This is a genomic window from Klebsiella sp. CB_Kp196 (assembly GCF_040061575.1).
GTDB lineage: Bacteria > Pseudomonadota > Gammaproteobacteria > Enterobacterales > Enterobacteriaceae > Klebsiella > Klebsiella michiganensis.
Map to the genome: position 1 here is coordinate 115,343 of NZ_JBEAFH010000032.1, position 57,671 is coordinate 173,013.

Sequence of the window (57,671 nt, forward strand, 5' to 3'; positions counted from 1 at the left end):
GACTTCATCGGTCGAAATATGGTGGAAGCGGAAAGTCTGCTTCTGCGCCGTATCGAGAGCTGACCAGTACTGACGGGCCGCTTCCAGCAGGGTGAAAGTTCCAATCAGGTTGGTCTGAATAAATGCAGCAGGTCCATCGATAGAACGGTCTACGTGACTCTCTGCGGCCAGGTGCATCACAATATCCGGACGGAAATCGCTGAACTGCTCTGCCACAGATTTGGCATCAGTGATATCTGTCTGAGAAAACGAGTAGCGTTCATTACCAGCAACCGGCGCCAGGGACTCAAGGTTACCCGCGTAGGTGAGGCAATCTATTACGCGAACTTCGTCGGAGGTGTTTTCAATGATATGACGAACGACTGCAGAACCAATAAAACCTGCACCACCAGTGACAAGGATCTTCATATTTAACTTACCTTTTATTACCAGAGCCTAATAAAATTCGAAATATATTCCTCAGGATATGAATATCATATTAAATGATTTCCTTTAGAAAAACATTCGCAAATTACGTTTTTAAAAAATTAGGATAAGGGAGTACTAATTACAGGAGAGGAATTCTATTTGTGGAAAATTTATGCCCGGGTTAATACCCCGGGCAAATGACACTATAAAGTTTATTCCATCCACTCAGTGTGGAACACACCCTCTTTATCGGTGCGCTTATAGGTATGCGCGCCGAAATAGTCACGCTGCGCCTGAATCAGGTTAGCAGGCAAGACTGCGGAACGATAGCTATCGTAGTAGGCAATGGCAGCAGAGAATGTCGGAACCGGAATACCATTCTGAACAGCATATGCGACAACATCGCGCAGGGCTTGCTGATAATCATCGGCGATCTGCTTGAAGTATGGCGCCAGCAGCAGGTTGGCAATGCCGGCATTCTGCTCATAGGCATCAGTAATCTTTTGCAGGAACTGAGCACGAATGATACAGCCGGCACGGAAGATTTTCGCGATCTCACCATAGTTCAGATCCCAATGGTATTCATCAGAAGCCGCGCGCAGTTGGGAGAAACCTTGAGCGTAAGAGACGATTTTGCCCAGATACAGAGCACGGCGAACTTTCTCGACGAACTCCGCTTTATCGCCTGCACTCTTAGCCTGCGGTCCAGTAAGAACTTTCGACGCTGCCACACGCTGATCTTTCAGAGAAGAGATGTAGCGAGCGAATACAGATTCAGTGATAAGTGACAGCGGTTCACCGAGGTCAAGAGAGCTCTGGCTGGTCCATTTACCGGTACCTTTGTTTGCTGCCTCATCGAGGATCACGTCGACCAGGTATTTACCCTCTTCATCTTTTTTAGTGAAGATGTCTTTAGTGATGTCAATGAGATAGCTGCTAAGCTCACCTTCATTCCATTCGGTAAAGGTTTGCGCCAGCTCTTCATTAGAAAGCGCCAGACCGCCTTTCAGTAAAGCGTAGGCTTCTGCAATAAGCTGCATATCGCCGTATTCAATACCGTTATGAACCATTTTGACATAATGACCAGCGCCATCGGCACCGATATAGGTTACGCACGGCTCACCGTCTTCAGCGACAGCAGCAATCTGCTTAAGAATTGGAGCGACCAGTTCATAAGCTTCCTTCTGACCGCCAGGCATGATTGAGGGGCCTTTAAGCGCGCCTTCTTCACCGCCGGACACGCCGGTTCCGATGAAGTTAAAGCCTTCAGCAGAAAGCTCACGATTACGACGAATCGTATCCTGGAAGAAGGTATTACCACCATCGATGATGATGTCACCCTTGTCCAGGTAAGGTTTCAGAGAGTCGATGGCACTATCAGTGCCTGCGCCCGCTTTCACCATTAACAGGATACGGCGTGGAGTTTCGAGCGACTCAACAAACTCTTGCACTGTATAATGTGGGACCAGCTTCTTGCCCGGATTCTCGGCAATCACTTCTTCGGTCTTTTCACGGGAGCGGTTGAAAACGGAGACGGTATAACCGCGGCTCTCGATGTTGAGCGCAAGGTTACGCCCCATCACTGCCATACCGACAACCCCGATCTGTTGCTTGGACATTACATACTCCTGTCAGGTGTGGTCACTGCGACAAGCTCGCAGCTTTGTTACATGAAGATTTTAACTCAAAGCAGTACGGTCGCATAGGATAAATATTAACTGCAACTATTCGAAAATTTTTTAACCGATAAAATATATAAAGTTACAATTTGCAGGACTAATATACCCCGCTAACATTAGCCACTCATTCATTAAAAATACAAACATCATCATAAGTGATAATAACATTCACTCAATAGATTTATTTTTCTCAAAATACCCTGAGGAAATAGCCCTGCCTAAAGAAATAAACCTTTTTTCTATAAAGGAAAACGAAACGAGTGATACCAAAACAACCACCAATGTCGACACAGGCATAAATAGAAAGAAATACCATCGTTCAAAAAAAACCATGCATGTTTATATCAAACAAAACAAAAAACAAAGAATAAATAACCACCCCATGCAACAAGTATATACTATAGCTTATTTTACCAAGGATTTTAGAAGAAAACAAACTCAACACGCCAAATAAATCATTACCTAAGACAACCAGCATAAAGAACAAAAAGGCCACAAAGGATATATCGAAATCAAATATTGAACCAGATGAAAAGAATAAATACATCAGCAGAATCAAAGCCACCCAAGAGCATAACTTCGATTCTATAAAAGTCTTAACTTTCTCGTTGCCGCCTAATTTAGTATAAAAAAAGTTTGCCACACCACCATACATTAAAAAATAATATATTTAGTTTCAAAGAAAGGTGTAATATGAATATTATGGAAATATAAAAATATACTACACATTACTAATGCATATATAAGCAATTTATTTTTCAAGAAGAAATATAAAAGCGGAAGGCATAGATAAAACACCCATTCATATTTTAAAGTCCAAGTAACTCCTGCAGTAATCCTTCTCGAATCAGGATAGGAATTTATTTCGTCACCGATAAATAAAAACCATTTAACCACATCTTTAATAAGAATGGGCACTGAAGTATGAAGATGGAATTCGAAAATCAAAAAAGAATAAAAAACGGTAATTAATAAGACAAGTAAATACAACGGCATTATCCTGAAGAAACGTGAAACAAACAATTTCCTCAAGTCTATATCCCCACCTGATATCTTATTAAGAAATAAAAAACAGTTATCATGAAAAATAAGCTAACCGAAGCAACACCTAATTTTTCTATAAAACTAACACCAGGCGAAACCCACTCACCACTTAGCCGCCAAAAAATAAAATATATAATAATGATGAAAAAAAACAAATATTGCCAAAAACCCTCTCAGCCCATCTATATTACCGAATCGACTACCACGCGGAATATCAATTTTAGTAAAGTGACGATTCATTATAGGCAATAAAATTATAGCCATAGCAACTGATAAGAATAATAAGACAAGGAAAACAACCTCATTCATATTTTGTTACCTTAGTTTATTTTTTTATCAATTTAAAGATAATGAAACTTCTAAATATCCGAGAAAGCAAAAATAAAATTATAATGTAGGATATAGCCCCTGCAAAACTAAAACTAAAAAGAAATACAAAACTCACAATGCTTTTAACCGGATAAAATACGCTAAGAACATATAAAAAGATAAGCATACATAACGAAGATATAAAGATTGGTAAAATTTTACCAATGAAAGACAAAAAGCTACTTTCAATAACTTTAAAAAGGAGATACATTACCGGGAAAAAATTGATGATGTTAGCAATAAAATAACAAAAGGCAAAGGTATTTATATCAAATTGTGCACCAATAATAAAAGCGCCAACTTGTAAAAAAGTCCCGAATATTCCTAAACGCATTAGAATATCAGTTCGTCCTTTTGCCATAAAAACGGCACCAGTCGTACTTAGCACTGCTTGTATAATAGCTGTAGGCGCCAACCAACGCAATATTTCAGCAGTTAAGAACCAATTATCTCCAAATACCAAACTTACAAAGGGCACACTATAAAAAGCCAGCCCACTCATTAACGGAGTGGTGATAACTAGGATAACAAAGACACAGTTAAAATAATTACTTGAAATCAAATCATTATTATCTTGATGGCGGCTAAGAACGGGGTACAATGATCTATTGGCTACAAATGTTAAGGTTTGAATAGGGAATAGCATTAATCGATAAGCTAAATTATAACTCCCTAAAATTGTAGCTGACATATATTTTCCAATAATAAAGCTATCAGCATTTCTTGAAAAATAATTAATAAAATTAAACAACGAAAGATTAGCGCTGAATCCAAAAATACCACGTAATTCTTTAAAATCGATGAATGTTTTTATTGAAGGACGCCAGTTTGAAGCTCTCCAGAATTGTATAGCGGACATAAGATTAAGGACTATTGCTTGGCCAACCAAGCTAAATACGCCGTACCCCATATTAGCCATTGTTATTGCAACAATAACAGCTGTTAAAGAAGAGGACACTTCAATAAACGATATAGTTTTAAAATGGGATTTTCTTTCTAGTAACGCGAGATGTGCAGCAGCGCAGCTTGATAAAGGAAAAGTAAGGCTTAATAAGATCAATACTAGAAATAACTTCTCCTGCTCATAAAAGGAAGATATAAATGGAGCAGAAATCATTATTAAAAGGGCTAAAACTAACCCCATAAAAACATTTAGCCAAAAAACAGTATTTATTAATTCAAATGTAATACTTTTCCTTTGAATTATTGCGGCCGACGTCCCTAAATCTCGTAAAAGAATGCCTAGATTAATTATAACCAAAGCCATGGCCATAAGACCATATTCAGCTGGTGGGATTATTTTTGCAAGATAAATTACATTAACAAGCTGGACCAACATTTTAAAAAACTGAGAGAAAGTATTCCACTTAGCATTTGTCAAAACAGACATTCAGAGGCCTCACTTAATAATTTTTAGAGAAAAGAAAAAGCCAAATGGTCTGAGATTATACACGTGGAAAACGCGTGAGAATGACTTTAACATTTTGGATGTCTGCCTCGAATAAATACTCTAATTGACTGAAATAAAATTTTAAAATCACGGGAAAAAATAAGCATCGTTATTTTTTTTATAAAATAGAAATAATTAAACATACTTGGATAACATCTAGTAGAGATTGCAAGGTCGAATAATCGTTCTTTTTTTCTAAATACATTATCTGAACCTTCGGTCCGTGATAAAGAATGTAAAAGATATGATGAAACACAGATCTTAATTTTCTTATTTCTAGTTATTCTTTTGAAGAAACTAGTATCAACGCCATAAAAAGCAAATCTTTCGTCAAAAATATTTTTACCAAGCAACATTTTTGAAAATATTGAATTATTAATCACCAATCCAGAACTGATTGAGAGAATATTATGCATAGAACTAATGTCGCCATCAGTTTTGATAGGTATACCATTTGAAATAGGATAGTACTGTTCGTCGTTATTGTAAGATAAAATCTTAGGTATTATGAGATCAAATTGATATTTATGAACATCAACTTGAAGTAATTTCATATAGTCACAATTAATCTCGGTATCATCGTCAAGAATAACGTAGAATGAAGATTCAACTCCATTAAGGAATTTATTATAGATTTTACTCAAGGGAGAATTAGTAATATCATCAACGATATTTACATAAGCAAATTTTTTTCTCAATTTCGTTAAAATCACCTCATCCTTTTCAACTCTATCAGGACCGTTATTGTAAATAAGTAATGAATCAAATTTGAATTCGAATTCTAATAATGATGTTAATGTCTTAGAATCGATCAACTCTTTCCCATAAATAACCACAACAATAGATATATTATCCATAAATTATTTTCTTTTAAATGATAGAGGTTTCAACAGTAACATTTTCTTAATTAAGCTCTTTGCTTTTTTTATTAAAAAAATACGAGTCTTAAACGAAAAAACAAAATATGATGCTTGAATAAAAGATAGAAATGGCTTTTCTGTGTAGGTATATAAACCAAGGTATTCCTGTAAGGAAGGTGTCACTTTTAAAACAAAGGGACCATCACCTATATTTTCTGACGCCCATACAAACTTTTCATCATACACATCAATAAACTTAACGTTTTTATTTTTCTTTATTTCTAACACATCATCTAAATTTTTATGAGGAAGATTTGTTTTATTCAGAACAACTAAGGAAAGCTCATTACTACCAAATAGAAAATTTAAAGGCAACGTCCCATTGACACAGGCGATTCGTTCAGCGAGATTCCAGAGTAAAATCTGCTCACTAAATGACATTTTTTCAGGAGAGATTGATTGAAAGCCAGACATAACAAAAGCTTCTTCAATATATTTCTCACCCAATTCTTTTTTAGATGCATCCGAAAAAAGTGATCTTGAAAGATAGAACGATTTCCCAATAAATCTACGCTTAGTTTCAATTTCTGATTTAGCTAACACACGCTCAGATATAGTCTTGAATAAATTCAAATAATGTTCATTGTAATAACTTTCTGTACGAGAAAACTCAGGAATTATTATTTTTTTAAAACGAGTTGGTATTGTAATTTTCCGTATTTTTGCTTCATCGACACCTAGTAATTTAAAAAACTCAATATAATTTGAATCAATTATATTATTATGACTAATATAAACAATCTCTTCTCCTCTATAATTATCGATTAAATACCACATTCTACTTAAGAAATCTAAGAGAAAATGTCCCCAATGTTTATAAAAGAAACCAAACCAAATGACCTCCTTGTTTTCGTATTGAACAATAGACTCATCATATTCATATTTACCTCCGAAAGAGATCCATTTCATATAAAGGCCAGAATCATAAATAAAATCGCGGTTAAAATCAATTACTCCGCCCTCCCCCCAACTTTTAGGCATGTAATTCTTCTTACAAGGAAGAACTATTGCTTCATTATAAACTTTAAAATTAATCTCATTTTTATGTAGCATATTATATTACTCGAGAGGAAATGAATAGAATAACAACATTGTCAATAACTATCTCTATCATGTTTAATCCACGTCCCATCTGCATTTATTTGATATAAATATTTATTATAATCAGACTGCGAGTATTCTATTAAAGTCACAGGTGATTTATATAAGCCTTCCCACATTTTTGCTAAGAGAATTTGATCTCTTTGAAGATAAATATCGAACAAAAAAATATTAATAGTACAATAAAAAATTAAAAACAAATTTCTGAAAGATATTAAACTATAATTTTTCTCTAACATTATAAGAAGAAATCTTGTGATTAGAAAAAAATTGCATAACGCAATGAATCTTCCAAAACCAGTGACAGAAGATGCTGCAAGGAATATAGCCATGCAGGATATTCCTGTAAAATTATCTATTTTATATTTAAAGTTTTTATCTAATACAAAAGACAACAATAAAACCCCAAAGAACAAATAAACAATCATAGATAAGAATAGCGCATTATAATTGCTATTTTGTCTGGCATACATACCATCTACATAAATTGAAGAATGGTCCGCTATACCCCAGAAATTAATACTTGATAAGACCAATGGCAAAACAGCGGTACTAAGCAAATAAAAGAAAATACAAACAGGAATAATAATTTTTTTATTTTTAATTTGATATAAATTGTTTAATACAATAACAGGCAGGAAAAACAGCATGGAGAAATGCATGAATATTGACATACATATTAACACAATACCAACCTTCCTGGAGTTATAGATATAATATACTACACCTGCCACCATCCAAATCATTGCCATTCCATACCGTATACCAGCAGCCCAGTTTAAGATATTTAATGTAGATATAAACACTATATGAGCTAAAATGAATTTACGTACGCTGTAACAAGTTACCTCCTTAGTGATAATAAGTCCAAATGCAGCCAATGAAAAATATACCATTAAAAAAGAATATAAAGCCGGAATAAAGAAAAAATCAACGCCTACTTTTTTCGCACAATATGCTGTTAAGTAAAATAAAATATCATTCCCAGAATTTAACACTCCAGAAAAGGAATAAATACTTTGATATTGAAGATATCTAAAATATGAATCAGAGAATGGCGGATATCTGATCATGAAGAAAAAATAAAAAAGTGCCATTATAAAGTAAACACGATTATTATTTTTATTGGGTTTCAATGCCAAAAATGAAGTAAAAAAACCTAAAATAGGCAATATGAATAATAACAAAAATGACCAAAATGATATAACAAATTTCTTATTCATGTAATCCACCAAGGAAAATATAAAACCTGTCGATAAATTATGACACTCTTCTACTTCTTATTTTAGCCACAACCCTATCTAATGAGGAGAATTTTTTTCTTAACAAATATTTTGACAACTCAATAAGAGTTTTGCTTGACAGACATTTATTTAAATCCCTAAGACATAAAGAGTCATTCCTATTAATAATATCACGTAAGTAAAGTGATTTTAATTGTTCATTTGATAGTGCATTTTTATGCTTAGTAATAAACTTGATATAACCTAAATGTGCATTTCCTCCCGTGGTAATACGCTTCCGTTCACTACTAACATTCATTATATATGATGCGTTTTCCAGCCTATAACATGGTCCAAATTTTTTAATCATTCTAAACCACATATCATAATCTTGCCAGGCAGGAAAACTCTCATCAAAACCACCAACCTCTAAAAACATATTGCGTGGTGCAAATACTTGATTACCGATAACATTTTTAAACCCCATATCACTCAGAGTGACTTCCTCTTCAATACTGTTATCTCGCTTATAAAATTCCCCATTAAAAAACAACAATCCTGATGTTAAAAATTCATTCCTTGTTTTTGAAACATAACTGACAAAGCTATCTATTCTATCTTTTGTAAATTCATCGTCATCATCCAAGCCCGTAATATAATCACCCTTGGCTATTTTTATACATTTATTGCGACTATAGCATGCACCATATGGCTGATCATTTTTTAAATACACCACCCTTTTGTTTGAATTAGCACGTATAATAGTCTGGACAACTTCTTCCGTATCATCTGTTGAACCATCATCACATATTAGAATTTCAATATTTTTATATGACTGATTCAGCACCGACTCGACAGCTTTCTTCAATAAACATGAGCGATTATGAGTGGGTATATATATAGAAACTAAAGGATTCTTCATTTAAATTTCCCGTTACAAAGCCAACTAACTAATTATAACAACCCGGTTATCTATATTGCATTTTTCAAAATCATCAACTATATTTTTGATAGAATACCCAGCTTTCCTATGGATGCTGTCATCAACGACATCGTGAGTGATCAGATAATATTTTCCTTTACCTTGAGTATGTTTAGCTACGCACTCTTCCATAATACAATCAGGTCCAAGCAATCCAATTTCGATGCCATCGAAGACCTGTAGATTATTAGTTACGTTACATCTAAGCATCTTTACGTTACGACTAAATTTAGATACTAACCCATGTGAACCATTATTTGAAGCAGTGCAATTTATAAAAAAATTCCCTCCACCTTGAGAGATGAATCCTGTTCTACGATTATTCTCAGAAATACAATTGAACACTAAAATGTTAGAAGGTATGTGAATAAATTCACCACTGCCGAAGACATTTTGTAGATCAAACCCATCGTAGCCTTGTCCGGAAGCATAGCAATTAGAAATTTTCATGTTTTTACAGCAACAATTTGTATTTGTCCAACTTCTTTTTACATATTGAGCTGTCTTAAATCCTGACTCGCCATTACCGATAAACTTACAATTGTCAATTTGAACATCGTCGGAACCACTTATAAAAAGCCCGTTATTACGGCACTCATAAAATATACTATTGGTAATTCGATGCCCTTTGCCTCGAGCGAATTCATATTTATTTATTTTATTCTTATATCCCCAAAGTAAGGGGTCTCTCGTTCCATTCAAGATTGCGCACCCTCCCATATGCGCCCCCCCTTTAATCTTACATGCATCAATTCTAACATTGTCAAAACCTGCAATTATTATGTTACCATAATAGGTAGTAACATTTTCGATCTTAAGACTATCAAGCACTTCTCCATTTGAGCTTCTAAATACTAACGCGCAACCAATTTTCTGATCCAAAAATGTCTGTTCGATATTGGTTGCTTCATTATCGAATGGCATGCGCCCATTACCTAGCCTGCCTTTTTGCTTAATAGCCCAATCTTCAGAGTAGGTAATAGTAAATGGTGTTGTTTTTGTTCTTAATATGCCGCCCTTCCATTTACTCCCAGCACCATCTATCACCTCTAAAAAATCACTATCACTAATTATTGTAGCGCCAGTTGCATTAATATTTACCCGCCCTGTCACTGTAATTTTTTCATCTAAGAGATATTTTGATGCTTTTAAAAAACGAATATTTTTATTTTCCTGGATCCCAAACTCTATACATTCTTTAACAGATGCGCTGTCATCATCCCTACCATTGCCTTTTGCACCAAAATCCTCGGGGCATATCCAATCTTTAGCCTCTACTTGTGGTTCTGAAGCTCTGGCTGAACCTAAAATGGAGGTTTTATTTGCTAATAAAGAATACAAAAAAGTTTTCAGTAAGAGTCGTCTACTATCATCCATATCACCTCCTGCATAAAATCAAAAATTAGCAAAAAGACATTTAATATTTTTGATGCTTTTGTTTATATAAAATATCATAACGCTGAGACATGATTTTCATATCATAATGCGTATCAAAGCATTGCCTTGCTCTTTCTGATAATAGTACTTTATGCTGGTTAGAATAATACCACTCAAAGGCATTGATTAAAGATTTTTTATTACCTAGTTCATACAGAACCCCAGCTCCTCCTCCATCAGCTTGATACACCTCACTATGAGGTTCTATATTTGAGCATATGTATGATTTCCCCAAACTTAGCCCCTCTAAAAGAGCAAGAGGCATACCTTCTGCTCTAGACGATGAAACGAAACAATCAAAATTAATTACAATTTCTTCTGGATGAGTTATTTTCCCGTAAAAAATAACGTTATTACTTGCGAAGTTACTAGAAAGCTCGTTAAATAATTCCCCATCACCAATTAAATTTAACACGGCATTTTTATGTAGACACCATTCAGTAAAGCCGCTAATTAATTCGACCACATTTTTTCTACGCGACAAGCTTCCTAAATAGTAGAAATGTGTTACATCACTTTTGAAAGGGCGCAAACTAAGCTGACTTGAAGGAACTCCATTAGGTATTGCAACAATATTGTCCATCTTCAACTGAGATTGACAATATCGCTTAACGGAATCAGAACATGCAACTTTAAAGAAGAGTCGAATGGCTTTACTTTGCAAATAATACAGTAAGCCACCTATTATTTTCCCACGTCTATAAATCGAATCAACATCCGGATAATTATGAATGGTTGTTATCTTTCTTATTCCAGACGGAAGCATCCGTGAAAATAAATCTGCTATAATTGTATGGGAATGAATAATATCATAATTATTTTTTTTAATACTTCTAACAAAATGTACAGGTTGCCTTCTTGAGTAAACTATTACTTCCGAATATTTTTTAAACTCATCAATCAACTCACCGTCACCCAATGCAGCCACATGCACGCAATAAATATTTAAATCTAAACCTTTAATTAAACTTAGGCACATATTTACTGGTCCGGCGTTACTTAAATCCGGAAGAAGGTAAAGTAATTTTATTTTTTTCAAAGAAACCTCACACCCCTGACATTTTGAACATGATTTAATTAAATAAATTTAAATAATCTATTTTACATTAAAGATTAATTTTGAACACCAAAAAAAATTTATAAAAACTATGGGATATTATTGATTCCAATATTTTTTGTGCATACTTAAAAATTTAAGCCAGCGATGTGGTAAATATTTATATTTCTGACCTAACTTATAACCTAGTATTTTCATAGAATTGTTAATAATTGCAAGTGGAATCCACAAAGGACTTTTATTCAATAGAAAAGATAACTCAGATATGATAAATTTTTTACCTTCCCCGCCAGCTCCTCCAAAGTTGTTTCGAATCCATGGTTCGCATACATGAAAAACACCAATATCAAAATACCGTTTAAATTCCTCTATTGGTGTATAATTATGCGAATGCCGTACTTTCGCATCAGCTACATACGCTACTTTATATCCGTGTAACAATGCTTTTGCTGCAAAAAACATGTCTTCGCATAGAATTGTATTCGAAGGAAACCCACCTATTTCCACAAATACTGACAATCTGTAAGCTGAAAATGAGTTCGACATAAATACCGATTTCAATCCCATTTTAGGCACATCATCATTTCCACATATATAGCTTTTACTGGGATAATTAAAATACCTTGCATGGGCTGCAATGGGATTGGCATCAATGTGTGGTAGTTGACAACCGTACGCACAGGCGATGCTTGGATCTTTTAAAACTGTAATAATATTATCAATAAACCCAGGCTCCGGAATTGCATCTTGTGTAAGGAAAATCACTATATCATATTTATTAATGAATTTATAAACAGCAAGATTTCGTGTGCCACCATGATTAAATTCATGACCTCCAATAGTCACAATATCAAAACCAGCATCTCTTGCAACTGCGGCGGTATCATCGGTACTAGATGAATCAATTACATGAACAAAAGTATTAGTTGGTGCATTTTTCTTTATTTCCGAAACAACTTTCTTCCAAATACCACCACCATTATAGGATGGTATAGCGACATAATAATTCATATCGAATACTCTTTATGAAGCAATTTTTATATTATTAATATGCGCCATCTTTCTTCAATACCACAGTAATGGTTTTGAAAAGTATGGCGATATCATTCCACATAGACCAGTTTTTGACATACCAAGCATCTAAATATACGCGAGTATCGTAATCCACATCACTCCGCCCACTCACTTGCCAAAGTCCAGTCATTCCAGGCTTACTCAATAAATAGTATGCAACTTCGTCATTATAGCGTTCCAACTCTGCGGTAATTATAGGCCTGGGCCCCACCAAACTCATTTCACCCTTTAGCACATTAAAAAGCTGGGGCAACTCATCCAAGCTAGTTCGTCTAAGAAGTTCACCAATGTTTGTAATACGTGGATCTTTTTTTAATTTAAACGTTAGTTCCCATTCATTCCTTGCCGCCACATCCGTTACAAGTAAATTCTCAAGGACTTCTTTCGAATTCACAACCATCGAACGAAATTTGAGGCATTTAAACGATCTGCCATTTTTACCAACTCTTTCATGACCATAAATCGCTGGACCACCATCTTTCTTAACTTTATATGAAATGTATAAAAGCAGGGGTGATAATAGTAAAATAATAGATAATGAGCCAAAGATATCAAAAATACGCTTTATTATCCTAGATGATAATTTAGCTAAGTTATGTTGTACACGAAAGATCATAACTTCATGACTAAAAATAAATGACATATCTGTACTATCAAGTGGAACTCCTCTCAATGTAGGAATAACAGAGACATATCTATAGCCTTTAATCATAAATTCGCGAAGCCAATTATTACGGATCTCACTTTGATTTGACTCAACAGCTACAATAAATTGCGTTCTTTTGTCTACAGAATTTAACCAATTTAGATCTGTCTTTGTTATGGAAATGCCATTTATATCACTTATCCCATGTTGATCATCATGACTACTATCGATAAACCCGATGATTTTTAACCCTAAGTTCTTTTCACTATAAATAGCTTTATAAGCCTCTATGGCGTTTTTACCATTTCCAATTATCCACGTATCTCTTAACCAAAAACCCAGTTTATTGAGTATCCACTTTGTCCCAATTCTTGCAAGAGGTACTAATAATACAGCCAACAACCAAGTGAGAAGCCATACATATCGCGAAAAATACCATTTTGCAAAAGCCATTATTGCCATTTCAATAACTGCAAAGATAATTAATGTTCGTAAAATTTCTTTCAGCTCATACCAAAATGTTTTCCGATAAAAATAGTGTCTTAGACGAATGCCATACCACGCAATACAGCACAATCCTAACAAAAGATGCAACACGATCCACGAATCAACCTGACTACCAGGTACTCGCTCGTTAAAATTATTCATCGATACTGAAAGTATACCAAGCGCCAAATAAAGCGAAAGCACAAAGCTGATAAAATCAGATAAGGCTAAGGCTATAGTGCAGCCGATATTTTTCGTCAAATGCGTCATAGATCCCTCTGCCTTGTTTAGACAAATTTGTCATAATCATATTTACGGGTAATAAATTACAGGCTCATAAATCCGAGCCTGTTTTAGTCAAATTTTATTTTTTTTCTTCGTATGAATATCCATAATGATTATAACCATAACCGTAATAGCTGCTGGCTTTTTTGACTACACCATTAAGTATACATCCTTTTATTGTAATACCACTTTGATCGAAACGTTTTACACTTACCATCAACTCTTTAGGTGTATTGACTTCAAATCTTGCAACTAATAGTGTTGTTCCAGCATAGCGTCCAATAATAGCTGCGTCAGTTACTGCAAGAATTGGTGGTGTATCAATGATAACCAATTCGTACTCTTGACTTACCTGCTTTAATAAGCTTTCAAACCGTGGATGCATTAATAGCTCTGCTGGGTTTGGAGGAATAGCCCCGCGACCTATATAATCAAAACCACCATCCTTAAATTTTTTAATTGTATTTTCTAATGAGACTTGCCCTGAAAGAACATCTGATAAGCCATGCTCATTTTTACCACCAAACATTTTATGAACATACCCTTTTCGCAAATCGGCATCAATAAATAATACCTTTTTGCCAGTCAGTGCTATTGTGGCTGCTAAATTAGTACTGATAAATGTTTTACCGGCATTAGGACTTGCACCAGAAATCATCAGAATATTATTTTTCGCCTCCATCATAGCAAAGTGAAGACTTGTACGAAGCCCTCGAATAGCTTCCACCGATAAATCTGCTGGATTCTCAACAGCTAATAATATATCAGACTCTTTTTTATTCAGCTTATTTTTACCAAGGTTTTTACTTAACCACTCAGAAACCGGAACACTCGCATAGACATTAATCCCCATGTCTTCTAACTGTTCAGGAGATTCAATACCCCGTCTCAGGAAGACGCGTAATAAAACTAACCCTACGGAGAATAATAATCCCAAGATAAAGCCTATAGCAACAACCAATGGTTTATTAGGCTTAATAGGTTTTGGCTCGCTTACTGCATTATCTATAATTCTAACATTACCAATAGCACTGGATTTTGAGATATTCAACTCTTGTTGACGATTAAGCAATTGAAGATAAACAGCCCTACCTGACTCTACATCTCGGCTTAACCGCAAAACCTCTTGCTGCGTTGATGGCATCGAACTAACTCTTTTATTAAGTTTTGATTTTTCATTTTGCAGGGTTTGCCGTTTTTCCATTAAGGCTTTGTATGTTGGATGCTCTTTTGTATATAACTGAGATATTTCAGCTTCTCGAAATGTTATTTCATTCAGCTGATTATCAACATTTACTATCTGATCTAATACTGATTTAGCTTCCATCGTTAAGTCAACAGAATCTCTTTGCTTACGATATGCATTAAGCTTGTCTTCGGCAAGATCTAGATCTGTTCTAACTTTAGGCAACTGCTCATTAAGGAAATCTAAACTTTTTGCATCTTGTGCAGCTTGCCTAGCAACGTTTTGAGCTAGATAGTTCTGACTTATGCTATCTAATATTTTTGTTATTTGATCTGGGTCATCACCTGTCATTGTTAATGTTAACATTCCAGTATCTTTCCCTTGATCGGCAACGCCAAAAGCACTTTGAAGTATATTCATTGCCTTAAGGCGCGTCATATAATTTACAATGAAACGGCTGCCTGGTTCAGCGTCAATAGCTGTAACTAATATCGAATTTCCATTTTTTTCAATTAGTTGCCCAACTTTACCACGAAATTTTACCCCATCACCTTCAACTTCATAAGTGTCTTTATCAATTATAGTTAAAGTAATCTCAGGGATTTCACCCTCATTATTCTCATGTAAATAAAGATTTTTTATTTCAACATTACCGAATTTACTCCCCATTATCCGCGCTATCCCTTTACCTACTAGCGGGAAAAATTTCTGTCTAATATGCGTTTGTAAACCTAAGTCATCAACCGTCTTCCCTAATATCATTCTGGACTGTAGTAATGACATTTCAGGAGCTGACTGAGGTTGGCTATCAGGTAATATTTGACTTAGATTACTTAAAATCGTGTTACCTTGCTTCTGTTCAACCTGTATCAAAGCATTTGCTTGGTAGATTGGAGTTGCTAACAAAGCATAAAACACTGCAATTACAGTAAAGCCCGCAGTTATTGCGACTATTAATTTTCGATGATCGATTAACTCACCAATTAAACGACCTAAGTCAATATCATCAGATTCAACTGGCGAAGGTTTATTATTCATTACTGATGTCATACCTTGTATCCTGAGATTATCTACCCAATTTTGTGACCCAACTCTTACAGCTCTGGTCAATTAATTGATACACTAATTCAAATGCTTCGTCACTTTTCCGGTAAGGATCAGGAATTTCTTTTTCCCCCAACCAATGACCAAGCAACATAACCTTCCCGCGAGCTTCAGGTGCTATACGAGTCACTTGCTCTAAATGTTCTTTTTCCATAACGAGTAGTAAATCATATTTACGACCCAAAGATGGTGTAAATTGTTTGCCTTGATGATTTTCCAAGGAAAGATCATGCGCTTCTGCGACTCGTACAGCAGATGCATCAGCAGCATGGTCAATTAGTGCTCCGACACCTGCTGATGTTATGGTCATTCCTGGCAAGTATTTTTGTAACAAACGCTCTCCAATAGGTGAACGGCATATATTACCAGTGCAGATAACTAATATTGAATTAAACATTAATTTGGCCATCTCTTAATATAGCGAGCTGTCTCTGTCATATCATGCACACCTGTAATAGTTGGTACCAGTTGCGAAATCACGCGATTCCAACGAACCAATGGTGCTGTAGTAACATAAACAATATCATATGGCTGTAAATGGAACTCAGTACCTAACACCATTGCAGATGCATCCTGAGCATTTAATTGGTAAATATCAGCAATCTTACCGTTTGTATTGCCTTTCAACTGTCTAATCACAAAAATACCAGTAGCGTCACTCATCTCCTGAGAAATTCCTTCAGCATTACCTAATGCTTCAGCTAATGTCATACCGCTACGATCCATTTTCATTGTGGTTTGTTTAACGACTTCGCCCATGACAAATACTTTTAGATCATCATTGCGAGGCACGAACAAAATATCACCCGGATAAAGCAAATGATTCTGGGTTAGATCACCCTTTTGCATTAGAGCATATAAGGAAATTTTGATGTCTTTACCATTGTGAGTTAAGACAACATTCCGCCAGTCTGCATCCTCGGCTAACCCTCCAGCAGAATTAATTGCATCCATAACCGTCAGCGGAATATTAGTTATCGGCTGCTGGCCAGACTTAGCAACCTCTCCTGTTACATATGCTTTCTGAGAACGAAATGCGGCGATGCTGACATCTACCTGAGGGCTCTCGATATAAGTTGTCAGACGACTCGCAATATCCTGACGCACTTGACTTAGTGTTTTTCCTGCAACCTGAACCTTACCAATGTACGGGTAGAAAATTGTGCCATCTGAATTTACCCAGTTGCCGGTATCACTTGCACTACGATACTGTCCTGCAGGGGTAGTCAGCTCTGGGTGATCCCATACAGTAACCATCAGCACATCGCCAACACCAATACGATATTCGTAGCTGCTGAGCAAATTATCCAATGCAGGATTTGGACGAGCCAGTACAGTTTCCGGACGTAATTGATCAATAAGACCAGGTGTCATTGGATAAACATTGACCAGCTTATCCAAATCATAATCACTATCAGGTAGTTCAACTACATTCTTACGAAGGCTATTCAGACCCTGGCCCGGCAGGATTGTACAGCCCGATAAAAACCCTATCGCTAATGCCAATGCAGAAAATCTAACAATTTTTTTCTTCATAATGTCACATCATCAGTAAACTAAAAGTGGCTCATTCCCAAACTACCGCGCGTTTCTATCTCTTCACAGACAGCTGAAGCCAGCACTAACGTATAGTCATCCGGCTTCCTGAATTCGCTATAGCCAGGCTATAAATTAAATGGTATTTCAATCCCGGCACTGGCACCGACGTCGTCGCTATCACTGTTATCAGCATCGGTGTACCAGAGGGAAGTATTTAAACGCACTGATTTATACACATCCCCGCTCCAGCCCAACTGCACTCCTTTCAGAGTATCCGATTGCGGGAAGGCTTTATTAATCGACTGACTTATTGGATTGACCTTGGCATAGGCCAGGCGTGCGCTCCAACGTTGATTATCTTCTGTCACCAATTCAACCTTACCGGCATACAATTGACCATCTCCCCCCATTGCGTCACCCAGCGGATAACCCTGCTGGTAATACCCGTCGGTATAAATATGGTGGTTATAGCTGTAGTTCAGGCGGTCCATGTTGGATCGGGTGTCATGTGCTTCCACATACCAGTTGACGGCATCTTTACCCCAACCGTGGTGCCCCTCAACTCCACCAAGGTACATATTTGCCGATGGAAGATAGCCGGCCTCATCTTCACCAATCATCTGCCCATAGAAACTAATCGGCCAGCCAAGTGTAGGCTCTAGCTTAAATTTAAAATCAAAACCCGCTAGCTGGTTACCCGGTTCATTCGCTGTACCGGTGTTATCTTTACCCGTAAAACCATCCCAGAAGCTGCTAAACGACTCCGGTCTCCCCTCCCCGCCCCACTGCATAATGCGAGATGCGCCCAGTTCAAGGGACTGGAAAGGAGCAAACGTCAGACGCCCGCCGATAATTTTGGTATGCGGTACGGCGGTATATTGATTCATCTGACTGGCGGAAATCTGATACTGCCACGGGCCAATCCAGCGCAGCCACCAGGTTTCCGGTGCGGCCTGTTCAGCACGCTGCATTAAAACGCCGGTCATTGGCCGCATCGCATCACCGCGGATCAGGCTGCCTTCATAACCCGGCCCCCACCACTGCGGCATCTGACCAAATGAGAGCCACTGGTTCCAGAACTTAACCGCGCCATAGGCGCCGTTAGCATTAAAACGTGAACCGTTGCTGATGCGTTCGTCACCTTCAACGTTGCCCTGCAGGTGCACATCCCACCATTCGCCGCTGTTATTAAAGGCTAATGATAAAGAGCTATCCGCAGGCTGATTCTGACCAAAGCCCTGCGGCGTTCCGGGCTTATCCGTTGAGGTATAGCCGCTCACCCGAAAATCCGCTTTTAAAGAGTCGAGGCGCTGGTTGATTCGCGCCAGAACAACCTGTTCGGAAGAGTAAGAGGGTTTTGCCTTCTTAAGGGCCCGGTTAATCTCTTCCTGGCTCAGCGGCCAGGTCGACAGGCTGAGATGAATAACGCCTCGATCGGAGAGCCACGCCAGATCGTTGCGCAGTTCGTTGTCATTCATCACTAACCCGGAGGCATAGGCAAGTGAGCTGGCAGAAGTAAGCAGCCCTAATGCGAGTGCGATTCGCGCAATTTTTATCATTGTACAAGATCCATTTAAAGCCCCGTTTTCGCAAGCTGGCGCGACAAGGGGAACACTGATAGATGCAGCGCCCTCTGACGCCAACCTTTGCTATGTTTGGTCTACAGGTATTGGCCCGAGAAAACGAAAGCATGCCGATCGGAACGCCGTGCTAAAGCTCGTTTTCTACTCGCAGGCTACCTGCAGTACACAATGTATGCGAAATTGTTATTGAAGGCTATTCCATCGCACCTCATACCCGCAGTTTATCTGCCCGCCTCAAGACGAATACGTCCTGATTTGATGACAACTCGCTAGTATATACAGGTTGCGAAGAGAATCACCTGCATGGAGTCCACTTTAGGAATTTCTGTCGCATAAAATGAGATGTGATATAGAGAAAAGGCCTGGTCGCAGGTACGCTACCGCCCTTGGCTTAACAGCTACCAATGCACTGTACTTCTTTCCCTGTAAATTCGATCGTAGATTCCGATAAATCGGCGATTAATCCATCAAAGCAAACAATTTCGCGGCCATAAGTTTACGAGATTCTACCCTCAATTGGGAGCGTAATCTCACATTATCAGTTACGTTGCCAGCGCCACGAACCAATTGCCGATAACGCTATTGTTTTCTGCTCTTCACGTAAAAATGGAACCAGTACAAAGCAACTGAATAATCTCAACTTTATGATTTTATTGCCTTTTTCACCACAAAAAGTGTGTTGACTTAGCTTCAAGTTAATTATAGTTAGTCAACTACAAAAATTGATAGTAAAAAGAAGTATGCCACGCTGTTGTTATCATTAATAAATTCGATATTTAGCCAGAAAACTTATTTAGGAAACATCCTGGCTGATTATCATTGCGCTAATTATTGCGCAGAATGACCCATCACAAATTTATTTCATGGATATGAAATATCGCCGCTACTGACACTTTCATCATAAATTTCATATTGCATACAATGTGAACACGACATGATTCTTTCTGAATCCTTCATCTTTTCCACGTTTGTCTGAATCAGTAAAATCGCTTATGCAGATCGGCTCGGGTAAAAGGTTTTTCCAGTGGGCCAATCTTCACCGCAATCTCGTTCAGCAAAGATTGGGTTGGCGCCTTCGCCCCCGTATTCAGCAGAAGCGCCGGGATAATCACCATGCTCGCCAGACTGCCAAAGGATAACCGCGCTGTATGAGTGGCGCGAACGCGTGACTGTAGCAGCAGAAAAATTGCGCTGCCTGCGGCTCCCAGCAGTAAGCCGGCAATGACTTCAGAAGTTGAATGTGCGTGGACCATCAGTCGGGAGTAGCCAACCAGTCCGGCCAGAGCATAACCCACTACGACAGCAGTAAAACGAAGAGCTGGTGTAGCACGCGCGCACAGCAGCCATAAGAGGATTGGCCAGAAAGCTGAAGATAATGCGGTGTGCCCGCTAAAGCCAGTGAAGTCCAGCTCGCGAATCCCAATACCCCAACCCATAAATGCCAGTTTTGATGCGCAGACAATTGCGCCGGTTATGCCAAACAGCAGCGCCCAGTGCCAGGCCAGCTGCTTTGAATCTTTTCGCAGAAAAAGCACGATAAACAATACTGCCGCACTGGGTAACAGTACGGTGCTATCGCCAAAAAAAGTGACAACCTGCCAGTTCATTTATCTTTCATCCTTTGACGATCTCTCCAGTTCGCAACGCCTTTCCCGCGACATTTGTGTGGGCATATGCAATCGTTAAGTTCACATTAATATGCACACGCTACCGTTGTTTAATGCGCAAACATGATCTCAGTCAAGTTTTATTTTCATGTTACACCTTGACTAAGGGCCGCTTACTTAAGAAAAATCTTAGTAAGTAATTATCAGCAAAGAGTAAATTTTGCTTGTCTGACCATTTCATCATGCTACGTCTTATTCGACTACCAGAAGTCTCCGAACATTTGCTGCGTTCAAAAGCGATACACTATAACAATTAAATCAGCTAACTCATTGTATTTATAGGGACATTAACCAGTTCTACGCGCAGTATCTGATATTGTGAATCTGACGTTGTGAACGGCCTCGAATCCTCTTTTCGTCATCAGATAATTCGGACCGTTCACTCTCACGCGCTAATAAGCACTGACGCGAAAACTACGCCAGTAGCTTCTTAATACTCTCGCGGAATTTTGCCCCTTCTTTATGGTTACGCAGCCCGTAGCTTACAAAAGCCTGCATATAGCCCATTTTTTTGCCGCAGTCATAGCTGTCGCCAGTCATTAACATCGCATCGACCGACTGTTTTTTCGCCAGCTCGGCGATGGCATCCGTTAACTGGATACGTCCCCAGGCACCCGGCTCGGTACGCTCCAGTTCAGCCCATACATCGGCAGAGAGGACATAGCGCCCTACCGCCATCAGGTCGGAATCCAGGGTTTGCGGTTCATCAGGTTTTTCGATGAACTCAACGATACGGGCAACCTGCCCCGCCGATTCAAGAGCGTCCTTAGTCTGGATAACGGAATACTCGGAGAGATCGCCTTCCATCCGTTTGGCCAGTACCTGGCTACGACCCGTTTCATTGAAACGCGCCACCATCGCGGCAAGGTTATAGCGCAGAGGGTCGGCGCTGGCGTCGTCCAGAATGATATCCGGGAGCACCACCACAAACGGGTTATCGCCAATCAGCGGGCGCGCGCACAAAATGGAGTGACCTAAGCCCAGCTGCTGGCCCTGACGCACGTTCATGATCGTTACGCCAGGAGGACAGATAGCCTGCACCTCCGCCAGAAGCTGACGTTTTACGCGTTGTTCAAGCAATGCTTCCAGTTCGTAGGAGGTGTCGAAATGGTTTTCTACGGCATTCTTGGATGAATGCGTCACCAGCACGATTTCCTTGATACCCGCAGCTACAATTTCATCAACAATGTACTGCACCATTGGCTTGTCGACGATCGGCAACATCTCTTTCGGAATGGCCTTGGTGGCGGGCAACATATGCATCCCTAATCCTGCTACCGGTATAACTGCTTTCAAACTCACCATTTTCATATCCACCCGTATGGTTATAAACCTTTTGATCCTGTCAGTTTGTATGTATCACTGGCATTTATCAGTGATGATACACGCTTGATACCTGCCATTCTGTCCGTCAAATTCTGAAATTACACGCTGAATTTAAGAATACACGCAAAGTCTACATACCAATAGACAGTTTTAAGAAAATTCTTATACGCATACTTTCTAAAGAATTTCCATTTAATTACAATGAGTTACTCACCAGCAGCACCTTATTTTATTCATAAGGTAGCGTAATGACGCTCATCGCTTCTCCATCATTTCTCTTTTAATACCTTGTAATCTTTCATCATGAATTGACACAGAACAAGTGACTGCAAAAAAATAAAAATCCAGCCCAAATAATCAATTATATTGATAATAAAATTATTTAACGTACAAAAGCGCCTGAATCGCAGCCAATTACCCGTCACGCTTGACTTCACGGTCAGCAATGATATTGCTGAAAAAAACGACGGGCAGTCCGCTGACTTAAACCCTCTTCGCTGCTGTTTTTACCGCTCGCCATCACATATAACGCTCATTACATCGTCCTGCAAAAATTGATCTACGGCAAGCCACGACATTAAGTAGTATAAAAATCCAAATTCAAGAAAATCGTTGATATATACATCAAATCTATTGATTGACTCTTGCGTTATCTAAGTAACGTATCCGCCTTCTGCTGCAGAGCAGCATGGTCCTTCACCGCTCGGGTGACATCTGTCTTAACAATCGAGCGTACCGCCTCCGCCCGTATCGCTGAAATTTCGCGCGTTAATTAATAAGTACCATCCCATAAGCGCATTGTGGAAAGGTTATATCCTGCACAACTGACTCTTTTATTTGCTGGTTTATTGGGAAGCGGGTTCGGGGCTGAGCTAATTAACAGCAGAAAATATTGCATTTTATCTATAGCTTATCCATGATCGATTCATGGCACTCTTAGGTTGTAAAGGTTTTAACTGAATATGGAATGGATTGCCGACCCCTCGATTTGGGCCGGGCTCATTACGCTTGTCGTTATTGAGCTGGTACTCGGTATTGATAATCTGGTTTTTATTGCCATTCTCGCGGAAAAACTTCCCCCCGCGCAGCGAGACCGGGCCCGCGTCACCGGTCTGCTACTCGCAATGGTGATGCGCCTGCTGCTGCTGGCTTCGATCTCCTGGCTGGTCACGCTAACCAAACCGCTCATGACCTGGCACGATCTGAGCTTTAGCGCCCGCGATCTGATTATGCTGTTTGGCGGATTATTCCTCCTCTTCAAAGCCACCGTTGAACTTAACGAACGGCTGGAAGGGAAAGATAGCGATAACCCGACCCAGCGCAAAGGCGCCAGGTTCTGGGGGGTGGTAGCGCAAATCGTGGTGCTTGATGCCATCTTCTCTCTCGACTCGGTGATAACCGCGGTCGGCATGGTTGACCACCTGGCGGTCATGATGGCTGCGGTGATTATTGCCATTAGCCTGATGCTGATGGCCAGTAAAGCCCTCACCCGCTTTGTTAACAGCCATCCGACCATCGTTATTCTCTGTCTGAGCTTCCTGCTGATGATCGGCTTTAGCCTGATTGCCGAAGGCTTTGGTTTCCCTATTCCTAAAGGCTACCTGTACGCGGCTATCGGCTTCTCGGTCATGATTGAATCCTTCAACCAGCTGGCGATTTTTAACCGCCATCGCTTTCTCTCGGCCAACCTGACCCTACGCCAGCGAACCACCGAAGCGGTGATGAATCTGTTGAGCGGGCGCAAAGACAGTAGCGAACTGGATAGCGAGACCGCCTCGCTGGTTGCCGATCGCGACGATAACCCACTCTTCAATCCGCAAGAGCGGCGGATGATTGAGCGGGTACTGAATCTCAATCAGCGTACCGTCAGCAGCATCATGACCTCGCGTCATGACATTGAACATATTGATCTCAGCGCGCCGGAAGAGGAGATTCGCGCCTTACTCGACAAAAATCAGCATACCCGCCTCGTGGTTACCGGCGGCGATGATGACGAGGATATGCTTGGCGTCGTGCACGTGATCGATCTTCTGCAGCAATCATTACGTCATGAACCGCTCAATCTGCAGGTTCTGATTCGTCAGCCGCTGGTGTTCCCGGAAACGCTGCCGCTGCTTCCTGCGCTGGAGCAGTTCCGCAGAGCCAGAACCCACTTCGCTTTTGTGGTCGATGAATTTGGCTCCGTAGAGGGGATTGTCACGCTCAGCGACGTCATGGAGACCATCGCCGGAAATCTGCCTAATGAAGCAGAAGAGATCGATGCCCGTCACGATATTCACAAAAACGGCGACGGGAGCTGGACGGTCAACGGGCATATGCCGCTGGAAGACCTGGTCCAGTCCGTTCCTCTGCCGCTGGATGAGAAACGTGAATACCATACGGTTGCCGGTCTGCTGATGGAGTACCTGCAGCATGTGCCGCAGGCAGGTGAAGAAGTGAAACTTGACGGCTACGTGCTGCGCACGCTGCAGGTGGACAGCCATCGGGTACAAAAAGTACTGATAGTGCCGCCGGCGCAGGATGAAGATGAACTGGATTATGAAGTGTGATGCTCTCTTCGATGAAGCATCAAAAGCCGGACGCAGGCGGTTAACCGATTTTTAAGGGTTTGCTAATCTTTCTGCCGGGTAGTGGCTATCGCCTTACCCGGCAGAAAAAAGCCACACACTCAACACATCCCTCTTTAGCCGTAGGCCCGCGCAGGCGAAGCGCCGCCGGCAATTCCAGAGGAATGCGCATTGCCGGCAATCTTAGCACGATGCGCTTCTTCTGCTTTTCCTGGCTAACTTACAGTTTGTCGAGCAGCTTCTTCACATCCTTGCCGTCCTGGGTGTTTTTATTGCGTTCAGCCCATTCGCTAAGCCGTTTCCTGGCTTCATCCTGCAGTTGCTTGCGGAGTATCTGGTCAACCTGCAGGCTGTAGCTCAGCGTCTGCCAGTTACCATAAATTCGCAAAGGGATCGCCGTCTGCTTGAGCCTGTCGATGAGCTTACTTTCGCCCTTCCAGCCGCCCAGTACCCGGACGTTGAAGAGCATATCACAATCTTCTTTCAGCAGGTTGAGCTCACCCTGACCGGTCAGCGCCATCATGTCAGATTGGCCCTGCATATGCGTCAAGGTGACCAGCCCATTATTCAGCGCAAACTCGGTGCTGACAGAGTCCAGTCGGGTCGCATTGTCGTAATTTTCCTGCGCCTGAACGTTGGTGCTGCGCTCGACGGCCTGCTGTACCAGCTGCTGGAAGTTGAGCCCTTCAGTGCGCGTATCAGTGAGCTGCGTTACCGCCTGCCCCTGCCAGCTGCGGCGGAACTCGTCGGCATCGATCTTACCGCCGGAGAACTCGCCGGTCAGCGAGAGCTTGCCGGTGAGGTTTATCGAATAATTAAACGCTTTCAGAATCGAGCCGATCTCGACGTTGTCGAGTTGCGGCTGGAAAGAGGCATGCGGCGTTGCGCCCCGCGCGTCGAGCGAGCCGGGGAGCGAGAGTCGTCCACCGTCCAGGCTCCCCTGCATCTGATGAATCGTCAGCAGCCCCTGCTGGTTGCTGATTTCACTTTTCACCTGGGTAAAGTGCATCCCCCGCCACTGCAGCTGGTCAGCCGTCAGGTTCAGCCGGGCGTTAAACCCGCGCAGGGCGTTGTAATCCTGCTGAGTATCGTTATCCGCAATAACCGGGCGCAGCTGCCTGTTCTGGCTTTGCCCCTGCTGGTTAACGCTATTATCGCCAGAGGCGGAGGCATGAGAAAGCAGGCTATCGAGGTTGAGCGTGCCCGCCTGAAGGTTCAGCGTCCAGTCAGGCTGGTCGCCCAGCACGACGCTGCCGTTGCCGGCAATGGTGCTGCCGTTAGCCGTTAAGTTCAGCCCATCGAAGCTGAGCTTTTTCGCATCCTCGACCCAGCTGGTCTGCATGCTAGCCTGGCCGCTAATCCCTTCGGGGGGAAGCTCCGCGCCGCGAAGCTGCCAGTTCAGTTGTGAAATATCCGCCTTCAGAGAATGAGGATAATCACCGCCCTGCACCTGGGCGGAGAAGGAAAGCGCCAGATCGCGCTGATCGCGGTTCACCCGGCCAGAGAAATCGACCGTGGCGCGATGGCTGCTGTCCTGCTCCATCTGCAAACGGATATCGCGCACCGTAACCTGCTCGCCATCTTCATGCTGAAAAAAGAGCACGCTATCGGCAATCTGTAGCTTCTGGACATCATACGACCAGCCGCGATCCTCCGGCACCTGAGGCAGCGTATTGTCGTGCGGGACGACCGGAGCCCCCTTGCTACGCACGGCTTCGGTTTTGGAGGTCAGCTGGATCACCGCGCCCTTTAACATCACCTGCTTGACCTGCAGCTGATGGGAGATCAGCGGCAGCAGCCCGACGTCAAGGCGCATATTATCCGCGCGAATAACGGGTTCTTCAGCACCCGGCGCGGTCAGGGTCATGCGGCCTGAGAGAATGCTGAGCTGCGGCCAGACGTGCCAGCGCAGCGGCCCATTGAGCTCGAGCTGATAGCCGCTACGATCCGCCACCTCTTTAACCATATAGGCGCGAAAATCGTTGGGGTTGACCAGCAATACCAGCGCGGTAAGACCGGCGACAACTACCGCCAGTAAGATCATCAGCGTGGTCAGAATTCGTCTCATGGCATCCTCAGCAAACCGCTAAAATTATCAATCCTTGTCGATTCGACTCGCTACCGCGCCCTGCTGGTCGCGATATTTCGCATCTTCGCGGCGATTATAAGGCCGCATCGCCGGCCCGGATAACGGCTCAAAACTTAACGCGCCGATCAGCATCCCCGGACGCAGCGCCAGCGGCAGCTTACCCGAATTATAGAATTCCAGTACGATGCAGCCGGACCAGCCCGGATCGATGCGGTGCGCGGTGACGTGCACCATCAGGCCCAGACGCGCCAGCGAAGAGCGGCCATCCAGCCAGCCGACGAGATCCGGCGGCAGGGTGACCGATTCAAAGGTCACCGCCAGCGCCAGCTCGCCCGGATGCAGGAAGAACGCTTCACCATCCGGCAGAACAATCTCTTCGCTCATCACGCGATCCAGCGCCGCGCTGACTTCCGCTTTAGGCCCGCTCAGGTCAATAAAGCCCGCCGTGTGCCCGCGGAAAGTCCGAAACTTATTTCCCAGCCGAACATCGACCGTTGCGCCGTTAATGCGCTCAACGGGCGGGCGCGGATTAATGGCCAGACGCCCCTCATCCAACCAGGCTTCTATATCTCGGTCGCACAGACGCATGAACGTTCTCCTTTAAGGCATTGCGCCCCTACGCCTTCCGGGGATAAGGGCAAATTGGCTTCTCTTTGCACGTTACACAATTCGTTCGTGTTATTCAAAGAACTGACTGATTTTGGCCTTCAATATATCGATGGCGATACGGTTCTTACCGCCGCGAGGCACGATAATATCGGCATACTGTTTGGAAGGGTCGATAAACTGCAGGAACATCGGGCGCACCGTTTTCTGGTACTGCGCCATTACCGAATCCATCGAACGCCCACGCTCGTTAACGTCTCGCTTGATGCGCCGCATCAGGCAGATATCCAGCGGGGTGTCGACAAAAATGGAGAAGCTGAGTTCGTTGCGCAGGCGGGCGTCGGTCAGCAGCAGAATCCCTTCGAGAATGATGACTTTCTTCGGTTCAATATGAATGGTTTCCGGCATACGGGTATGCTCAACGTAGCTATACACCGGCAACTCTATCGGCTGGCCGCTTCTCAGCATCTGCAAATGCTGAAACAGCAGACTATGATCCATGGAGCTTGGGTGGTCATAGTTGGTTTTTACACGCTCTTCCATCGACAGATGACCTTGATCCTTGTAATAGCTGTCTTCCGGAATAACGCCGATATGTTCATCGCCGACCTGTTCACGTAATTCACGATATAGCGTACTGGCGATAAGGCTTTTGCCCGAAGCCGATGCGCCGGCGATGCCTATAATGACGCACTGATGAGACGTATCAGTCATAAATTTTTGCGACCTGATTAACCTGGGAATGTAGGAAGGGTGGCGGTTGACCGCCAAACGCCGCAATTATAGGGATTTCAGCGCGTCGATACCAGTGCTAAGCGCCTCCCGGGTCTATTCCTCCTCCGGCGACCAGCCTTGCGTATACCAGATATGCAGTAAAGCGTAGGAGCGCCAGGGGTGCCAGCGGCTGGCATAGCGCGCAATCCGCGCCGGCGTCATGCCGGGAAAACGCTGTTTAATCAGATAATCATCCGCCAGGAAGATATCCGGCGCCTGCCAGCCGCGCAGCGCGAAATAGTTCGCCGTCCAGCGGCCTATCCCGGGCAGCGTCTGCAGCTGCTTTATTCCGGCGTCGATATTCTCCGGCGCGAAGAGGGGGAGATCGCCGCGGATAGCCGCCTGCGCCAGGTGGATCAGCGCCTCCGCGCGCCGCAGGGGCATGCCCAGCGCCTTTAGCGCCAGCGGATCGGCCTGCGCCAGCCGCTGCGCGCTCGGGAAGAGATAAAAGCCCGGCGCGTCGGTCAACGGTTCCCCGAAGGCGGCCACCACTTTCCCGGTGAGCTTTGCCGCCATGGCCACGCTCACCAGCTGGCCGAGCACCGCACGTACCGCTTGTTCAAACGCATCCAGGGAGCCCGGCAGACGAAGCCCCGGCCTTGGCAGCGCAAGGCTTCCCAGCGTCAGGGCAATCTGCTGCGGGTCGCAGGACAAATCAAATAAACGCGCAACCCGCGCCAGGCACGCCTCCGCGACCGGCTGCAGCCCGGCGGAAAGCGTCACCCGCATGCCCTGCGCGGCGTCATCCGGCGTCACCGTGATGAGTCCAGCGTGGCCATTCAGGGCGAAGCTGCGGCAATAGCTGTCGCCGACAAAAGTTTCAATTCCCTGCACCGTACGCGCGCCAAGAAAATGAAACATCCATTGCCAGTCGTAGAGGGAATGCCAGGGTAGCAGCGTCATCATTTCTCCTTTTTTAGCGCTTCAATCATAGCGGCTCCGCGCCGCCTGCGCCTTGCTTTTAAATTCCAGTTGTCGCAGTGCCGTCAATCCGCTAAAGTCGCCCCCCTTCTTCACCGGCATGGGGATTTTGCAGGCTATGTTTATTGGTTTTGACTACGGTACCGCTAACTGTTCAGTGGCGGTGATGCGCGACAATACGCCGCAGCTGCTGACGCTGGAAAACGGCAGTTCACTACTGCCATCAATGCTTTGCGCGCCGACCCGCGAAGCGGTCAGCGAGTGGCTCTATCGCCACCACGACGTCCCGCCCAACGGTGATGAAAACCAGGCGCTGCTGCGTCGCGCGATAAGCTTCAACCGCGATGAAGATATCGACGTACTCGGCAACAGCGTGCAGTTTGGTCTCGCTTCGCTGCATCAGTACGTTGAAGATCCGCAAGAAGTCTACTTTGTAAAGTCGCCGAAATCGTTTCTCGGCGCCAGCGGGCTTAAGCCGCAGCAGGTAGCGCTGTTTGAAGACTTAGTATGCGCCATGATGCTGCATATCAAACTCCAGGCGCAAACGCAGCTGCCGGAAACCATCGATCAGGCGGTTATCGGCCGCCCGATTAACTTCCAGGGACTGGGCGGCGATGATGCCAACGCCCAGGCGCAGGGCATTCTCGAACGTGCGGCAAAGCGCGCGGGCTTTCGCGACGTCGTGTTTCAGTTTGAGCCGGTCGCCGCCGGTCTGGATTTCGAAGCGACGCTGAGCGAAGAAAAACGCGTGCTGGTCGTTGATATCGGCGGCGGTACCACCGACTGTTCGCTGCTGTTGATGGGGCCACAGTGGCGAGAAAAAGCCGATCGCCAGCAAAGCCTCCTCGGCCACAGCGGCTGCCGCGTCGGCGGTAACGACCTGGATATCGCCCTGGCCTTTAAATGCCTGATGCCGCTGCTGGGGATGGGCGGCGATACCGAAAAAGGCATCGCGCTGCCGATTCTGCCGTGGTGGAATGCGGTGGCAATTAACGACGTGCCGGCGCAGACCGACTTTTACAGCGCCGCCAACGGTCGCCTGCTTAACGATTTGCTGCGCAGCGCCCGAGACAGCGAAAAAGTCGCGCTGCTGCTGAAGGTCTGGCGTCAGCGTCTGAGCTATCGCCTGGTGCGCAGCGCGGAAGAGAGCAAAATCGCCCTTTCCGCGCAGCCGAGCGTCACCGCGGGGCTACCGTTTATTAGTGACGAGCTGGCGACAGCCATCAGCCAGCAGGGTCTGGAAGCTGCGCTGGATCAGCCGCTGGCCCGGATCATGGAGCAGGTTCAGCTGGCGCTGGATAACAGTAATGAAAAACCGGACGTGATTTACCTGACCGGCGGCAGCGCTCGCTCGCCGTTGATTAAAAAAGCGCTGGCGGCACACCTTCCGGGCATTCCGGTTGCCGGAGGCGATGATTTTGGCTCGGTTACCGCCGGGCTGGCCCGCTGGGCGCAGGTGATGTTTCGTTAAACATCCGCTGCGTTCCCGCACCACAGAACGCAGTGAATTTGTAGCCCGGCGCAGCGCAGCGCGAGCCGGGCTAAATCTTCCCGATTGCCCCCTGCTGTCACCCTTCACGCCGCGAAACGTAATCCCGCCGCTTTTCGCCGGTATAAATCTGCCGGGGACGATAAATATTCAGCGGCGCTTCGTGCATTTCGTTCCAGTGCGCCACCCAGCCAAGCGTTCTGCCTACGGCGGTAATCGCCACAAACATCGATGAAGGCAGCCCCATCGCTTTAAGGATCACCGCGGTGTAGAAATCCACGCTCGGCGACAGGCCATTTTCAACAAAGTAGGGGTCGGTCAGCGCCACCTCTTCAAGAGCCATCGCCACCTGTAGCGGCATATCGGACATCCCCAACTCCTTCAGCACCCGGTGACAGGTTTCGCGCAAAATAGCGGCGCGCGGATCAAGATGACGGTAGCGAGAGTTACCGAATCCCAGACGACGAAACGCCTGCGGATCGCGTTTCGCTTTGCTCAGGAACGCCGGAATTTGGTCGACGGTGTTGATCTCCTCCAGCATCCGCATACTGGCTTCGTTCGCCCCGCCGTGGGCCGGTCCCCATAAAGAAGCGAGCCCGGCGGCAATGCAGGCAAAAAGATTCGCCCCGGAGGAGCCCGCCGCCCGGACGGTGGTCGTCGATGCGCACTGGCCGTGGTCGGCGTGCAGCACCAGGATCTGGTTCATCGCCTGCTCAATCACCGGATTCAGCTGATACGGCTCCGCGGGGATAGCAAACAGCATATGCAGGAAATTCCCCGCGTAGGAAAGATCGTTGCGCGGATACTGCGCCGGTTGCTCAATAGAAAACTTATAGCTCATCGCCGCCAGCGTCGGCATTTTCGACAGCAGGCGGGTGGCGGCCAGCGCGCGGTGCTCGGGATTTTCAACGTCCAGCACATCGTGATAGAACGCCGCCAGCGTGCCCACCAGAGCGCACATTAAGGCCATCGGATGCGAGTCGCGCCGAAAGCTGCTGCACATGCGGCCAATCTGCTCGTGTACCAGGCTATGGCGGGTAATCGTGTTTTTGAACGCCTGATAGCTGGCTTCATCAGGCGCATCGCCCCGCAGCAGAATCCAGGCTACCTCAAGGAAGTCGCACTGGCGAGCCAGCTGATCGACCGGATAGCCGCGGTGCAGCAAAACGCTGTTTTCGGTATCAATCCAGGAGATGGCCGACGTACAGCCAGCGGTGTTAGCAAAACCGGGGTCGAAACTGCATATACCTGCGGACGCCAGCGGACGAATATCCATGCCGGGATAGCCCTGCGTCCCTGAGACCGTACTCAACGGAATGGACTGTTGTTCATCCAAAGACAGCGTTAGCGATTTCGTCGTCATCCTGTCAGGTCTCCTTGCACAACGAGTGAATGATTTACCTGGTCATTTCTCCAGGCGGAATAACCAACATAACCACAGTCGTCCGCGGATTCTTTGATGTAAATAACCAAAACATTGATAAAAGACCGCTATTACGGGTGGGGAAGAAACAGAAAATCGCCCTTTCAACCGCATAAAATACGCTTACCCCGAAATTACCCTCATCTAAATTCTACTATCACGCCTTAGAATACTGATTTTATTTCATTGCAGGTCAATATATAACCATTTTATTTTTTTGCCCGCATAAATCTGCTACTCGCACGCGGTGCCATGGACTGCCGGTGTCAGTTTTTTATCACACGCTCGTCGGCGGTCTTTTATGAGGGTCTGTGCGAGCGGTCATCCCATCAGCCGCGGTGGATTCATCGCCGAATGCGCCTCGCTCGCCGCAGATATTGTCCGTTGTCGTTATTTCAGCGTAAATTAAACTTGAATATAACCCGCTGCTTTTATATGCGCTGATTAAATAATCTAATGCCAATTTTATATAGCTATCGCGTCAATTTATGGCATAACATCATAAACCCGTATGCTGTGCCTGAACTTTCAGGTTGCTTATTATGCACCTCCCTCCTACGTTAACGTTGATTGAGAATCTTCTTACGGCAGGTCTGGCCAGTTACCCGGCGTGCAGATAACGCTGGAATAATATCTGTGGCACCAGCAGAATGCTGCGTTGCCCGGCCCTGGACGTTTATTTCCCGAATGCGGAGGGGTACCTGTGCCTGCGGCAGCGTTCCTCTGCGTTTATACCGTCTGATTGATTAATCCATGCCACAAGGGGGCGTGATTGAATCGTTTGTGCGCTTTTTATGATCTTATTCGCAGGAGCCGCAGCGCGCATTTCTGGGCATGGTGCGGCGTCATTATCGCCCTGCAGATAGGGGCGCCAGCCCGCGCGGAGGTCCGCCAGCTGGGTATTGATATTCCGGTCCACTGGTACGCCGACGCCAGCGACACGCTGACCCTCAACGCCTTTCTTTCGCTCCCTGAAGAGGTGCTAAAAACGGCGCCGCTTATCCCGTCGTTCGGCTACTCGACAAAGGCCTACTGGCTACGTACTTCGCTCCCGGCGGCCTTATTTGCTGGCGAACAGCGCTGGCTGCAGCTCGGTCCGTCGTTTGTCGATCGTTTGACCGTGTTTTATCGCCCCTACGGCAGCGACAGTCCATGGCGACAGAAAGAGTTTGGCGACCATGCGTCTGCCCGGGATAACGATCTCGACTACCGCGAAAGCGTTCTGATTTTACCGCCCCCGCCGACGGCGTCTGGCTACGAGATGGTATTCCGTCTCCAGAGCAGCAGCACCCTGATTCTGCTGGCGACGCTCTCCTCGCCGCAGGAGTTCGTGCGTTCGGCCACGCTCGATACCGCTTTCTGGAGCTTCTATTTTGGCCTGGCGGTAATTGCCAGCGGCATCGCCCTGTGGCTAGCCATCGCGCTGCGTCGGCGCCTGCTGTGGGGGATCTGCCTGTTCTCGCTAAACTATCCGCTCGTCGCGGCCCTGCATGGCTACCCGGAGTGGTTATTTGGCAGCGCCCTGCTGCCGGTTCAGGATTATATGATCAGCTGCCTGTCGCTGGTGAGCTACGCCACCGCGCTGTGGCTGCATAGCGAAGTTTTCGATCTCAAGAAAAATATGCCGCGGCTGCATCAACTGCTGCTGGCGGCGATCGGTTTAAACATCGTTCTGCAAATCAGTATTCCGCTGGGCTTTTACGGCCTGGCGATGCAGATAGAGGCCGGGATATTTTTTATCGCCGCCCCTATTCTGTTGATCACGTCATGGATGCTGTGGCGGCGCAAAGCGATTGATATCAATACGCTGCTGCTGGGGCTGCTGCCGCCGATATACGTCGTCTCCGCCGGGCTGGCGCTGCTCTCTATCCACGGCGTCATTCCGTTTCATAATGGGGTCTATTCCACCTGGCAGTACGCGCTGATTGTTCATATCGTCACCGTCCTGATCATCGCCGTACTGCGGGTGCGGGCGGAAAACCGGACTCTGGTGCGCAAGCAGCAGCTGGCGCGAGAGCTACAGATTGAACGCGAGGCCAGCTTCCACCAGCGCCAGTTTATGGGAATGGTGGCGCATGAGTTCAGAACGCCGCTGGCGATCCTCCAGGCCGCGCTGGAAAACCTGCGCCTGTGCCCCGCAACGGTGACGCAGGGCTCGCGCCTCGACCGCATGCAGCGGGCGACAACCCGTCTGGTACAGCTTACCGATAATTGCCTGGCCGACGCCCGGCTCTCCTCGAGGGACCTGCACGCCGACAGGCAGGACGCAGCGCTGCTGCCGGTGATCTATATGGCCGCGACGGTCGTGGATCTTTCGCTTAACCATTATCTGGATGTCACCCTTGAGGGGCAAACTGTGGGTCCGGACTCCCCTTCACCGGTGCTGTTTATTGATAGCGGGCTACTGTGTATCGCCATCGCCAACCTGCTCGACAACTCGGTGAAATATGCCGCCTCCGGGGAGATAAGCATCGAGATTTATCCGCAGGAAAAACACGTGGAATTACGCATTGGCGATCGCGGTCCCGGCATCCCGCCTGAACAGGTCGAGCATATTTTCGAGCGCTATCGGCGCGGCGAAACGGATACCGCAACGCCGGCCGGGACCGGGCTTGGCCTGTATGTCGCCCGACAAATCATCCAGGCTCACGGCGGGGACCTGTGGCTGGCAGAGAACACGTCGGCCGGATGCAAATTTGCGCTCACGCTCCCGGTTAACGGACAGCAGAAGGACAAATCATGACATTACGCGTCGCAATCATCGAAGATAGCGCTGATTTACTCGACGAGCTGCTGGCTTTTCTGCGCCATCGCGGCTTCGATGCCTGGGGCGTGCGCAGCGCCGAAGCTTTCTGGCGGCAGCTGCATCGCGATCCGGTTGATATTGTGCTTATCGATATTGGCTTGCCGGGTGAGGACGGCTTTAGCGTGCTGGACTATTTGCACGAAATTGGCCAGTTCGGCCTGGTGGTGGTGACCGCCAGAGGGCATGAGCAGGATCGGCTCCAGGCCTTAAACGCCGGCGCCGATCTCTACCTCATCAAGCCGGTCAACTTTTCCGACCTCGCGGAGAGTATTCAGGCGCTTGGCTCCCGGCTTCGCCAGCAAAAACCGACGGAACGCGTCAACCCGGCGCTATCAGCAGAGCGGCCAGCGCCGTCTCACTGGGTACTCCAGAACGAGCGCCTTGTGGCGCCGTCTGGGCTGGCCCTGCCGCTCACGCAGCAAGAGTATCGGCTGCTGGAAGTGTTAATGCGTAACCGCAATGAGGTCTGCAGCAAGGTTGACCTGCACACCTCTCTGTTTACCGATGAAGGCGAACCGGAACTGCACCGAATCGACGTCGTGATCAGCCGCCTGCGCCACAAGGCCCGCCTTCATGGTATCACCCTGCCGATTCGCGCGATTTTTGGCAAAGGGCTGGCGTTTCTCTCCTGACCTTTCCCCGGCCGGCAGCAGCAGCGCTGCCGGTCAGTACCCCTCCATCCGCGCGGCGTCATAGCGAAGTTGTTTTCAGTTTCGCTCCTCTTGTTAATTTTTTTCAGTTTTTGAGAGGAATGAGAGAAATGAGACTGACAGCACATTAAGAATTTTCTTACATTGACATGGCGTCGTGAGCACACCGGCCCAAAGCGTCCCTGAGCAAACCGACTATTGCTGATCCAGCGATAGCTGAATTCAGGACGCTTGCCGTGCGCTTTTCGGCCGCGTATCGCGAGCACGGTTTAAAGAAGAGTATAAAAATATTCCCGTGCCGGCGAGGTACATTTTTAACACCTAAAATTAAGTTAAAGGATATCTATCATGGCCATGCAAACATGGTTAGCCTTATTGCTGTGCATATTTTGCCTTTGCGTGTCTGTTTACAGCCTTGTTTCCTATATCAGAGACAGGAGAAAACAAAAAATTCCGTTTTCAGCTAAGAATTCTTCGCGCAGAAAATAACTAAAGCCCCGCGAATAATAACCAAATCTGTCCAGCAGCAGCCACCGCATACGCCCGGAGGATTGATCACAACATGGCGTTATGTTGATTTATCAGGGAAATAACGCCATGAAAAAAATAAACATCGCTATCAACACCAGGAATACCTTTCTCCGAGAGTCGTTGGTTGCCATAGTCAATGAGCTCATCAGCCGCAGCGGTAACCTTAAAGCCGCTTTTTCTTATAAGCATAATGATTTTTTAGATAAGGACATCATCATCGCTGAAGTTCTTCCCGGCGAGATCTATCTGTGCAATACCAGTATAAAGAACCGTAAAAAAAACAGTTCGGTGATTATATTGCACAGCTATGACAAACTTCCGGAAAAGGAGCTGATCGTCAACTGCCTTAAGGGCGTTATCTTTGTCTCAATCAAAGCCGTTAATATCGATAAGATGTTTGAAATTATTGCCCACGAGCTGAAAAGAAGTGAACTGCTTCCTCTGGCGCAGAGGATCGACTCGCCGCTAATTTGCACAAACTGCCCGCATAAGATGTTGTCCAAATCGCAGGTAGCCGTCGCCACCGGCATTATTCATGGCTTTGATATCGGTAAAATTTCTGCTCTCAACAAAGTCACCCCCAAAACCATCACCTGGCACAAAAGCAAAATTATGGAAAAATACAGCCTTAATAACAATTATGACTTTTTCCAGTTTATTAACTTATTAAAAGAACGCTGGTAAACGCGCGCACGCGCCATCGACGATCGGATTATGTACCGTAAAATTAAGAATTTGCTGGCTTGCGAGGAACGGGATTCCGAAAAAGATCGGTAAAATGAAAAACATCTACTCAGGCGTTACGGGCAGCGGGTAACATGACCCGGTTCCCTGGTATGAAAATACCGGAGCGTATTTTTATACAATAAAAAATGCCTCTACCAGGGAATCTGTTACTTCGTCACATTGCCCCTGGCGTGCCTGTCAGGGGCCTCTTTTTCTGCGCAAAAAGCGACCCCGTCAGAGAGGCCGCCCGACGATCAGGCTTGCGCCTGCTGAGGCGCGACTTCAGCCTCGGGTACCTCATTCTGCGACAGACCTTCATTTTTTGACAGCATCGCCGTCGCAATCCCATTACCCAGCACGTTAATCGCTGAACGCCCCATATCGAGGAAATGGTCAATCCCCATCAGCAGTAAAATACCCGCCACCGGAATATTGAAGCTCGGGATGGTCGCCGCCAGCACCACCAGCGCCGAACGCGGTACCCCGGCAATCCCTTTCGAAGCCAGCATCAGCGTCAGCATCATCACGGTAATCTCGCTAAAGCTCAGCTGAATATTGTAAGCCTGGGCGATAAACATGGCGGCAAAAGAGCAGTACACCATTGAACCGACCAGATTAAAGGAGTAGCCAATTGGCAGCACAAACGACGCGATATTACGCGAGCAGCCAAATTCCACCAGACGCTCCAGGGTCTTCGGATAGGCCGCCTCGGAGCTGCTGGTCGTGAACGCCACCAGCACCGGATCTTTGAGCATGTTCAGCAGGCGAAAAACCTCTTTTTTGAGCACCATATACCCCACCGCCAGCAGCACCGCGCTGGTCAGCAGAATCGCGACATAGTATCCGCCGATAAACGAGGCGTAATTAAGCAGGATCCCCAACCCCTGCGAGGCGATAACCGAAGAGATCGCGGCGAAAATCGCCAGCGGCGCGACGTACATCACGTACCCGGTCACCTTCAGCATAATATGGGAAACCACGTTCAGCGCCGCCACCAGCGGGGCGTTGAATTTCTCCCCCAGCGATGCCCCGGCAATACCGAAGAACATCGAGAACACCACGATTTGCAGAATCTCGTTGTTGGACATCGCCTCGGTAATGCTGGTGGGGATGGTATGGGTCAGAAAGCCTTTCAGGCTCATCCCGCTCACCGCCAGCCCAGTATCCACGGACTCTTTCGGGATCGCCAGGTTCAAACCGGCGCCGGGATGCTCGAGGGTAACAATCACCAGCCCGACCAGAATGGAGAGAATGGACGAGGTAATAAACCACACCATGGCTTTACCGCCGACCCGCCCAATGGTCGCCGTTTCGCCCAGCCGCATAATACCCACCGTCAGGGTACTGAACACTAACGGCGCAATGACCATCTTAATCAGGCGCAGAAACACGTCGGTAAGCAGCGTAATGTTTTCCGACCATGCGGTAATGGTCGTTTGCCCGGCGTAAGCGTGGATGGCCGCGCCGGAGAGGATCCCCAACAGCATGAAGATGACGATGAACAGCGTGAGTTTGTTTGCACTTGCCACAAAAATTAACCCCTGATTTATTTAACGTGTTGTTTTTTAATGTATATATGCTTTATTTATTGGAATACATTAAACATTCACCACATAAATTGAATAAAAGCAGGCGGGGTTACAACTCTTTTTTAGTTTTTATAGTAAAAGTTAATGTGCTCGTTGATATGCATCAAACCGTGTCGCGCCGCCGGTAAGATGAAAAAGGCGCCGGCGTCAGAGGACAACCGGCGCAAAGAGGCATTAGTGTTTTACGGTATCCTCCAGGAAGAAACGTCCCAGCGGATTCTGATAAAAACCGTCGATATTTTTGCGGCTGACGTTGCGGTACGGGCTGTAATACAGATCGACCCAGTTCACGTCGGCCTTAGCCATTTTTTGCAGGTCGATATACATCTGCTCGCGCTTTTTACTGTCCATTTCAACGCGCGCGGCGGCCACCAGCGCTTTAACCTGGTCGTTATGATAGCGGGTCATATAGTTCATATTGGCATCGTGACCCAGCACGAAGGTGGTTTTCTGATCGGGGTCGAGAATATCGTTGGTCCAGTACATCACCGATATATCGTACTCCCCGGCCACCAGCATATCCCAGCTCTGGCTCGGGTCGACTTTTTGCAAATTCACCGTCACCCCGGCTTTTGCCAGCTGCTGTTGTAGCAAAATGGCAATTTGCTCATCGACTTCATCCCCGGCATTGACCACGTAGTTCAGCTTCAGGTCGGCAGCGCCCGCCGCTTTCAGCATCGCTTTGGCCTTTTGCGGATCGTATGGCCGGCGAAGATTATCCTGATAGTGGTAAAGCGCTCCGGCGGGAATATAGGAATTGGCCACCTGACCGTAGCCAAAGGTCACGGTTTTCACAATCGCGTCTTTATCAATCGCGAAGTCCAGCGCCTGACGGACTTCCACCTTGCCCAGCGCGCCGTGAGAATGATTGATCAGCAGATGGTCCTCGCGAGTAGAAGGATCCAGCTCCACCTTCAGATTGGCATCCTTTTGTAACGATGCAATGCGCGAGAAAGGCACGGTCAGCGCGGCGTCAAGTTCGCCGGCCTGCACTTTCAGCATGCGGGTATTGTCGTCCGGAATGGTTAACCACTCCACGCCATCCAGGCTGACGTTTTTCGCCTGCCAGAAGTTCGGGTTCTTCACCAGCACGATCTTTTCTCCGCGCAGCCACTCTTTCACGCTAAACGCGCCGGAGCCCACGGGCTTTTCGGCAAACGCCTCTTCGCCTTCCGCCTTCATCGCCTGCTGGGAAATCACCGAAGCGTTCGGCAGCGCCAGCTGCGATAAAAACGGCGCTGAAGGCGATTTCAGCGTCACCACCAGCGTGCGCGGGTCCGTGGCTTCCGCTTTGGCAATAATGCTATAGGAATCCCGCCACAGCGAGCCTTCATCATCGCGGATACGGATCAGGCTAAACGCCGCATCGCTGGCGGTCAGCGGCGTACCGTCCGAGAACCGGGTTTCGCGAATTTTGAAGGTATAGACTTTGCCATCCGGGGAAATCGTCCAGCTCTCGGCCACGCCCGGCTCCAGCTTCGTCCCGCTTTTATCCACCCGCACCAGCGGGTCAAAGACGTTGGAAAAGACCCAGTTATCCGCATTTTGCGCCGATTTTATCGGGTCAAACGTGGTGCTGTCCTCCCGGCGGCCAATGGTCAATACGCCGGCCGCCTGAGCTATTTCACTCACCACGCTGAGCGCCAGAAAAACGCTCGCCGCCAGTAACTTAATCTGCCTGTGCTTCATCAAAAGATCCCCCAGTTAACGGAAAAACGGTCTCATCGCCCGCGAGGTTGAGCACGCAGGCATAAGCGCGATCGGCAATCTGCCGGGTTGGTGGTGGTGCGCCGGTGCGGCACTGCACCTGCGCATAAGGGCAGCGCGGATGAAATGCACAGCCTTGTGGAACGGCTACGGGACTGGGCGGCTCGCCCCCCAGCAAATTTTTCGGCAGCGGTTTATCCGGGTCGATTTCCGGGATCGCCGAGACCAGCGCGGCGGTATAGGGATGCAGCGGTCGAGTGAAGACCGCTTCTGCCGGCCCCTCTTCCACAATTCTCCCGAGATACATCACCGCAACGCGATCGCAGAGTCGCCGCACAATCGCCAGATCGTGGGCGATAAACAGAATCGCCAGCCCCATCTTTTCCCGCAGATCCATCAGCAGGTTGACGATCTGTCCCTGAATAGAGACGTCCAGCGCCGCGACGCACTCATCGGCCACGATCAGCCGCGGCTCCATGGCCAGCGCTCTGGCAATACCGACGCGCTGGCACTGGCCGCCGCTTAGCTGAGACGGTTTCGCGCTGGCCTGCTGCGGACGCAGGCCGACCAGGGTGAGCAGTTCCGCAACCCGCAGCGCTTCCTGCCCGCGCGGGACTTTCTGATGCACGCGCAGCACCTCGGAGATGCTTTCTCCTACGGTCTGCCTGGGATTCAACGAGGCATAGGGATCCTGGAAAATCATCGCGCTTTGCTGGCGCAGACGGGCAATATCGCTGGTTAAGCCATGGGTAATGCGCTGTCCGGCGAACCGCACCTCGCCATCGGCAACCCGTTCAAGCTGTAACAGCGCTCGGCCAAGCGTGCTCTTACCGCTGCCGGATTCGCCGACAAGGCCCAGCGTCTCGCCAGGAAAGATCTGCATCGTGACCCGGTTTACCGCGTGTACGACCCGCTTCGGCCGCCAAAGGCCGCCGGAAACCGGGAAGGTGACGCAAAGATTATCGGCCTCAAGCAGCGGCCAGCGAGCGTTAACCATTATCCCTCCTGCCGTGCTGGCAAAATGTGATGGCAGGCCACCGCGTGGCTATGGCAATCCTGCCCGTAACGCAGCAATGGCTGGCTCTGACACGCCTCATCGGCGCGGCGGCAGCGCGGGTGAAAGCGACACCCTGATGGGAAGTGGTCGGCGCTGGGCGGCTGGCCGTCGATGATCGTCAACCTCCCCTGCCCGCCTTCGCTGGCCGGCTGACAATCAATGAGCCCGCGGGTATAGGGATGCAGGGGCCCGCCAAGCACTTCGCGTTTGCCGCCCACTTCACACAGCCTGCCGCCGTACATCACCGCAATCCGGTCGCAGGTTTGCGCCACCACCCCGAGATCGTGGGTGATCATAATGACCGCCAGCCCCAGCTCGGCGCGCAGATCGCTGAGCAGGCGCAGAATCTGCATCTGCACGGTGACATCCAGCGCGGTGGTCGGTTCGTCGGCAATCAGCAGCCGGGGTTCCGGCGCGAGGGCAACGGCGATCATCGCCCGCTGGCGCATGCCGCCGGAAAATTCGTGCGGATAGCTATTGAGCCGATTCTGCGGGTCCGGGATACCGACCTGGCGCAGCAAGGCCAGCGCATCCTCCCGCGCCTGACGGCGGTTTGCCGCAAAGTGAAGGCGGCGACTTTCTGCAATCTGTTCTCCAATGGTCATCACCGGATTGAGATGGCTGGTCGGGTTCTGGAAAATCATACCGATTTCCCGGCCGCGCACCGCCGACATTTGCCCTTCGCTGAGGGACAAGATATCCCGGCCGTCCAGCAGAACCTCACCGCCGGTAATCCGCAGTCCGGCCCCCGGCAGCAGGCGCATCAGCGCCCGGCAGGTCACGGTTTTTCCCGACCCGCTTTCGCCAACCAGCCCAAGCATCTCCCCGGCTTCAAGCGTTAACGAGACGTTATCCACCAGCGCGACATCCTCGCCGCGCATGACCGTCAGCTGATTTACCTTCAGCAAGCTCATACGCGTTCCCCTAGCTTATCGCCCAGCCCATCGGCCAGCAGGCTGAAGCCCATCGCCAGCAGCACGATGGCAAGCCCCGGAAAGGTGGTTATCCACCATGCGGTAGTGATAAAGCTCTGCCCTTCGGCCACCATAATCCCCCATTCGGCGGTAGGAGGCTGCACGCCGAGCCCGAGATAGCTCACCGAGGCCCCGTTCAGCAGCACCAGAACGCAGTCGGACATCGAAAAAATGATGGCTCCGGTTAGCGCATTGGGCAGCAGATGGCGGAACAAAATCCGCAGATGGCCGTAGCCCAGACTGCGGGCCGCCAGAATAAAATCGCGCTGTTTCAGCGTCAGTACCTGAGCGCGTACCAGCCGGGCGTAGGAGACCCAGCCCACCATCGCCATCGCCATATAAAAGCTGCTCAGCCCCGGCCCGAGGATGGCGATAATCGCCAGCATCAGCACCAGAAACGGAAAGGCCAGCACGATATCAATAACCCGCATCACCAGCGCATCGGCCACGCCGCCGATATAGCCCGCCAGCGCCCCCAGGGTGGTGCCGAGCATAAAGGGGAACAGGACCCCCAGCAGGCAGATTTGCAGATCGACCCGCGCCCCCCACAGCACGCGGGAAAAAACGTCGCGGCCAAAGTTGTCGGTACCGAAGAGATGCGCGCCGCCCGGCGGCAGCAGACTGGAAGAGGCGTCCTGGGCAATCGGATCGAACGGCGCTATCCACGGCGCCAGACAGGCGACCAGTAGCCATAGTCCGACTATCGCCAGCCCGGCGAAGAGCGCCTGCTGACGCGGGATCGCCCGCTGACGCAGGCGGGAAAAGGTCGCTATCGCCTTCATAGTTTTATCCTTGGGTCGAGGGCCACGGTCAGAATATCCGCCAGCAGGCTGACCGCCACGGTGGCAAGGGCAAAGACCATCACCACGCCCTGCACCACCATGTAGTCGCGGCTAAAAATCGCCTTAACCAGCAGCTGTCCGAGGCCGGGGATAGCAAACACGCTTTCAATCACCACCGTACTGCCTATAAGCCAGCCAATATTCACCGCCAGCAGATTGATGGTCGGCACCAGCGAGTTCGGCAGCACGTGCCGCCAGAAGATACGTCTTTCCTGCTGCCCGCGCGCCCGGGCCGCCACCACATAGTCGCTATTCATCTCCATCAGCAGGCTGGCGCGCAGGTTGCGAATCAATACCGCCGACAGCGCCAGCGCCACGGTCAGGCACGGCAGAACCATATGGTGCAGCTGGTCTAAAAAATCGCTGCCGTAGCCGGAGACCGGAAACCAGCCGAGCACGATACTGAACAGCAGAATCAGCATGATGCCGAGCCAGAATGCCGGGAATCCGAGCCCGGCGGTCGTAAACAGACGAATCAACCGATCGGCGAGACGCCCGCGCTGGCGTGCGGCTATCGCCGCCAGCGGCACCGTCAACGCTACCGCCAGCAGAACGCTGCCGAGCACCAGCCACAGCGTCGGTTCCAGCCGCGAGGCAATCAGCTTCAGGGTATCCACCCGGTATACAATCGACTTCCCCAGCTCGCCCTGCAGCAGGTTGCGCAGAAAATAGCCGTACTGAACCCACAGCGGTTCATCAAGGGCAAACTGCGCGCGAATGCGGGCCAGCGCCGCCGGCGTGCTGCGCACCCCCAGCAGAATACGCGCCGGATCGCCGGGGATCGCGCGCACCATCATGAAGGTGATCAGGCTGATACCCAGCAGAACCGGCAGCAGCTGTAGCGGGCGAAAAAGCAGAAAGCGGTAACGATGCATTAACAGCCTCCCGCGTCGCGCTGGCGCGCCAGAAAATCGAGCAGCACCGGATAGTAAGCCTGCGGCTCTTCGTAAAACGGCATGTGGCTGCTGTTGGCAAAAATGGCTATTTCAGCGTTCGCCAGCCCCTGCTTCATTTTCAGGGCGCAGGCGGGCGTCAGTTCATCGTGCTGGCCGCTGGTGATCAAACAGGGCACGCGGATTGACGCCAGCTCAGCGCTGCGGTTCCAGTTTTTTAAATTACCGGTATAGAGGAATTCGTTCGGCCCCTGCATGGTGATATACGGGCCCATATTCCAGTCCCCAAGCGAGCGGATAACCGGCTCTGGCCAGACGTCAAGGCGGCACACGTGACGGTAATTCAGCAGCGTAATCGCCGCCTGATAGGCCGGATGGTCTAGCCAGCCGAGCGCTTCGTAGCGCTGCATCATCGCGACGGTTTCTGGCCCCAGCGCCCCGCGCAGACGGTTCAGCTCCTGCACCAGATGCGGCATATCGGCGACGGTGTTTTCCAGAATCAGCGAGCGAATTGCGCCAGGATGGTGCAATGCCACTTCAATCGCCAGCCATCCGCCCCACGAGTGACCAAGCAGATGCACCTGACCAAGGCCCAAAGTCCGGCGGACGGTCTCCACTTCACGCACATAGCGCGCCATCGTCCACAGGCTGGCGTCATCCGGCCGGTCGGACTTTCCGGTCCCCAACTGGTCAAAGGCGATCACCCGATAGCCGTGCTGTTTCAGGCAGGCGTGGGCTTCGCGCAGATAGTCGCAGGGCAGCCCCGGTCCGCCGTTGAGGCAGAGGACGGTCTCATCGCCGTCGCCAAACTGATAGGCCACGACGTTATAGCCTTCCACCGCAATGTTATGGCACCGGTCGGGCGCTATTTCGCTCCACATGGTCTATTCCTCATCGTCGATGGTAAGAGGGTTGGGGTCTGTCTTAACGCTAACGGCAACCCCGGACGCTGAACAGTTAGCAAAAATACTAGTTTTGCGCCGCGCCGGAACGGCACCGGAATTGCATATCTTTGGGCCAGCTACTGACGGATTTGCACAAATCGTGCCCGTCGCAGGTCTCGTTTTAGGTGAAGGGGGTTATATGCTACTGGAGTTTGACCACCCCGGCAGCGCGCGGGCGGCCAGCCTGGATGACGCATTCAGCGGGCTTTTTCAGCACACCCGGAGGTTGGGATTTGAGGCGGTGATTTACGATTACACGCCGGTTCCGCGTTCTCTGGAAGGAGAACTGATTACGCCCTCGCTGCTGAAAACGTTCAACGTGCCGGAAGATATGCGCCAGCTATGGTGCGAGCGCGGATATTACCAGGTGGATCCGGTACAGCACTGCGCGCTCGAGAGCTGCGCGCCTTTTGTCTGGTCCTATCAACGGCCGGACAGCAGCATGCTGCGCGGGAGGCTGGACAATCATCCCACCGCGGTCACCGACTATATGCGCGAACACAATATGCCCTGCGGCGCGACGGTTCCCCTGCATCTCCCCAACGGGGGGTTCGTGACCCTCACCGGCATCCATACCGGCCAGCGTCAGGAGCGGGAAATCAGCGCCACCCTGGCGCAGCTGATGCTGCTCGCCTGGCAGTTTCAGGAATCCGCCTTCCCGCTGTTCGACAGCACTATGCTCACCTGCCATCACGTCAAGCTGAGCAACCGCGAGCGCGAATGCCTGGCGTGGTCCGCCGAGGGGCTTACCGCCAAAGAGATCGCCCGCAAGCTGCACCGCTCGGTGGCGACGGTGACGCTGCATCTCAATACCGCGGCCAAAAAGCTGGGCGCCAGCAACCGCGTGCAGGCGGTGGTCCGCGCCCTGCACTACCGTCTGCTCGACAGCTAAGAACTAGCATTTTTGCTAGTGTTCAGCCGCGGTTGCCAGCCTTTACCCTGAAAGCCGGTCCACTTAGCAGGGTAAAGATGATTCATGTACACCATCCGCGAAGGTTACGCCCCGTTTCGGCACTATCAAACCTGGTTTCGCGTTTGCGGCGATATCGATAGCGGACTCACGCCGCTGGTCGTCGCCCACGGCGGGCCGGGGTGCACGCATGATTACGTCGATGCGTTCCGCGATATCGCCCTCAGCGGGCGAGCGGTGATCCACTACGATCAGTTAGGCAACGGGCGTTCAACCCATTTACCGCAGCAGCCCGCCGACTTCTGGCAACCGGCGCTGTTTCTTGACGAACTGGCTAACCTGCTGCTGCATCTCAATATTGCCGATAATTACGCCCTGCTCGGCCAATCGTGGGGAGGTATGCTCGGCGCGGAGCACGCTGTGACGCAGCCAAAGGGGTTAAAGGCGCTGATTATCGCCAACTCCCCGGCATCGATGGCGCTGTGGCTGCAGGGTGCGGCAAAGCTGCGGGCGCAGCTGCCCGCCGACGTCCAGCAGACGCTGCTGGCCCATGAGGCGGCGGGAACGCTGGACAGCGCGGAATATAAGGCGGCAAGCGCAGTATTTTATCAACGCCACGTCTGTCGGCTCGATCCCTGGCCGGCGGAAGTGCGGCGCACCTTCGATGCCATGGATGCCGACCCGACGGTTTATCACGCCATGAATGGCCCCACCGAATTCCACGTTATCGGCAGCATGAAAGCGTGGACGATTATTGACCGCCTCGCGCGCATTACGGTTCCGGTTCTGCTGATTTCCGGGCGCTACGATGAAGCCACGCCGGAAGTGGTACAGCCCTTTATGGACCATATCTCCGGCGCCGAGTGGGTCATTTTTGAAGCCTCGAGCCATATGCCGCACGTCGAAGAGCGCGAGCTGTGCATGAAGACGGTGAACGACTTTTTAGGCCGAGCGATACCATAAAAGCTGCTTACAGCGCCAGGCCGCCTCCGCCGCTGAAGGGCCGCTCGCCGGCGATTTTCATCACTTCAGCCCCTAAAGTGACAAACGGCGCCCGACGGCTGGCATAAATCAGCCCGCCCGATGTCGGCCGCACCGCTTTGACCATATCGGTCAGCGGATCGATGATTTCCGCGACGACATCGTCGGCGCTGACCCACTCGCCGGGCTGTTTTAGCTGCACCAGGATGCCGGTCGCCGGCGCGGTGACAATCTCCCCGGCGGCAAACGGCAGCATCACCGTTTCCTGCTGCGGAACCTCGGGCCTGGCGCCCGCCAGCACGCCGCGGTACTGCAGGTAACGGTAAATACGTTCGGCGTCGTCGCAGGCGGTGGCGTGATTCACCTCCTGCTGGCCGCGCAGCTCGACGGTCACCGCCATGCAGCCGGGCTGCTGCTGGCGCCACGACGGATTCCTCGCGCAAAGACGCTGCCACGGCAGGCCGCAGGCTTCATCAAACGAGTTGCCCCCGCTCTCCTGCGACAGCAGCACGGCGTCAATACCGAGGAAAGCCGCCAGAACTTTCGCCTCGCGTTGCCAGGCCGGGTCGGCGTAAAGGTGCAAAATCGCCTGGTCATCGCAGTGCAGATCGAGCACCAGATCGGCATCGCAGGCGAGGCTCAGCAGATGGTGGCGCAGGGCCTGCGCCTCGCTCACGGCGGGAAGCGCCGCCAGCGCCGCCAGATCGGGAAAATCGCGGTTAAAATTGCGCCCGCTCGCCAGATCGAAACGGCCAATACCGCTGCTGAGCAGCACCTGGGCCAGCCCCGGCGGGTTGGCTACCGGCACAAGAATGATTTCGCCGCGCAGTTCGCCGCGCCGTTCCGCCTGGCTGAGTAATCTTTTAAGATAATGCAGAACCAGCATGCCCGGAATTTCATCGGCGTGCAGCCCCGCCTGCAGATAGACCTTCTCTCCCGTGCCGGGCGCGCCGAAATGAAAATGGCTTAATTGCCGCTGCCCACCGAGTGCATGTTCAGGTAATGTATAGTGTTTAATTTTCATTGGACGTCCTGGTTGTGGAAAAGAAAGCCCGGCTTGACCGTATCGATCATAAGATCCTTGAAATTCTGCGCCGGGATGGCCGCATTTCTTATCAGAAGCTCTCGGAGCAGGTAAACCTCACCGCCCGTCCGTGCCTGGAACGGGTGCGCGGCCTCGAGCGCGACGGCATTATTCGCGGCTACAGCGCCATTGTAGAACTGCCCGATCCGGAGCACGCATTTGTGGTACAGGCGCAAATCGCGCTGGCCGACCACGGGCGCTCGCAGCCGATGTTTGAACAGGAGATGCGCCAGACGCCCGAAGTGCTGGACTGCTGGCTGGTCAGCGGCAGCTTCGACTTTCTGGTACGCATCGGCTGCCGCAGCATGGCGCACTACTGCCAGCTGGCGGATAGCTGGCTGACCAGTAAAAAGTTTCACGTCGATAAAATCGTCACCCTGACCGAACTGCAGGCCATTAAGCGCTCCTGACTAGCCGCGCCGGATAAACGCCAGCCAGCGCCGCTCGGCGCGGGAAAAGGCGAAAATCAGCATAAAGGTGCAGAGCAGATACAGCGCCGCGGCCATCAGAAACGGAATAAACGGCGAATAGGTCATGGCGTAGAACGCGCGGGCCACGCCGGTAATATCCAGCAGGGTGACGGTGCTGGCCAGCGACGTGGCGTGCAGTAAAAAGACCATTTCATTATTCAGCGCCGGGATCCCGCGTCTGAGCGTCGCGGGCAGCACCAGACGACGAATAATCTGCCATTTCCCCATCCCGTAGGCCTCCCCGGCGACCCACTCCTGGCGCGGAAAGGTCACCATCATCCCCGCCAGCAGCTCCGCGACGTACGCGGCAGTGTTGAGGACCAGCGCCAGCGTGGCGCAGAAGGTCGCATCGCGGAACAGCAGCCAGAACGGCTGGTCGTTCATCCAGCCCGTCTGCACGATATCGAACTGCGACAGGCCGTAGTAAATCAGCATCAGCTGGAGATAGAGCGGCGTGCTGCGGAAAAAATACGTAAAACCACGGATGGGCAGCGCCAGCGCGCGCGGTCCATACACCTGCCCCACCGCCATCGCTATCGCCAGCGCCATCCCGGGAACGATGGAGAGCAAAAACAGCTCCGCCGTGACCGCCAGCCCGCTGGCGGCGCCGTTACCGTCGCTCCACAAAAAGCTCGGGATCGCATCGAGAAAGGTTTGCAGATTCATAAGGCCGTCCCCGCCGTGGAAGAGCGCAGCGCGTAACGCTTCGCCAGGCGGCTGAACAGCCAGCTGGAGAGTGCGGTAATCACCATGTAAATCAGCGAGACCAGAAAATAGAAGAGGAACGGCTTTTGCGTGGCGCGCCCGGCCTGTTCGGCCAGCCATACCATATCCTCAAGGCCCAGGATCGACACCAGCGCCGATGCTTTCATCAGCCCCAGCCAGTTGTTGTTGATGCCCGGGATAGCGAAGCTCAGCATCTGCGGCAGCATCACCCGGCGGAACACCGTCCACGGCCGCATCCCGTAGGCGTGCGCGGCTTCGGTTTGCCCGCTATCGACGGTCAGAAAGGCGCCGCGAAAGGTCTCGGTGTAATAGGCGCCGAAAACAAAGCCGATCGCCAGCACGCCGGAGATAAAGGTATTGAAGCGCACCGGCCCGAGCCCCACCAGACCCAGCAGCAGGTTCACCAGCATCTCGCCGCCGAAAAACAGCAGCAGCATAATCACCAGCTCCGGGATACCGCGTACCAGCGTGGTGTAGGCGGTGGAAAACAGGCGCAGCCACGGCGGGCCGAAGAGCTTAATTAGCGAGTTAATCAGCCCCAGCAGCAGAGCGACCAGTAATGAAGAGAGCATCACGCACAGCGAAAGCGCCGCGCCGCGTAACAACAGGGGTAAATAGTCTGCGACCATATTCAGCCTTCCGCGGAGGTCGTAAAGGGGCGCAGGCCATCACCCGCGCCCGCATCTTCACGACTTATTTGCCATAAATATCAAAGCTAAAGTATTTTTTCTGGATCGCGTCGTAGGTGCCGTCGGCGCGGATTGCCTTAATGGCGCCGTTCAGCGCATCGCGCAGCGCCGGGTTGTCTTTATTCACCGCAATCCCCACGTCGGAAGAGATGCCTCCGTCCTGGATAACCGGACCGGCAAAGGCGAATTTCTGCCCGCGCGGGGTATCAATAAAGCCGGTCGCCGCCTGGATATTATCCTGCAACGCGGCGTCGATGCGCCCGGAGAGCAGGTCGAGGTAGACGTTATCCTGGTTAGCGTAACCGACAATCTTCACGCCATGATTGGCCCAGTTGGCCTTCGCAAACGCTTCATGGGTGGAGCCGGTCTGGACGCCGACGGTTTTGCCTTTCAGGCTGGCGACGTCAGGCAGCAGCGGGCTGCCTTTGCGCGCCACCAGCTGCGCCGCGCTGCGGTAGTAGCGGTCGGTGAAATCCACTTCCTTTTTACGCTCATCGGTAATATTGAGCGAAGCGATAATGGCATCGAACTTATGCGCGTTGAGGGCGGCGATCATGCTTTCGAACGGCTGCTTCACGAAAACGCATTTGGCTTTTAGCTGGGTGCACAACGCATTGGCGATATCAATATCAAAGCCGGTAATTTCACCGCTGGGCGCCAGCACGTCAAACGGCGGATAGCCGCCATCGACGCCAAAGCTGATGGTGTCAAACTGCTGGGCGGCCAGCGGCGCGCTGAGCGCCATGCAGGCCAGTAGTGCGGCAAGGCGTATTTTCATTTCGATCTCCCCGGTGTTGGCGCGGTGATTAAAAACGCAGTGAGAGGCAGGTCAGGCCGCCATCCATTTTCTTAAATTCGCTGGTGTCGAGCTGCACGATAGGCATTCCCAGCTTGCTGATTTCGCCCAGGGTATAGGGGTAGCCCTGCGGCGTAATTAAGGTATCGTTGATCCACAGCGTATTTCCGGCGTAGGCCTCCTCTTCCGGGATCACGATGCTGTTGAAGCCGCTAAACGCCGGATGGTTAACGTAGCCTTCCGTCAGCAGCAGCGTATTGCGGCCCACATAGTTGACGATCGATTTCAGATGCAGACCGGCGCTCACTTCAATCGCCGCGACCTGATAGCCGTGCGGCTCAACGACGGCGGCAAACTCGCGGATCCCCTGCTCATCGGTGCGCGCCGTCAGGCCGATAAAAAACTGCTTATCCACTAACAGCACGTCGCCGCCGTCCATATGCCCGCGCTCGCTCATCCGCGCCAGCGGACGGAACCCCGCCAGCACCGGCGCAATGGTATCGACCTCGCCCTGACGGCTCGGCGCGCCCGGATGGGTGATCACCGCCAGTTCCGGCATCACCACCGCGGTATCTTCAACAAAGTGCGCATCAGGATAATCCGCAGCCGCGGGCAGTACGGTGACCTTCAGGCCAAGCTGCAGCAGGGTTTCCACATAGGCGAGAAACTGGCGGGTGGTGGCGGCGATATCCGGCGCGCCCAGCCGGGCGGTAGTTTGTCCTGCGCCGCAGGTGGCGGCCGGGAGACGGGCGATAGCTTGGGTAAAATGCATAAAGAACCCTCTGGTAGTGGTCGCATTGCTTAAGGCAAAATCGTGAGTGAATTGGATTATCAAACAGATGCCGCCGCCAATCAGGCTGAATCACTTTCCGGGGCCGCTTATTCACGCTGTATATCAGTTCAGATTCGACGTATTCCGCTGTGACCCTTAAGAAACAGCGGATGACGGGCAATAACTAACCGGATTCATCGCCCGGCTAAGCAAAATCATTAAGCGAATTTTACGCCTAACTATTCACCGTAACCGGCTCTGCGAAAAGCGTTTTTTACAGACATATCTGGACAGTCTTTTCATAATTCCTCCATTTTTAAGCAGCGTTCGCTGGCTAAACTAGTATCATTCCGTGAAACGTTTCAGGATGAGATAGCAAATTAATGAAAGGTAGCAATAAAAGCCGTTGGGCTGCGGTGCTGGTGGTCGCGATCGTCGCGGGCGCCGCGTACTGGTTCTGGCAGGGTCGCGAAGCGGCAAACAGCGGCGCGCCGACGGCATCAGGCGCGCGTCAGCAGGGGCCCGGAGGCGGACGCCCCGGTCGTTTTGGCGCCGCCCTCGCGCCGGTACAGGCGGCCACCGCCACCAGCGAAGCGGTACCGCGCTACCTTTCCGGCCTCGGCACCGTGACGGCGGCGAATACCGTCACCGTCCGCAGCCGCGTCGACGGCCAGCTGCTGGCCATCCACTTTACCGAAGGCCAGCAGGTCAAAGCGGGCGATCTGCTCGCGGAAATCGACCCCAGCCAGTTTAAAGTCGCCCTCGCCCAGGCCGAAGGCCAGCTGGCGAAAGATCGGGCCACCCTGGCCAACGCCCGTCGCGATCTGGCGCGCTACCAGCAGCTGGTCAAAACCAATCTGGTTTCCCGGCAGGAGCTGGACACCCAGCAGTCGCTGGTCAGCGAAACCCTGGGTACGATCAAAGCGGACGAAGCCGCCGTCGCCAGCGCCCAGCTGCAGCTGGACTGGAGCCGCATCACCGCGCCAATCGACGGCCGGGTCGGCTTAAAACAGGTGGATATCGGCAACCAGATCGCCAGCGGCGACACCACCGGGATTGTGGTGCTGACGCAAACCCACCCGATCGACGTGGTCTTTACGCTGCCGGAAAACCAAATCGCCACGGTGGTACAGGCGCAAAAGGCGGGGAAAAAGCTGGCTGTCGAAGCCTGGGACCGCACCAATAAACAGAAAATCAGCGAAGGCTCACTGCTGAGCCTCGATAACCAGATTGACGCCACCACCGGCACCATCAAGCTGAAAGCGCGCTTTACTAACCTTGACGATGCCCTGTTCCCGAATCAGTTCGTCAACGCCCGTATGCTGGTCGATACCGAGCAGAACGCGGTGGTGATCCCAACCGCCGCGCTGCAAATGGGTAACGAAGGCCATTTCGTCTGGGTACTGAACGATGAGAACAAGGTCAGCAAGCACACCGTCACGCCGGGTATTCAGGACAGCCTGAAAGTGGTGATCAACGCCGGGCTTTCCGCCGGCGATCGCGTCGTAACCGACGGTATCGACCGTCTGACCGAAGGCGCGAAGGTTGAGGTGGTGGAAGCCCACGATGCGGCTACCGCCGCCGAGCCGGAAAAAGCCACCAGCCGCGAGTACGGTAAAAAAGGAGCGCGCTCCTGATGCAAGTGTTACCGCCGAGCAGCACGGGTGGCCCTTCCCGTCTGTTTATCATGCGCCCGGTCGCCACGACGCTGTTAATGGTGGCCATTATGCTGGCCGGGATTATCGGCTATCGTTTCCTGCCGGTTTCGGCGCTGCCGGAAGTGGACTACCCGACGATTCAGGTGGTAACCCTCTATCCCGGCGCCAGCCCGGACGTGATGACCTCGTCGGTGACCGCCCCGCTGGAGCGCCAGTTTGGCCAGATGTCCGGCCTCAAGCAGATGTCTTCCCAGAGCTCCGGCGGCGCGTCGGTGGTCACGCTCCAGTTCCAGCTCACGCTGCCGCTGGACGTCGCGGAACAGGAAGTACAGGCAGCCATCAACGCCGCCACCAACCTGCTGCCTTCTGACCTGCCTAACCCTCCGGTCTACAGCAAAGTTAACCCCGCCGATCCGCCGATTATGACCCTTGCGGTCACCTCTTCCGCCGTGCCGATGACCCAGGTCGAGGATATGGTGGAGACCCGCGTGGCGCAGAAAATCTCCCAGGTTTCCGGCGTCGGGCTGGTCACCCTCGCGGGCGGCCAGCGCCCGGCGGTACGCGTCAAGCTCAACGCCCAGGCCATCGCCGCCCTCGGGCTGACCAGCGAAACGGTGCGCACCGCGATAACCAGCGCCAACGTCAACTCGGCGAAGGGTAGCCTCGACGGCCCATCGCGGGCGGTGACCCTCTCCGCCAACGATCAGATGCAGTCGGCGGAAGATTACCGCCGGCTGATTATCGCTTATCAGAACGGCGCGCCGATTCGCCTCGGCGACGTCGCCACCGTGGAACAGGGCGCGGAAAACAGCTGGCTTGGGGCATGGGCGAACAATCAGCGGGCGATCGTCATGAACGTCCAGCGCCAGCCGGGGGCCAACATTATCTCGACCGCCGACAGCATCCGCCAGATGCTGCCGCAGCTCACCGAAAGCCTGCCGAAATCGGTTAAAGTTCAGGTGCTTTCCGACCGCACCACCAATATCCGCGCCTCGGTCAGCGACACCCAGTTCGAGCTGATGCTGGCCATCGCCCTGGTGGTGATGATTATCTACGTCTTTCTGCGCAACGTCCCGGCGACGATTATTCCCGGCATCGCCGTACCGCTATCGCTGGTCGGCACCTTTGCGGTGATGGTATTTCTCGATTTTTCGATTAACAACCTGACGCTGATGGCCCTGACCATCGCCACCGGCTTTGTGGTCGATGACGCCATCGTGGTGATTGAAAACATCTCGCGCTATATCGAGAAAGGCGAAAAGCCGCTGGCCGCCGCCCTGAAAGGGGCCGGAGAGATTGGCTTTACCATTATCTCGCTGACCTTCTCGCTGATTGCGGTGCTGATCCCGCTGCTGTTTATGGGCGATATCGTGGGCCGTCTGTTCCGCGAGTTCGCCATTACCCTGGCGGTGGCGATCCTGATTTCCGCGGTGGTGTCGCTGACCCTGACGCCGATGATGTGCGCCCGCATGCTGAGCCACGAGTCGCTGCGCAAGCAGAACCGCTTCTCGCGCGCCAGCGAGCGTTTCTTTGAGCGGGTGATCGCCGTCTATGGCCGCTGGCTGAGCCGGGTGCTGAATCATCCGTGGCTGACCCTGAGCGTGGCCCTCGGTACGCTGGTGCTGTCGATTATGCTGTGGGTGTTTATTCCGAAGGGCTTCTTCCCGATTCAGGACAACGGCATTATCCAGGGGACGCTGCAGGCGCCGCAGTCGGCGTCGTTCGCCAACATGGCCGAGCGCCAGCAGCAGGTGTCGGCGGCGATACTCAACGATCCGGCGGTGGAAAGCCTGACCTCCTACGTCGGCGTCGACGGTACCAACCCGGCGCTCAACAGCGCCCGCCTGCAAATCAACCTTAAGCCGCTGGACGAGCGCGACGATCGCGTACAGACGGTGATCGCCCGCCTGCAGAACGCGGTGAGCGGCATTCCCGGCGTCGAGCTCTATCTCCAGCCGACGCAGGGTCTGACCATTGACACCACCGTCAGCCGCACCCAGTACCAGTTCACCCTGCAGGCCAACTCGCTGGACGCGCTCAGCAACTGGGTCCCGCAGCTGCTGGCCCGGCTGCAGGCGCTGCCGCAGCTCTCCGACGTCAGCAGCGACTGGCAGGATAAGGGCCTGGCGGCGTATATCAACGTTGATCGCGATAGCGCCAGCCGTCTCGGCATCAGCATGGCGGACGTGGATAACGCGCTGTATAACGCCTTCGGTCAGCGCTTAATCTCCACCATTTATACCCAGGCGAATCAGTACCGCGTGGTGCTGGAGCATGATACCCAGGCCACGCCGGGGCTGGCGGCGCTGGATAATATTCGCCTGACCAGCAGCGACGGCGGGATTGTGCCGCTGAAATCCATCGCCAGCGTCGAGGAGCGCTTTGCCCCGCTATCCATAAACCATCTCGATCAGTTCCCGGTTACCACCATCTCGTTTAACGTGCCGGACAACTATTCGCTGGGCGATGCGGTCGAAGCGATTCTTGGCGCCGAACAGGCGCTGGCGTTCCCGAGCGATATCCGTACCCAGTTCCAGGGCAGCTCTCTGGCCTTCCAGTCGGCACTCGGCAGCACCATTTGGCTGGTGGTTGCCGCGGTGGTGGCGATGTATATCGTCCTCGGGGTGCTGTATGAAAGCTTTATTCATCCGATAACGATTCTCTCCACCCTGCCGACGGCGGGCGTCGGTGCGCTGCTGGCGCTATGGCTGGCGGGGAGCGAACTGGACGTTATCGCGATTATCGGCATCATTCTGCTGATCGGCATCGTCAAGAAAAACGCCATCATGATGATCGACTTCGCGCTGGCCGCCGAACGCGAGCAGGGCATGCCGCCGCGCGAGGCGATCTACCAGGCCTGCCTGCTGCGCTTCCGCCCGATCCTGATGACCACCCTCGCCGCCCTGCTGGGCGCACTGCCGCTGATGCTCAGTACCGGCGTCGGCGCGGAGCTGCGGCGTCCGCTGGGGATTGGCATGGTCGGCGGTCTGATGCTCAGCCAGGTGCTGACGCTGTTCACGACTCCGGTTATCTACCTGCTGTTCGACCGGCTGTCGCTGTATATGAAGAGCCGATTCCCGCGGCGTGAGGAGGAGGCGTAGGTGAAGTTTTTCGCCCTCTTCATTTACCGTCCGGTGGCGACGATTCTGATTTCGCTCGCCATTACCCTGTGCGGCATCCTCGGTTTCCGCCTGCTGCCGGTGGCGCCGCTGCCGCAGGTGGATTTCCCGGTCATCATGATCAGCGCCTCGCTGCCCGGCGCGTCGCCGGAGACCATGGCCTCTTCGGTGGCGACGCCGCTGGAGCGCTCTTTGGGGCGGATTGCCGGGGTCAATGAGATGACCTCCTCCAGCTCGCTCGGCAGTACGCGCATCATTCTTGAGTTCAACTTTGACCGCGATATCAACGGCGCGGCCCGCGACGTGCAGGCGGCGATTAACGCCGCGCAAAGCCTGCTGCCGAGCGGCATGCCGAGCCGTCCGACCTACCGCAAAGCCAACCCGTCAGACGCGCCGATCATGATCCTCACCCTCACCTCGGATACCTGGTCCCAGGGTGAACTGTACGACTTCGCCTCTACCCAGCTGGCGCAGACCATTGCCCAGATTGACGGCGTCGGCGACGTGGACGTCGGCGGCAGTTCGCTGCCCGCGGTGCGCGTCGACCTCAACCCGCAGGCGCTGTTTAACCAGGGCGTATCGCTGGACGCGGTGCGCACCGCCATCAGCAACGCCAACGTACGTAAACCGCAGGGGGCGCTGGAAGATGCCACCCACCGCTGGCAGGTGGCGACCAACGACGAGCTGAAGACCGCCGCCGAATACCAGCCGCTGATCGTGCACTATAACAACGGCGCGGCGGTGCGCCTCGGCGACGTCGCCAACGTCACCGATTCGGTGCAGGACGTGCGCAACGCCGGGATGACTAACGCCAAACCGGCGATTTTGCTGATGATCCGCAAGCTGCCGGAAGCCAATATCATCGAGACGGTGGACAGCATTCGCGCCCGCCTGCCGGAGCTGCAGCGCACCATCCCGGCCTCTGTCGATCTGCAAATCGCCCAGGACCGCTCGCCGACCATCCGCGCCTCGCTGGAGGAAGTGGAGCAAACGCTGGTCATCTCGGTGGCGCTGGTGATCCTCGTGGTCTTCCTCTTCCTCCGCTCGGGGCGCGCGACGCTGATCCCGGCGGTGGCGGTTCCGGTTTCGCTGATCGGCACCTTTGCCGCCATGTACCTGTGCGGCTTCAGCCTTAACAACCTGTCGCTGATGGCGCTGACCATCGCTACCGGCTTCGTGGTCGATGACGCCATCGTGGTGCTGGAAAATATTTCCCGCCATCTGGAAGCCGGCATGAAGCCGCTGCAGGCGGCGCTGCAGGGGAGCCGGGAAGTCGGTTTTACCGTGCTGTCGATGAGCCTGTCGCTGGTGG

The 57,671-nt window shown here is 50.4% G+C and carries 47 protein-coding genes (2 of these 47 running past the window's edge); 12 read left to right on the forward strand and 35 right to left on the reverse strand.

Features of this window, described 5'->3' with window-relative positions; all coding sequences use genetic code 11:
* From rfbB to galF, 18 genes are all read right to left on the reverse strand, one after another.
* Positions 1 to 408: the beginning of a dTDP-glucose 4,6-dehydratase gene (gene rfbB / locus ABLU87_RS06290; protein ID WP_348865939.1), read on the reverse strand. 657 nt of this gene lie to the left of the window's left edge; the window shows 408 of its 1,065 coding nt (coding positions 1–408); its start codon is at positions 406 to 408; its stop codon lies beyond the left edge, outside the window.
* A 212-nt stretch (positions 409 to 620) separates the two neighbouring features.
* Positions 621 to 2,027 carry an NADP-dependent phosphogluconate dehydrogenase gene (gndA, locus tag ABLU87_RS06295; RefSeq protein ID WP_014838945.1) on the reverse strand — a complete coding sequence of 469 codons (1,407 nt, stop codon included), beginning with the start codon at positions 2,025 to 2,027 and terminating at the stop codon, positions 621 to 623.
* 1,206 nt (positions 2,028 to 3,233) lie between these two features.
* Entirely contained in the window at positions 3,234 to 3,440 is a 207-nt protein-coding gene (locus ABLU87_RS06300) for a hypothetical protein (protein ID WP_103814530.1), read from the reverse strand.
* Between the two features lie 16 nt (positions 3,441 to 3,456).
* Positions 3,457 to 4,890: a lipopolysaccharide biosynthesis protein gene (locus ABLU87_RS06305; RefSeq protein WP_103814532.1), complete on the reverse strand. Its 1,434-nt coding sequence runs from the start codon at positions 4,888 to 4,890 to the stop codon at positions 3,457 to 3,459.
* An 86-nt stretch (positions 4,891 to 4,976) separates the two neighbouring features.
* Positions 4,977 to 5,807: a hypothetical protein gene (locus ABLU87_RS06310; RefSeq protein WP_103814534.1), complete on the reverse strand. Its 831-nt coding sequence runs from the start codon at positions 5,805 to 5,807 to the stop codon at positions 4,977 to 4,979.
* Positions 5,808 to 5,810: 3 nt separating this feature from the next.
* On the reverse strand, positions 5,811 to 6,851 hold the full coding sequence (locus ABLU87_RS06315) for a glycosyltransferase 61 family protein (RefSeq protein ID WP_227633054.1): 1,041 nt from the start codon (positions 6,849 to 6,851) through the stop codon (positions 5,811 to 5,813).
* Positions 6,852 to 6,964: 113 nt separating this feature from the next.
* Positions 6,965 to 8,194, reverse strand: coding sequence for an EpsG family protein (locus ABLU87_RS06320; protein WP_103814538.1), 1,230 nt, complete (start codon positions 8,192 to 8,194; stop codon positions 6,965 to 6,967).
* A 37-nt stretch (positions 8,195 to 8,231) separates the two neighbouring features.
* Positions 8,232 to 9,116, reverse strand: coding sequence for a glycosyltransferase (locus tag ABLU87_RS06325; protein WP_103814540.1), 885 nt, complete (start codon positions 9,114 to 9,116; stop codon positions 8,232 to 8,234).
* 24 nt (positions 9,117 to 9,140) lie between these two features.
* Positions 9,141 to 10,553, reverse strand: coding sequence for a right-handed parallel beta-helix repeat-containing protein (locus ABLU87_RS06330; protein WP_103814542.1), 1,413 nt, complete (start codon positions 10,551 to 10,553; stop codon positions 9,141 to 9,143).
* Positions 10,554 to 10,593: 40 nt separating this feature from the next.
* The gene (locus tag ABLU87_RS06335; RefSeq protein ID WP_133163265.1) at positions 10,594 to 11,652 is read right to left on the reverse strand and encodes a glycosyltransferase family 4 protein; all 1,059 of its coding nucleotides are present in this window, start codon (positions 11,650 to 11,652) and stop codon (positions 10,594 to 10,596) included.
* A 117-nt stretch (positions 11,653 to 11,769) separates the two neighbouring features.
* Entirely contained in the window at positions 11,770 to 12,681 is a 912-nt protein-coding gene (locus ABLU87_RS06340) for a glycosyltransferase (protein WP_103814545.1), read from the reverse strand.
* A 34-nt stretch (positions 12,682 to 12,715) separates the two neighbouring features.
* Positions 12,716 to 14,146 (reverse strand): undecaprenyl-phosphate galactose phosphotransferase WbaP, encoded by a 1,431-nt coding sequence (wbaP, locus tag ABLU87_RS06345; RefSeq protein WP_103814547.1) that lies wholly within the window; start codon positions 14,144 to 14,146, stop codon positions 12,716 to 12,718.
* 94 nt (positions 14,147 to 14,240) lie between these two features.
* Positions 14,241 to 16,397: a polysaccharide biosynthesis tyrosine autokinase gene (locus ABLU87_RS06350; RefSeq protein ID WP_103814549.1), complete on the reverse strand. Its 2,157-nt coding sequence runs from the start codon at positions 16,395 to 16,397 to the stop codon at positions 14,241 to 14,243.
* Positions 16,398 to 16,413: 16 nt separating this feature from the next.
* The gene (locus ABLU87_RS06355; protein ID WP_103814551.1) at positions 16,414 to 16,848 is read right to left on the reverse strand and encodes a protein tyrosine phosphatase; all 435 of its coding nucleotides are present in this window, start codon (positions 16,846 to 16,848) and stop codon (positions 16,414 to 16,416) included.
* The gene (locus ABLU87_RS06360; RefSeq protein WP_103814553.1) at positions 16,848 to 17,987 is read right to left on the reverse strand and encodes a polysaccharide export protein; all 1,140 of its coding nucleotides are present in this window, start codon (positions 17,985 to 17,987) and stop codon (positions 16,848 to 16,850) included. The genes ABLU87_RS06355 and ABLU87_RS06360 overlap by 1 nt, the downstream gene beginning before the upstream one ends.
* Positions 17,988 to 18,115: 128 nt before the next feature.
* A complete protein-coding gene (locus ABLU87_RS06365; protein WP_348865933.1) occupies positions 18,116 to 19,549 on the reverse strand; it encodes a capsule assembly Wzi family protein in 1,434 nt (477 codons plus the stop codon).
* A 1,001-nt stretch (positions 19,550 to 20,550) separates the two neighbouring features.
* On the reverse strand, positions 20,551 to 21,180 hold the full coding sequence (locus ABLU87_RS06370; RefSeq protein ID WP_103814556.1) for a phosphatase PAP2 family protein: 630 nt from the start codon (positions 21,178 to 21,180) through the stop codon (positions 20,551 to 20,553).
* Positions 21,181 to 21,654: 474 nt separating this feature from the next.
* The gene (galF, locus tag ABLU87_RS06375; RefSeq protein WP_016946203.1) at positions 21,655 to 22,551 is read right to left on the reverse strand and encodes a UTP--glucose-1-phosphate uridylyltransferase GalF; all 897 of its coding nucleotides are present in this window, start codon (positions 22,549 to 22,551) and stop codon (positions 21,655 to 21,657) included.
* Positions 22,552 to 23,528: 977 nt separating this feature from the next.
* Here galF and ABLU87_RS06380 point away from each other — a divergent pair.
* The gene (locus ABLU87_RS06380; RefSeq protein ID WP_049082621.1) at positions 23,529 to 25,115 is read left to right on the forward strand and encodes a TerC family protein; all 1,587 of its coding nucleotides are present in this window, start codon (positions 23,529 to 23,531) and stop codon (positions 25,113 to 25,115) included.
* Between the two features lie 238 nt (positions 25,116 to 25,353).
* Here ABLU87_RS06380 and asmA read toward each other — a convergent pair whose 3' ends face one another.
* From asmA to alkA, 4 genes are all read right to left on the reverse strand, one after another.
* On the reverse strand, positions 25,354 to 27,201 hold the full coding sequence (gene asmA / locus ABLU87_RS06385) for an outer membrane assembly protein AsmA (protein ID WP_103814558.1): 1,848 nt from the start codon (positions 27,199 to 27,201) through the stop codon (positions 25,354 to 25,356).
* A 27-nt stretch (positions 27,202 to 27,228) separates the two neighbouring features.
* Positions 27,229 to 27,810, reverse strand: coding sequence for a dCTP deaminase (dcd, locus tag ABLU87_RS06390; RefSeq protein ID WP_004852489.1), 582 nt, complete (start codon positions 27,808 to 27,810; stop codon positions 27,229 to 27,231).
* A 90-nt stretch (positions 27,811 to 27,900) separates the two neighbouring features.
* Complete coding sequence (gene udk, locus ABLU87_RS06395) at positions 27,901 to 28,542, reverse strand: uridine kinase (protein ID WP_004122537.1); 642 nt, start codon at positions 28,540 to 28,542, stop codon at positions 27,901 to 27,903.
* Between the two features lie 114 nt (positions 28,543 to 28,656).
* Positions 28,657 to 29,505, reverse strand: coding sequence for a DNA-3-methyladenine glycosylase 2 (gene alkA / locus ABLU87_RS06400; protein ID WP_064404532.1), 849 nt, complete (start codon positions 29,503 to 29,505; stop codon positions 28,657 to 28,659).
* 136 nt (positions 29,506 to 29,641) lie between these two features.
* Between alkA and yegD the strand changes: the two genes are divergently transcribed.
* The gene (gene yegD / locus ABLU87_RS06405; RefSeq protein WP_064404530.1) at positions 29,642 to 30,994 is read left to right on the forward strand and encodes a molecular chaperone; all 1,353 of its coding nucleotides are present in this window, start codon (positions 29,642 to 29,644) and stop codon (positions 30,992 to 30,994) included.
* Between the two features lie 97 nt (positions 30,995 to 31,091).
* Here the strand turns inward: yegD and ABLU87_RS06410 are convergent, their stop codons facing one another.
* A complete protein-coding gene (locus ABLU87_RS06410; protein WP_025107768.1) occupies positions 31,092 to 32,375 on the reverse strand; it encodes a citrate synthase in 1,284 nt (427 codons plus the stop codon).
* Positions 32,376 to 33,216: 841 nt separating this feature from the next.
* Between ABLU87_RS06410 and ABLU87_RS06415 the strand changes: the two genes are divergently transcribed.
* From ABLU87_RS06415 to ABLU87_RS06430, 4 genes are all read left to right on the forward strand, one after another.
* Positions 33,217 to 35,178: a sensor histidine kinase gene (locus ABLU87_RS06415; protein ID WP_227633025.1), complete on the forward strand. Its 1,962-nt coding sequence runs from the start codon at positions 33,217 to 33,219 to the stop codon at positions 35,176 to 35,178.
* The gene (locus tag ABLU87_RS06420) at positions 35,175 to 35,873 is read left to right on the forward strand and encodes a response regulator transcription factor (protein ID WP_103814562.1); all 699 of its coding nucleotides are present in this window, start codon (positions 35,175 to 35,177) and stop codon (positions 35,871 to 35,873) included. Before ABLU87_RS06415 ends, ABLU87_RS06420 begins: the two co-directional genes overlap by 4 nt.
* Positions 35,874 to 36,239: 366 nt before the next feature.
* Positions 36,240 to 36,380 carry a small membrane protein gene (locus tag ABLU87_RS06425; RefSeq protein ID WP_139134470.1) on the forward strand — a complete coding sequence of 47 codons (141 nt, stop codon included), beginning with the start codon at positions 36,240 to 36,242 and terminating at the stop codon, positions 36,378 to 36,380.
* Positions 36,381 to 36,488: 108 nt separating this feature from the next.
* On the forward strand, positions 36,489 to 37,106 hold the full coding sequence (locus ABLU87_RS06430) for a transcriptional regulator (RefSeq protein ID WP_048261035.1): 618 nt from the start codon (positions 36,489 to 36,491) through the stop codon (positions 37,104 to 37,106).
* Between the two features lie 296 nt (positions 37,107 to 37,402).
* Here ABLU87_RS06430 and ABLU87_RS06435 read toward each other — a convergent pair whose 3' ends face one another.
* The 7 genes from ABLU87_RS06435 to ABLU87_RS06465 all read right to left on the reverse strand — a co-directional run bounded on the left by ABLU87_RS06435 (position 37,403) and on the right by ABLU87_RS06465 (position 45,091).
* Positions 37,403 to 38,677: a dicarboxylate/amino acid:cation symporter gene (locus ABLU87_RS06435; RefSeq protein WP_004852509.1), complete on the reverse strand. Its 1,275-nt coding sequence runs from the start codon at positions 38,675 to 38,677 to the stop codon at positions 37,403 to 37,405.
* Between the two features lie 234 nt (positions 38,678 to 38,911).
* A complete protein-coding gene (locus ABLU87_RS06440) occupies positions 38,912 to 40,426 on the reverse strand; it encodes an ABC transporter substrate-binding protein (RefSeq protein ID WP_025107772.1) in 1,515 nt (504 codons plus the stop codon).
* Positions 40,407 to 41,441, reverse strand: coding sequence for an ABC transporter ATP-binding protein (locus ABLU87_RS06445; RefSeq protein ID WP_014230084.1), 1,035 nt, complete (start codon positions 41,439 to 41,441; stop codon positions 40,407 to 40,409). Before ABLU87_RS06445 ends, ABLU87_RS06440 begins: the two co-directional genes overlap by 20 nt.
* Entirely contained in the window at positions 41,441 to 42,415 is a 975-nt protein-coding gene (locus ABLU87_RS06450; RefSeq protein ID WP_014230085.1) for an ABC transporter ATP-binding protein, read from the reverse strand. The genes ABLU87_RS06445 and ABLU87_RS06450 overlap by 1 nt, the downstream gene beginning before the upstream one ends.
* Entirely contained in the window at positions 42,412 to 43,257 is an 846-nt protein-coding gene (locus ABLU87_RS06455) for an ABC transporter permease (RefSeq protein ID WP_047723290.1), read from the reverse strand. Before ABLU87_RS06455 ends, ABLU87_RS06450 begins: the two co-directional genes overlap by 4 nt.
* Positions 43,254 to 44,192, reverse strand: coding sequence for an ABC transporter permease (locus ABLU87_RS06460; RefSeq protein ID WP_004852520.1), 939 nt, complete (start codon positions 44,190 to 44,192; stop codon positions 43,254 to 43,256). Before ABLU87_RS06460 ends, ABLU87_RS06455 begins: the two co-directional genes overlap by 4 nt.
* On the reverse strand, positions 44,192 to 45,091 hold the full coding sequence (locus ABLU87_RS06465) for a proline iminopeptidase-family hydrolase (protein ID WP_016946945.1): 900 nt from the start codon (positions 45,089 to 45,091) through the stop codon (positions 44,192 to 44,194). The genes ABLU87_RS06460 and ABLU87_RS06465 overlap by 1 nt, the downstream gene beginning before the upstream one ends.
* Before the next feature lie 202 nt (positions 45,092 to 45,293).
* Here ABLU87_RS06465 and ABLU87_RS06470 point away from each other — a divergent pair, with 202 nt between their 5' ends.
* The gene (locus ABLU87_RS06470) at positions 45,294 to 46,046 is read left to right on the forward strand and encodes a LuxR family transcriptional regulator (RefSeq protein ID WP_128334760.1); all 753 of its coding nucleotides are present in this window, start codon (positions 45,294 to 45,296) and stop codon (positions 46,044 to 46,046) included.
* An 84-nt stretch (positions 46,047 to 46,130) separates the two neighbouring features.
* A complete protein-coding gene (locus ABLU87_RS06475; protein WP_032719851.1) occupies positions 46,131 to 47,027 on the forward strand; it encodes a proline iminopeptidase-family hydrolase in 897 nt (298 codons plus the stop codon).
* Positions 47,028 to 47,034: 7 nt separating this feature from the next.
* On the opposite strand, the gene ABLU87_RS06480 is transcribed toward ABLU87_RS06475, so the two are convergent.
* Positions 47,035 to 48,069: a succinylglutamate desuccinylase/aspartoacylase family protein gene (locus tag ABLU87_RS06480; RefSeq protein ID WP_128334761.1), complete on the reverse strand. Its 1,035-nt coding sequence runs from the start codon at positions 48,067 to 48,069 to the stop codon at positions 47,035 to 47,037.
* A gap of 14 nt (positions 48,070 to 48,083) precedes the next feature.
* Here ABLU87_RS06480 and ABLU87_RS06485 point away from each other — a divergent pair, with 14 nt between their 5' ends.
* Positions 48,084 to 48,539, forward strand: coding sequence for an Lrp/AsnC family transcriptional regulator (locus tag ABLU87_RS06485; protein ID WP_029505532.1), 456 nt, complete (start codon positions 48,084 to 48,086; stop codon positions 48,537 to 48,539).
* Here the strand turns inward: ABLU87_RS06485 and ABLU87_RS06490 are convergent, their stop codons facing one another.
* From ABLU87_RS06490 to ABLU87_RS06505, 4 genes are all read right to left on the reverse strand, one after another.
* Positions 48,540 to 49,265: an ABC transporter permease subunit gene (locus ABLU87_RS06490; RefSeq protein ID WP_014230092.1), complete on the reverse strand. Its 726-nt coding sequence runs from the start codon at positions 49,263 to 49,265 to the stop codon at positions 48,540 to 48,542. It abuts the gene before it with no gap.
* On the reverse strand, positions 49,262 to 49,954 hold the full coding sequence (locus tag ABLU87_RS06495) for an ABC transporter permease subunit (RefSeq protein ID WP_128334762.1): 693 nt from the start codon (positions 49,952 to 49,954) through the stop codon (positions 49,262 to 49,264). Before ABLU87_RS06495 ends, ABLU87_RS06490 begins: the two co-directional genes overlap by 4 nt.
* Positions 49,955 to 50,018: 64 nt before the next feature.
* Positions 50,019 to 50,792 carry an ABC transporter substrate-binding protein gene (locus ABLU87_RS06500; RefSeq protein ID WP_014838973.1) on the reverse strand — a complete coding sequence of 258 codons (774 nt, stop codon included), beginning with the start codon at positions 50,790 to 50,792 and terminating at the stop codon, positions 50,019 to 50,021.
* Positions 50,793 to 50,820: 28 nt separating this feature from the next.
* A complete protein-coding gene (locus ABLU87_RS06505; RefSeq protein WP_049082631.1) occupies positions 50,821 to 51,582 on the reverse strand; it encodes an amidinotransferase in 762 nt (253 codons plus the stop codon).
* A 383-nt stretch (positions 51,583 to 51,965) separates the two neighbouring features.
* Here ABLU87_RS06505 and ABLU87_RS06510 point away from each other — a divergent pair, with 383 nt between their 5' ends.
* The 3 genes in view from ABLU87_RS06510 to mdtC are tightly spaced (each overlapping or abutting the next) and all read left to right on the forward strand, a layout consistent with a single transcriptional unit that may run on beyond the window.
* On the forward strand, positions 51,966 to 53,219 hold the full coding sequence (locus tag ABLU87_RS06510) for an MdtA/MuxA family multidrug efflux RND transporter periplasmic adaptor subunit (protein WP_049082632.1): 1,254 nt from the start codon (positions 51,966 to 51,968) through the stop codon (positions 53,217 to 53,219).
* On the forward strand, positions 53,219 to 56,341 hold the full coding sequence (locus tag ABLU87_RS06515) for an MdtB/MuxB family multidrug efflux RND transporter permease subunit (protein ID WP_128334763.1): 3,123 nt from the start codon (positions 53,219 to 53,221) through the stop codon (positions 56,339 to 56,341). Before ABLU87_RS06510 ends, ABLU87_RS06515 begins: the two co-directional genes overlap by 1 nt.
* Positions 56,342 to 57,671, forward strand: partial view of a multidrug efflux RND transporter permease subunit MdtC gene (gene mdtC, locus ABLU87_RS06520; RefSeq protein ID WP_016946935.1) — the beginning only. It continues 1,748 nt past the right edge of the window; only the first 1,330 of its 3,078 coding nucleotides appear in the window; the start codon lies at positions 56,342 to 56,344; its stop codon lies off the right edge, out of view. It begins immediately after the preceding gene.

Bases quoted from the DNA above. Each gene is read 5' to 3' on its own strand.
- ABLU87_RS06430 (WP_048261035.1), top strand. From the start codon at position 36,489: ATGAAAAAAATAAACATCGCTATCAACACCAGGAATACCTTTCTCCGA.
- ABLU87_RS06330 (WP_103814542.1), bottom strand. From the start codon at position 10,553: ATGGATGATAGTAGACGACTCTTACTGAAAACTTTTTTGTATTCTTTA.
- ABLU87_RS06420 (WP_103814562.1), top strand. From the start codon at position 35,175: ATGACATTACGCGTCGCAATCATCGAAGATAGCGCTGATTTACTCGAC.
- yegD (WP_064404530.1), top strand. From the start codon at position 29,642: ATGTTTATTGGTTTTGACTACGGTACCGCTAACTGTTCAGTGGCGGTG.
- ABLU87_RS06475 (WP_032719851.1), top strand. From the start codon at position 46,131: ATGTACACCATCCGCGAAGGTTACGCCCCGTTTCGGCACTATCAAACC.
- ABLU87_RS06325 (WP_103814540.1), bottom strand. From the start codon at position 9,116: ATGAAGAATCCTTTAGTTTCTATATATATACCCACTCATAATCGCTCA.
- ABLU87_RS06370 (WP_103814556.1), bottom strand. From the start codon at position 21,180: ATGAACTGGCAGGTTGTCACTTTTTTTGGCGATAGCACCGTACTGTTA.
- ABLU87_RS06425 (WP_139134470.1), top strand. From the start codon at position 36,240: ATGGCCATGCAAACATGGTTAGCCTTATTGCTGTGCATATTTTGCCTT.
- udk (WP_004122537.1), bottom strand. From the start codon at position 28,542: ATGACTGATACGTCTCATCAGTGCGTCATTATAGGCATCGCCGGCGCA.
- ABLU87_RS06490 (WP_014230092.1), bottom strand. From the start codon at position 49,265: ATGAATCTGCAAACCTTTCTCGATGCGATCCCGAGCTTTTTGTGGAGC.
- ABLU87_RS06460 (WP_004852520.1), bottom strand. From the start codon at position 44,192: ATGCATCGTTACCGCTTTCTGCTTTTTCGCCCGCTACAGCTGCTGCCG.
- ABLU87_RS06480 (WP_128334761.1), bottom strand. From the start codon at position 48,069: ATGAAAATTAAACACTATACATTACCTGAACATGCACTCGGTGGGCAG.
- ABLU87_RS06500 (WP_014838973.1), bottom strand. From the start codon at position 50,792: ATGAAAATACGCCTTGCCGCACTACTGGCCTGCATGGCGCTCAGCGCG.
- ABLU87_RS06340 (WP_103814545.1), bottom strand. From the start codon at position 12,681: ATGAATTATTATGTCGCTATACCATCCTATAATGGTGGTGGTATTTGG.
- gndA (WP_014838945.1), bottom strand. From the start codon at position 2,027: ATGTCCAAGCAACAGATCGGGGTTGTCGGTATGGCAGTGATGGGGCGT.
- ABLU87_RS06505 (WP_049082631.1), bottom strand. From the start codon at position 51,582: ATGCATTTTACCCAAGCTATCGCCCGTCTCCCGGCCGCCACCTGCGGC.
- alkA (WP_064404532.1), bottom strand. From the start codon at position 29,505: ATGACGCTGCTACCCTGGCATTCCCTCTACGACTGGCAATGGATGTTT.
- ABLU87_RS06445 (WP_014230084.1), bottom strand. From the start codon at position 41,441: ATGGTTAACGCTCGCTGGCCGCTGCTTGAGGCCGATAATCTTTGCGTC.
- wbaP (WP_103814547.1), bottom strand. From the start codon at position 14,146: ATGACGCATTTGACGAAAAATATCGGCTGCACTATAGCCTTAGCCTTA.
- ABLU87_RS06470 (WP_128334760.1), top strand. From the start codon at position 45,294: ATGCTACTGGAGTTTGACCACCCCGGCAGCGCGCGGGCGGCCAGCCTG.
- ABLU87_RS06440 (WP_025107772.1), bottom strand. From the start codon at position 40,426: ATGAAGCACAGGCAGATTAAGTTACTGGCGGCGAGCGTTTTTCTGGCG.
- galF (WP_016946203.1), bottom strand. From the start codon at position 22,551: ATGAAAATGGTGAGTTTGAAAGCAGTTATACCGGTAGCAGGATTAGGG.
- ABLU87_RS06410 (WP_025107768.1), bottom strand. From the start codon at position 32,375: ATGACGACGAAATCGCTAACGCTGTCTTTGGATGAACAACAGTCCATT.
- ABLU87_RS06310 (WP_103814534.1), bottom strand. From the start codon at position 5,807: ATGGATAATATATCTATTGTTGTGGTTATTTATGGGAAAGAGTTGATC.
- ABLU87_RS06510 (WP_049082632.1), top strand. From the start codon at position 51,966: ATGAAAGGTAGCAATAAAAGCCGTTGGGCTGCGGTGCTGGTGGTCGCG.
- ABLU87_RS06515 (WP_128334763.1), top strand. From the start codon at position 53,219: ATGCAAGTGTTACCGCCGAGCAGCACGGGTGGCCCTTCCCGTCTGTTT.
- ABLU87_RS06320 (WP_103814538.1), bottom strand. From the start codon at position 8,194: ATGAATAAGAAATTTGTTATATCATTTTGGTCATTTTTGTTATTATTC.
- ABLU87_RS06465 (WP_016946945.1), bottom strand. From the start codon at position 45,091: ATGTGGAGCGAAATAGCGCCCGACCGGTGCCATAACATTGCGGTGGAA.
- asmA (WP_103814558.1), bottom strand. From the start codon at position 27,201: ATGAGACGAATTCTGACCACGCTGATGATCTTACTGGCGGTAGTTGTC.
- dcd (WP_004852489.1), bottom strand. From the start codon at position 27,810: ATGCGTCTGTGCGACCGAGATATAGAAGCCTGGTTGGATGAGGGGCGT.
- ABLU87_RS06350 (WP_103814549.1), bottom strand. From the start codon at position 16,397: ATGACATCAGTAATGAATAATAAACCTTCGCCAGTTGAATCTGATGAT.
- ABLU87_RS06450 (WP_014230085.1), bottom strand. From the start codon at position 42,415: ATGAGCTTGCTGAAGGTAAATCAGCTGACGGTCATGCGCGGCGAGGAT.
- ABLU87_RS06305 (WP_103814532.1), bottom strand. From the start codon at position 4,890: ATGTCTGTTTTGACAAATGCTAAGTGGAATACTTTCTCTCAGTTTTTT.
- ABLU87_RS06355 (WP_103814551.1), bottom strand. From the start codon at position 16,848: ATGTTTAATTCAATATTAGTTATCTGCACTGGTAATATATGCCGTTCA.
- ABLU87_RS06380 (WP_049082621.1), top strand. From the start codon at position 23,529: ATGGAATGGATTGCCGACCCCTCGATTTGGGCCGGGCTCATTACGCTT.
- ABLU87_RS06495 (WP_128334762.1), bottom strand. From the start codon at position 49,954: ATGGTCGCAGACTATTTACCCCTGTTGTTACGCGGCGCGGCGCTTTCG.
- ABLU87_RS06365 (WP_348865933.1), bottom strand. From the start codon at position 19,549: ATGATAAAAATTGCGCGAATCGCACTCGCATTAGGGCTGCTTACTTCT.
- ABLU87_RS06360 (WP_103814553.1), bottom strand. From the start codon at position 17,987: ATGAAGAAAAAAATTGTTAGATTTTCTGCATTGGCATTAGCGATAGGG.
- ABLU87_RS06315 (WP_227633054.1), bottom strand. From the start codon at position 6,851: ATGCCTAAAAGTTGGGGGGAGGGCGGAGTAATTGATTTTAACCGCGAT.
- ABLU87_RS06455 (WP_047723290.1), bottom strand. From the start codon at position 43,257: ATGAAGGCGATAGCGACCTTTTCCCGCCTGCGTCAGCGGGCGATCCCG.
- ABLU87_RS06300 (WP_103814530.1), bottom strand. From the start codon at position 3,440: ATGAATGAGGTTGTTTTCCTTGTCTTATTATTCTTATCAGTTGCTATG.